Origin of the sequence: Agrobacterium radiobacter (assembly GCF_040801995.1) — a bacterium.
GTDB classification, from domain to species: domain Bacteria; phylum Pseudomonadota; class Alphaproteobacteria; order Rhizobiales; family Rhizobiaceae; genus Agrobacterium; species Agrobacterium radiobacter.
The window spans coordinates 336,452-390,926 of record NZ_JBEGHX010000003.1; the positions used below are offsets into that span (position 1 = coordinate 336,452).

A 54,475-nucleotide genomic window follows, 5' to 3' on the forward strand; every position below is an offset into this window, starting at 1 on the left:
TTTCTACGGATGAGCAAGCAAGGCGTGAAGCCGTTCAGGCTGCGAAGGAAATGTTAGCCGAGAAAATTCTCAAAGACGAAATTCTGGATGGCAGCGCGTTTGAAGTGGTGCGTAGTGATGGACTTCTAGTCGCAAAAATTCCGCTAAAATCAGTAATCCGGTTCAAGTAGTTCGAATACGACCTACGTTCCTGCATTTATCCTCGACCTAGAGGCGGTCACGAGCGGCGGTCAGCCGGATGACCAAGCCGTCAGAATTCCAGTCTCGATGAATTTCTCCGCCAAGCTGACTACCAACGGTTGCGCGGCCGAGAATTGTCCCAAAACCTTCCCCGTCGGACGTCCGCTTGACCGGCGGCCCACCTTTCTCGGCCCAGATGAGGGTGAACAGCTTGTCGTCGCTTTGACATGTGATTTCAACACGTCCTTGCTCGGTTGACAACGAGCCGTATTTTGCTGCGTTGGTCGCGAATTCGTGTAGCAGAAGCGCATAACTCGTCAGAGAACCGCCGGTAATTGTGATATCTGGACCACTAATTATCACGTGAGGAGCCGCGCCCTGACCATAAGGGGCGAGGATTGTTTCAAGCAATGCATGAAGTGTTGTCGCCCGAGCAAGGCGATCTGATTCTTCGGAGGTGTGCGGAACTGTCAACGTATGTGCCCGCGAAAGAGCGCCGAGCCTGTCACGCACTGCGGCTGCGAGCTCGGCTGGCGTATTTGCCGTTCTTGCACTGAGAGACACTATGCTGCTCGCCACAGTGAAGAGGTTTTTTACCCGATGGTTCATTTCGTGGATCAACAGATGTTGTTGCTCCTCAGCGCGCCGGCGTTCCGTTATGTCGCGTGCGATCTTGGAAGCACCTATGACCTGACCTGACCGGTTTCTGATTGGCGAAACAGACAGGGAAATATCAACACGTGTCCCGTCCTTGCGCTGGCGGACCGTTTCATAGTGATCGATCTTCTCGCCGCGCCGAAGGCGCGCAAGAATGCTGGGCTCCTCATCGGTTCGATCCGGCGGGATCAACATCGTGACGGAGCGGCCAACGGCTTCTTCTGCAGTGTAGCCAAACAATTGTTCGGCGCCTCGATTCCAGTCCGTGATAATGCCGTTCAGATCTTTTGCCAGAATTGCGTCATCCGAGGACTGGATTATGGCCCTCATACGTTGTGTGATCTCGTTATCGAATTGATCATCGGGTTCTTCGACAAGCATGTTGATCCCGCCGGAGATGGCGCCCCCGGCATCGAATATCGGTGTAGCGAACGCACGCACCGGAACCTGGCTTCCATCGGCTCGCTCTACAAGCATCCGATAATCTCGCACCGCTTGCTTCTCGCGCAGGGCCATCGCCATCGGGCTCTCTGCGTGGGGCAATGGCTTGCCATCGGGTGTGCGAAGCCTGAGGGATCCGCAGTATCTGATTTCCTTTAGACGGGGCTTGAGCCCCCATATGTCGGTAGCCAACTCGTTGTAAAATGTGAGGATGCCGGCGTTGTCGGTGAGATAACCCGCAATCGGCGAAACCTCCAGAAAATCGCGCGACGCCAGATGTCCGTCCAACATCTCGCTCAGCGACCCGCGAGCGAGATTGGAACGAAACGCTCGATTATCATCATCATCGGTGTGTCCGGACACTTGATACCTCTGACTCGCTCGTGTTGATCCGGGAGGATGGCATATAGCTTCGCTTACGTTGGAGTCCTGTTGTCAAGGGACAGGAAGCTATCTTGTGGAAGACGACCTGACAACCCGGAACATGGCCGCCCCCTTGATCCCTTTGGTCTTCACCCACGTGGCCGCCCGGGCTTCGTGCAGTCTGAGATTGTCGCGTTGCCCGCAGCGTCAAGCGCTTGGCTGCGGAGATGCAGCGGCGGCGACCTCGGGCTGCTCTCGAAACGGCGACAGCTCCCTTGTCGGGAGATCAGCCCCATCGAAGGACTGAAGCTCATGACGTGTATGGATGCAATATCAGCCCTCAGTGCAGCGAGGATTTGTGTTCATTAAAAGAAGCATGGCCTCTATCTGCTGTGAGGCCTCGCTCAATATTTTATTCAGTTCAGTTTCTGCATGCCGGTCACGCCCGGTTTTAGCCCCGGCACGTAACCGTGCCAGACCTCGTTGGTATATTCGGGAAGTTTGATCCGGCCGATTTCCGTCTTACCGTGACCTGCAACCAGACACAGTTCCATCCGCTCTGCATGGGCTCTGAACAGCGCGAAATTCACGCCGTATTATCCGCAATCGCGCCCAGCTGACGATGGTCGCCGGAGCCGATTGGGGAAAGTCTGCCGGTCATTTTTGCCTCTGAAAACACTGATTGGATAAGGGGTGGTTGTCGTAACCATTTCCGGAAAAAACGCCGTCGAGAAAACAATCGCAATGCGATCGAAACGACTTCCGCTGCCTCGAACAGTTTCCCCTTATGAGGATCCCGAGAATTCTTTCAGCTGTTCATCAGAATTGTCCGCAGCGATGCCGTTTTGAAGCGGTGCGTCAACGGGTCCGAATTCAGCCTCCCATTCTGCACTGGCAGGTGCCACTGCTCTTCGTCGTGTCCGTCAGGCCTGCCTGCCTCCTCCCAGAGTTCATAAGCGCGCTTTGATATCCATTCCTCGCGATCGGTACCCATTTTTTTCCCGTGGTAGTGAACATCGATGTTGTGCCCAACACTGCTCCCCGACGAAAGTTCCAACGGGATCGGTCTTCGTCGCAGGCAAGCGGGATATCACCGGCCGTACCTTATCGGTGATTTCGTTCAGGCCTGCCGCGTGCCAGGAGCTTTTTGAACAGGATAATACCGGACAGGCAAAAGCAGATGGAGTTCGTCATGATGATCGGCCATTCGCCACGAAGGAACCCGAACCCTGCCCAGAGCGCAAATCCGGTCACACTCAGCATATACATGCGCGCCGAAATCGCTGCTGTATCACCCGTCCTCATTACTTTCCAAACCTGCGGGATGAAGCTAGCCACAGAGCAGATGGAAGCGAGATAGCCAACAACCAAACCTGCATCCATGAACATATTTCCTTTTTCTGCAAAGTTCCCGCGAACGACGTCAAATGATCAGGACATCGCGTTAACTGCCGGGAGAACCTCTCGTGCCATGAAACGGATAAAGCCCTGCTGGTCGCGAGAGACGTTATGGATATAAATTTCCGTGATTCCGCAGGAACGGCATTCGGCAATGAGGTGAAGAACGTCCTCCCCTTCTGTAACGAGGGGGACGAACTGTCCCATGTCATCCGGGAGGACCTCACGAGTCACATTGTCGAATGCGGCGGGGCTTTTAAGGTTGGCGAGATGATCTGCAGGCACTGCTGCCGTTCGCCATTGATCCCATGCGGCGGCGCGAGCGTCATCCCTCGTGGTGCCCCAACTGAGCTGAAGCTGAAGCGCAAGCGGCTTTCCCGAGCCTCCTTCCGCCCTGAACCGGGTAATGATCTCTGCCAACTCCTTCTGCGGCTTGCGTACGGTAACCAAACCATCGGTCCATCCTCCCATCCATGCGGCAGTCCCGGCCGAGAGCGCGGCACCGAAAACCGCGGGAGGCCTTCCGGGAAGTGACCAAAGCCTGGCGTCCTCGACCGAAAACCAGGGCAGCGCACGGGAAACCGTTTCGCCTCTCAGAAGCCTTCGCATAATGTCAGACCCGGCCTGCAGGCGCTGATCGCGCTCCGGTTTGTCCGGCCAACGCCCCCCTACAACATGTTCGTTCATGGCTTCGCCGCTTCCGACGGCAATCCAGCGTAATCGGTCTGGAAACATTTCCGAGAGAGTGGCAATCAAATGCGCGAGAACCACAGGGTGATATCGGAAGCCTCCAGGAATGGCGAGACTGCCGAAGGGCAGGGACGTCGCTGCCAAGGCAGCTCCCAGCCAGGCCCAGTTATTGCCGGAGTTCCCTTGGCGCGCGCTCCATGGGGTGATGTGATCCGAGGTCATGACAGCTTTGAAACCAGCTTCCTCGGCCTGCCTTACGAAAGCAAGCAACTCGCTTGGTGGGAACTGCTCATGAGACGCATGGTATCCAATAATCATGTCGTCGCTCCTGTGCCCGTTACAGACGTTCAAACGGTATCGCACGCACGACGATTTCCTCTTGGGAAAGCATCAGCGCCAAGCGTTCGCGATACTGCGCCCACCAACTGCGGTTAATTTCGTCCGTCATGACCTCGACGAGAAAAATATGGTCATGCTCCACCTTGCGACCGTCCTTCCAAAAACCTTCAGCGGGGGCTTTCTCATGAATAGTCACGCCGCCGAACTGCTCGGTCAAATCGTAACAGATGGTGTCGAGTACCTGGCTGACCATGTTGGCGGTGACTGGAAGCAATATTTCAACGAGATATGACATTATAGCCTTTCCGAGCGAATCGAGGTCCGAACCTCGTGGTCAGGGACTTGTTCCGTTGAACCCTGAGAACTCATTTGACCAGCATGATCACTTCGCTATCTCGTCCCGACGATAGTCGTCTGCCCAGGCAATGAATGCAGGATCTCTCCACCCGCTCCTTGCGAACAATCGGTGTAGCAAGCCAGAGGGGATCCCAGTCAGGACTACGCGGCCGGGCTTCTTCAACTCGAGATCCCGGTCCTGATGATCGGGGATTTCAATGTGATGCCAACCGACCTTGACGTCCACAAGCCAGAGCGTTGGCGTAAGGACGCTCTCGTCAGGCCGGAAGTTCGAAGAGCCTACGCCGATCTTGTAACCAAAGGATGGGCGGACGCGATAAGACATCTGCATCCGTACGAACGAATCTACACTTTCTGGAAATACTGGCGAAATTCCTTCGAACGCGATGCCGGGCTAAGAATTGATCACATCCTTCTCAGCCCGGTTGCAGCACCATGGTTGAAATCAGCAAGCGTCCGCCGCGAGCCACGAAGCTGGGCCCACACGAGCGATCATGCGCCAGTGATGATCGAGGTTGACGTGCCGGAGGACAGAAGCGGCGCATAGGAGCGGGATGGCGAGCCGGAATTCGCTGCAATGCCGGAGAGGCCGGTGGAAATATCAGTGTGCGGACGTGTCAGCGTTAAAAACAGTTCCACCTCGACTGCCCAAATAAGCAGTGCCGAAGCTCCCGGTTCAGCAACGCCGCTGTCTCAACGCCGGGCTCACAAGGAACAGCTTCCGGCTGCTATGTCCCAGCGTCCACTGGGAGCGCGAACGAAGGAGATCTTGCCAGTTTCTCCGAGGGGTTAGATCGAGCCGCCGCAAGACCGTGTACCTGTCCAAATCTGATCGCTGGTTGCAATGTCGCCAGTCGGATCGGGATAGATGTCGGTCACCGATTTTCCGAAGCACCAAACGAAGAACTTGTCCAAGGAACCAAGGGCGCCTGCCGGGTTCTCCTTCGGCAGGATGCCAGGCTATTTACGAGTATATTGCCAGCAGACTGGACGACAGGAGGCAATCAAGGCACACCGCAGCGAGCAGGGGGACGGGACGGGTATCTTCACCAACGGCGACGAGCGCAATCCGCCGATAGCTGCCGCAGGCATCCCGCTCCCGTTCCGTGATCGGGGCAAGCAGCAACATTCACTCATCCGGTTCTTGAGTTGAAGCGCCGGGTGTACAGGGCCGGTTCAGAGTGTCCGCGCCGCCGAATCCATCCACGCCCGGTGTTTTTCCTCGTCCTGGTGAGCGGTCAGGAAGAAGGCTTTTGTGGCCGGGATCGCGCCTTCGTGACGAGCGGCACGCTCGTAGGCGGTCACGGTGTCATCCTCGTTCGTTTTCATTGCCTTCAGGATCGCCCGGTCTCCCATCAAATCCGCCAACGCAATTTTACCGGTGGTCAACATTTGCTTCAAGTCACCTTCAATCGGCGCTTTGATACCGAGTTCAAGCGCGATTTCTGTGAGAACCCGAACGTGCTGCAGGTGATCTTCTTTAAAGGCTGCCATCTGGCTCGCAAGCTCCCGGCTCTCGAGCCTCTGCGTGCAGGAATCGTATGCGGCGATCGCGTCGTGTTCCAGATAAAGAAGGTTCCTCACCAAGTCCTTGATGTCTGCTTCATTTCCTACCATCGTAACCATCATGTCCTCCTCGGGTGGCTTCACAGGACGTGGAACGGAAGAGGCCTGCTTGAGTTCCATTTGCAACACGCCGGTCCGGATTCGTACATTGAGGAAGTGCCGCCCGACGGGCTGAAGGGCACGCGCGCTGACCGCGGCCGCCGAAAGAAAATCACGACCTTTTATCCGTTCGGCAGCGGGAGCTCTCGCGGCAGGAACGGGATCAGGCATGGAACGATTCCCTGTCTCCAGAAACTCGCCGTAGAAAGTTCAGCCAGCCACCTTTCGAAGGGATCGCTCAATCTCTCCGCCACAATAGGCCTCGCCATAGTCTTCAAAACTCCGACGGCTCAGGCCCGCCAGCGGAGTTCCACCATCCACTCGCGTTGAAAGGCCCCAGATGACCGGCGAGGTGTCCTCTATTATCCGCCTGATGGTCGGGAAGCGGCTGGCCATCGTCCTCCACAGAATTGCGGTTACGATATCTGCGACGCCTGGGCTTTCGGTGCCGAGCAAAAAACCGGTGCCCGCGCTCAGGCCGTGCCTTGTTCCCGTGTCCTCGAAAATGCGCACCCACTTCTGCAAGCGCGGAACGAACTCCCCCCACTTTTCCGGCGTCCACATCTCGCGCCCGCCGTCGAGCGTCAATTCGTCAAGGACGTCGTTGGCATCGTTCACGAGTTTGGCGCTGAGCGCACGGCCCTCAACAGTTTTAGGCAAGAGATCCAGCCGCTCACCAAGATACATGGCGATCGCAGGCATCTGGGAAATTGCAAAACTTCGTTCGCGGTCAATCAGAACCGGTGGTCCCATGAAAGCAACCGGCTGTTTTCCGGGCTCGCGGCTCATAATCTCTTCGACACCATCTGCGCCGTGTTCGTCCCAGGAATATTCGCAGTGCGCCAGAATTCCACGAATGAACTGACCCCGAAACGGAACTGGCCAGTAATAGAGTTCGAAGTTGCTCATGACGTATTCCCTTCCCATGCGAAGCACTAACGGCGCAGGCCGTTGCCAGTTCCTTTGTTTGACGATCGGCCATCATCCTTCGCCACCGTCTCTGGTCACATCTGCATTGAGAGGCAGTTCAGCCGCAGTCAACGCCCATCGGGCGCTTGGGACGGGCCAAAACCGTCGCCTTGTCGTTCCCCTGATCGCCACCAGCACACCCCAACCGACAGGAGGTCATACGGGTTTGAATCCCGTGAACCCGACAGACCGGCGGCCGTTCCGTTCGATCCATAGCTGTGCACCTTCTCTGGCCCTGACACGGAAAGCATTGTGGCGAGGGCAATCGACGCGCAGTATTCAAAAGCATGGTCGTACGTCCACTGTGGCCGCAGGCATGTACATCCCGGCGTGGTGTGATCGTGTCCCGGCGAGCCGGCGGCACCTCACCAACGCGGCACAAGTCTTTCGTACTGCGGATCAAACAGCTTCATGTAAGCTGTATCATCGCGCTCCTTCAAACGGCTTTCCTCGTAAAGTGCAGCAAGAGACGCGACTTTTTTCCTGTCCAGCGAAACGCCAAGCCCCGGATTTGCCGGCAGGCCGAGTTTCCCCTCACGGAAAGTGAAGGGCGTCCCCTCGGTTACGTCGGTAGCCGTCCAAGGGTAGTGCGTGTCACAGTCGAAAGTAAGATTTGGTGTTGCTGCCGCGGCGTGGACCATCGCAGCGAGGGTGATCCCCAGATGTGAGTTGGAATGCATCGAAAGGCCGAGGCCTAGAACTTCGCAGATTTTTGCAAGATGGGAAGAGGCCCGAAGTCCCCCCCAGTAATGATGGTCCGAAAGTACTATCTTCACCGCATTTTTTTCAAAGGCGGCGGCAATGTGATCGAACTCCAGTACGATCATGTTTGTCGCCAAGGGGATTGAGGTTGCAGCGGCCACTTGCGCCATCTGGTCCATGCCCAGGACAGGATCTTCCAGATATTCCAGAATATTTTCGAGTTTGCGCGCCACATAGATTGCAGTCTCGACGGTCCAGGCGCCATTCGGGTCAATGCGCAAAGGATGGTGCGGGAAGGCTTCCCGAAGTTTCAGCATTGTTTCTATTTCGAGGTCGGGGTGGAGTACGCCTCCTTTAAGTTTTAGTGACTGGAAGCCGTATTTTGCAACCATCCTGCGGGCTTCGCCGACCATCTGGTCCGGTGTCAGGACTTCCCCCCATTCGTCCGGGTCCTCACTGATATGCCCGGCAAACTTGAAAAACAGATAGGCACTGAAAGGGACACTCGTCCGGACTGCACCTCCGAGGAGGTCGCACACCGGGCGCCCGAGGAGTTTGCCCTGAATGTCGAGACAGGGAACTTCAAAGGCGGACGCGACCACATCTGTCAGCTTGTGATCGGCCACCGCCGATTTGGCATTGATGCCGCCACTACCGGGCAATGCGGTCATGACGCGCGATTTCAACTCGTGAAGGCGAAACGGATCGAGCCCGATCAGGGCAGGAGCCGCGCGTCGCAAACCATCCAGCGCCTTGATGCTTCCGTAACTTTCTCCAAGACCGACCGTGCCGTCGTCGCATACGACTTCGATAATGGTGCGCAACGCATGGGGCTGATGCACCCCCTTGCAGTTAAGCAACGGCCGGTCGGGAATGGCGACCGGTGTGAGGTGAATTTCGGCTATGCGCATCAAAAAGCTCCTTTTCGCCACCAGCCGCGCGCAGCCTTTAGCGCATCGTCCAGCGGGGGCAGTTCGGGATGCCAGTGGCGCTCCCATTCCAGACTGAGGGGGATGTGTCGTTCATGTGACTGTAAAACCGAAAGCAGTTCCGCCATGGGAAAATCGCCGTGGCCGGGCAATACGTAGCGTCGTCGGCCATCGTTGCGCGTCGTGCTGTCCTTGACGTGCAGATGGACGACATTTCTTTCGATGTGTTGCCAAAGGGTTTTGAGATCGCTGCCTTTGGTCCAGGTGTGGTGGGTGTCCCACAAAATCCTGGCTGCCGGCAAGCGCGTGATGAAGGCGAGAAGCTGATCGAAGTCCGCCAGCGAGTCGTGTGTCTCGATCATCAGGTCGACATTCAGCCCGCGTGATTGTCGCAGCGCCTGCCAGCCGTCCAACAGGCCCGCCGCCTGTGCCATCTCATCCTGTCCCAAATGTTTGCCGCCGTCGAAGATGCGCAAATGGGAAATGTCTGCCGCTTCCGCCCAGTCAATGAAAGGCTCGACGGCGGAAAGATCGGTGCTGCCGAACAGCCGAATGGACGTGTTGAGGGCGGCAACCTTGAGATCGCGTTCGGCCAGAAAGGCTGCAAATCTGGAAGGAGTGGCAAATTCGGCAGTGAGCGCCGGGATCAGGTCGGCCGTACCGGACAGCGCGCGCAACTCCACGGTTGCGATGCCATGACACTTGGCCAGATCTGCGGCCTCGTGCAGACTGAATTCGGAGCAGCCGAGCGTCGAAAAGCAATAGTTGAAAGCGTTCATGCCATCCGCTCCATGTCCCGCTTGTGAACCGGGTGAAGCGGGGCAAGCCCCGCGACGAAACGTTCGATCTCGGTAATGGCCAGATCGGAAAGCGCCCGCAATTCATTGCCCAGTGCCCCGGCAATGTGGGGGGTGAGCACAACATTGGGCAAATCGTAGAAAGGGCTATCCGTCGGCAAGGGCTCCGGCTCCGGAGTATCGATCAGAATACGCAAACGCCCTGAAACTGCTTCGGCGAGCAAGGCATCGTGATCAACCAGCCAGCCGCGTGCCGTATTGATGAAGATCGCATGATCGGCCATCAGCGCCAGTTCACGGGCACCAATCATGTGGCGGGTTTCGGGCAGGATCGGCGCGTGCATGGTGACCACATCGGACCAGGCGAGAAGCTCGTCGAGCTCCATTTTCGTAGCACCAAATGCGGCCGCGTCTTCCACCGAAAGAAAGGGGTCGTAGACGGCGATCTGGAATTTTCCGCGTGCCAACATCTCCATGACCAGCCGACCAATCCGTGATGCGCCAACAATGCCGACTTTGCGCGAATAATTGCCGAGACAGGGCAGGCTCATGCCACGCCTGCTGCCAAAACCGCCCGTGCCGCGCTCTGCCCGGTGTTCGTCTCGCAGACGAAACACATCCTTGCCGCACATGATGATTGCCGCACAGGTAAACTCCGCAACCGGCACGGCCATGGCGGATGCCGCCGTGGTAATGAGAATATCGGATGTTTCCCAAAATTCGGCAGGTGCGACCGTGCGCACCGAGGATGCGGCATAGGCTACCATCCTGAGCTTTGGCGCACGGGCGAGGCGCACGCGCGTCAGGGGCGGCGTGCCCCAGGCGGCCAGCAGAATATCCGCCCCGGCCAGCGCTTCGGCGCCCGCTTCCGTGTCGAAATCCGTATAGGGGAAACCCGGGATGATGTCGGTAATTGCATTCAACCGCGCCCATTCGCGCGAACCAAAGAAACCTTCGGGAAGTTCGTGGCGCATGGCGATCAAAAGCCGTGGTTTGTCTTGGTATTGTCTCATGGGCGTACCGGACTTGAAACAGGGCGAACCTCGATGCGGGTGACGCCGATTTTGAGCGGTCGAGAACCGGGCCGCAGGATCACATCGAAAAAAAGTTCGGGAGGGACTTCACCTGGCCTGAGTTTCAGGGGAGGGGTTCTGAGCGCCCCGTGCCATTGGGTGGCTGGGAAAAGAAAAAATGTGCCGTCCACCGAACGGAACGGCGCAAGTGCAACTGCCTCCTGCCCCTCGGCTGCAGCATCTTTCAGACGGAGCGATATTCCGAGCACGTCGCTATGCGCCGGCACATCTACATCGCATATGGCCTCGATCCAAAAACCTGCGCCCGGATGGACAAGCCGCCCGCCGAGACGGTGGCTCTGCTCACTCACTTCCGTGACTGTCAGAGCTGAAAAATCCGATGCCAGATTGCCCGCTGGATTGTTCACCGGGTCAAAACGGTCGTCTTTCGCCACTATACGGGCCGGCGCGCGCGGCACGATCGTTTCCAGATAGGTAGCAAGCAGCTTTCCGACGGCAAAGGCGCCTGTCACCGCAAAATGGGTGCCGTCGTCGGAATAGCCGGGATAGGGCTCGCCGAATTCACTTTCGGGATCGACCCAGGCCGAGTTCCAGTCGAAGACATGGCAATTGGCGTGAGCCGCAGCAAATTCGATGCTCTGCCGGTTGATCCAATGCGCCTTTGCCCGCTCCGCACCGCCGGCCGGCCATTTCCCAATGCCACGGGCGAGGATCGGGAGAAGGATGACAGTCTTGCCCGCATCGAGCAAAGCCGAAACGATCCGCGCTCGTGTATCCGCAATCGTCTGGCGTGTTTCCACCATCATGTCGTTGGTGCCGGCATCAACGATGATCAGATCGAAATCCGATTGCAGCAGTCGCGGCAGCCGCCGTTCAATCTCGATTGCCTTCTGACCGGAAACCCCGAAATTGAGGCCGGAAAAGAACCGGCTGACACCCGGCCGATTGCTCGGCTCCCAGCCGGGCGGCACGGATGGATCATGGTAGACAGGGCAGCAAAGCCTGCCATGCGACAATACCTCGGCCCAGCTCAACCAGCCGCGTGCCGACGTGGCAAGCGAGGTTGCGTCGCCAATATGGTTCTGCTGGACGAGCGAAGTGCCGAGAACGGCAATCCGGCTCGCCCTTGGTAACGATACGGACATGGTTCTTACCGGTTATCAGGAGAAGAGGATGCCGCCATTGATGTCGTAGCAGGCGCCGGTGATATAAGCGGCATCGCCGGACGCAAGGAAAGCTACCAGACCGGCAACGTCTTCACTCGATCCTTCCCGCTTTAGCGACGTGGCGCCTGCCACCCTTTCACGCACTTCGGGTTTGGTGAAGGTGTCGTGGAAGGTGGTCGAGATCATGCCGGGGCAAACGGCGTTGATCCGGATATCAGGGCCGACTTCCTTGGCAAGTCCGCGGGTAAAGGTCATCACGGCACCTTTGGAGGTGGCATAGGCGAGGGCTCCTGGACCGCCGCCGTCCCGGCCGGCCTGCGACGAGAAGGTAACGATCGCCCCGCCCTTCGCCATTTTGGGCAATGCGGCCTTGGTCATCAGGAAGAGTGACGTCAGGTTGACGTCGAGGACCTGATGCCAGAAGGCTTCGTCCATATCCGTGATTGTCTTGCGGGCGATAAGGCCGCCGGCAACATGGACGAGGCCATGGATCTCTCCGAATTTGTCTGTGGCGGCAGAAATCGCGGCCTCGATTTGGCTTGCCTTTGTCAAATCCGCCTTGATTGCCAGAGCCGAACGGCCAAGCTTTTCGATTTCGGCAACCGCCGTGACCGCACCCTCGGCCGCACCATTATAGGTGAGAACGACATTGGCACCTTCCTGGGCAAAACGTATGGCGCATGCCCGGCCGATATCCCGGCCGGCACCGGCGACAACAACGGTCCTGTTGGTAAAACGCTGCATTTGAAAAACCTCGTATGGTTAGAATTGCTTGGGAAGGGAGAGCTTGAAACGCTCGTCGTCGACGTCGCTGAAATAGATGTCGGTCGAAAAACCCTGGTCGTCGATAAAGCTGAAGATGCGCTTCGGTTCCTTAAGGCTGTACGGCACCAGAAGCGTGACCAGCCGATGCCGGGTGGCCGCCGGAACCGTGGCGCAGACATGATAGTGGATGTCGAGACCCTCGAACTCCCTAGGATCGATGTCGGGAAAACCTTCGACGGCCGCGATCTGCGGTGTGCCGGCTGACGAGAAGACAAACTGGCCATAAAAGCCCGCCTTTTCACCATTGTAGCGAAAGCTCGATCTGCCGGTCTGCGGTGCCCCTGCCGTGTGGCAAAGCCATTGCAGTTCCTGGGGTTCCGAACATTCCACCTCATCGACAATCACGAAGTAGCTGTCGTTGAGAAAGTGAATTTCGCGCTCAGCCTTTAGAACCAGCGGGTTTGCCACCTGATACGCAGCTGACGCATCGCCGAGAATACGGATATGCCCGGGCTCTTCCTCAACCGAGACGATGCGGCCGGCGGCACGGCGCGCCAGCGCCTTGTCCTTTTCCGCATATTGTCCCTTTCCGCCGATCAGGACGGCGTTTTTCGACCGTGTCTGACGACGCCAGTTCAGATGCATCTGCGAATTGAACGCCACGTAATAGCCGGACTGGATCGCCAGATCCTCGCCGTAGGCATAGAGAACAAAGGCATTCTGGTCGCCATGGCTATGGCTCAGCGAACCGTAAGGGCTGGATTTGAAGACGAATTGCAGATGCCGTTCCGGGTCTTCCATATGTTTCTGGATAGTCGCCCAACCGATGTCATCGAAAACGGCGAGTGCCGGCAGGTCGCCAGGCGAGGCGGCTTCCACCTGCTGATAATCGTGGCGATAGACGAGATCATCGAAGTTCAGGTCCCACCAGCCGTAATTGTAGAAGGCCATTTCCGTGCCCGTCGCATCAGCCTTGATGTGATCGAAATACCATTGGTAATGGCCGTCGCCTGTGACGCCGGCGAACTGCCGGACGTTGTAACCCAGCTTCAGGCCGGGAAGATCGCCAAGCGTGGAGTCGTCGCCAAAATTGGCGCGGCGGGTTCCCGGCGCCTTGGTGTAAAGCGGGAAGCGCCCCGTGTTCTGGAAAAACGGCCGTTGATAGAGGTCGTAACCGATATAGGAACGGATAAGATTGGCGGCCTCTATGAGATAGGCCATGCCGGTCATCCAATAATGCGGCCCCTCCGCCCAGCCGCCATCGGTTCCAGCCCATGGGGAATAGAGGGTGGCGAGGAATTCAACGGTGTAATCGAACCATTCGCCCGCCTCGTCGCTTTCGCCCTGAAGCGCGATACAGGCCGGTGTCAGGACTGCCGACAGCGAACGCACCGCGTGGCTGTCATAGGGAAACACGTGAATGCGGGCATGCGCAATGACATGGTCGGCAACCTCACGTGTCCGTTCGAGAAGAATCGACCGCACGACCTCGCGCTCGTCCCCGCTCAGATGGTCGTATAGCCAGTCATAGCCCCAGGCGAGTGCCACGACGACACGGAACCCCGCCTCGTCATTATAGGCCCGGGAGGTCGTGCCTTTCGGATCCCACCCGGCAACGGCCAGCAGCCACTTTCTGGATGCATCGAGCAGATCGTCGCGTCCGAGCACGCGGCCGGCGATGGCCAGATGCCGGATGGCATAGATCACTTCCTGGCAGTCGATATACATTTGCCGCCAGAGCGTCGCGGTGCGCGTATTGTCGGGATAGGGCTGTGGTTCCGGCATCACCGGCCGCTCCAGCCAGGGCTTTACCGATTTTTCGTAGAATTCGGACCAGCCGCAATGACCCGGGTCCTTTGCTACGGTCTGCGAGAAGGAGTTCAATTGTTCCGGATTGAGCCAGAGCCGCGGATGGCCGGCATGCGCGGCTGCATGACGGGCTGGCCTGCCGGGTAGCGGCGTTTTCGGCAGCGAAGCGCCGATCTCGAAGCTGCGCGCGGCACTCCAGTTGGAATCCGGCGTCGCGGACTTCTGGTCCCACAGCGCATAACACCAGTGATAACGGCCTTCCGGCAAGGCTTCGTCCGGCGTGAAAAAATTCCAGGCGAGATCTTCAAAGACGAGCGTCTTTTTGTCTGCAAAGCCGGGATCGGTGGAAATGCGCAGCACGTAATGCGCGCCGTCGTCGATGTCGGGCAGCCATGAAAAGCGCGGAGGGTTCTCCGTGGGCGGTACTTCTTCGCTCGGCTCGTAGCCAATGGTCAATGAACCCGGCCGGGGTTCATCGAGAAGTGTCTGTCTGGAGATGGCCGGGGCAGAGGGACGCATTGCGCTCTAACTCCTATGAAAACAGAAGGGAAAGGATGGCGGCGACAAAGCCGCCATCGTCGTCGGAGGATTTATTGCGCCGCTTGGTACTGGCGGTCATAGGCGGATTGCATCATCTTGATGACCTCGTCGTAACCGAGGGCAGTGAGGTGCTTTTTGTAGGCATCCCAACCGGTATCGACGTCCTGCGCGCCGAGGATCCAGGTCTGCTGCATCTCGGTCATGTAGGTAAGGATGCTTGGCCAGTAGCGGTCGAAGGTCGCCTTTTCCTCGGCGTTCAGGGAAACACCCATGAACTCGTCCTTGAGGCAACTGCACTTCTCATACATGTCGATGCCTTCAAGCGCGATCTTGTTAGTCCACTGGCGTTCATATTCGTAGTCCATCCAGTACCCGCGCGGGATCGCCGCACCGACTGCCCACAGCTGGGCATTCACCGGATCCTTGTTGTCGAGGATTTCCTTCTTGAACTGCGGCTTGCCGTCGACCATCTCGTAGGTCAGACCCTCGACGCCGAAATTCGACAGGATTCGGCCCTGCTGCGAGAACCAGAAATCGAAATATTTTATGGTTTCGACCGGGTGTTCATTGGTCGCCGAAATAGCCCAGCCAACGGGCTGGACACGCAGCCGACGGGAGTCCTCGAACCGCTGGCCCGAGACCGTCTTTGGCGGCAGCATCGGCTTCAGTGCGAAGCCGTCGATCTTCGGCGACAGGGCGTCGTTATAGGTCGAGGTACTGGCGAACCAGTCATGCGTCATGCCGCCGAGATTGTTGCCCAGAAGATATTCACGCGAGCGAGCGCCGCGGGTGAAAATCTCCTTGTCGATCAGGCCTTCCTTGTACCATTTGGCGACATTGGAAATTCCGGTCTTGTAGTTTTCCTCCGCCCAGGGATGACGCAGTTGCCCATCATAAACGGCAAAGTCGCCATAACGTTCGGACCCGGACACGCGCGCACCCCACAGGTTGATGAGGCGGACGGCATCGATTTCCTCACGGGCAAAATAAGGAACTTCATCTTTGAGGCCGTTGCCGTTCGGGTCCTTGTCACGAAAGGCTTTCAGAACCTCGTAGACCTCTTCCGGGGTTTCCGGCTGCTTAAGGCCGAGCTTGTCGAGCCAGTCCTGGCGGATGAACCAGCCGCGCGAGAACTTGCCATCGGGCACATAGGGAATGAAATAAAGCTTGCCATCCGGTCCGGAGATGGCGTTGCGGATCTCCTTGTGGCTGTCGAAGAATGCCTTGAGGTTGGGGGCATTTTCCTCGATCAGGTCATCGAGCGGAATGAATGCGCCCTCCAGCCCGTAGCGAATGAAGTCTTCCTTCAGCCCGCCGGTGGCGTCGCCACCGACGATGTCGGGAAGGTTACCTGAGGCGATCAGAAGGTTGAATGCATCGCGGCTGCTGGTGGTCGCCAAGGACGCCACGTTGCGGACATGGATGTTGGTGATTTCCGCGGCCTTCTGCTCGACGGGCCATTTTTCCGAGTAGACGTATTTGTCGCGGAAGTGGAAATGGATGGTGAGCTCGAGCGGATCCTCGGAAATTTTCCCTGAATCCTGCGCCGATACCGGCAGGGAAAGGGTTGCGGCTGCCATCAACGCCAGTAGGGGCGCGCCTTTTCGTAGTGCTCTCACAGGTTCTCCTCCCTTGTGCTGCTACTCTTTCACTCCGCCCAGCAGAATTCCTTTGGTGAAATACTTCTGCGCGTAGGGGTAAATGATGAGGACGGGAATGATGGAAGCGATCATGATCGCTGATGTCACCGTCTCGAACGAATAGTGGGCGGTGAGCAGGCTCGAGGCGAATTCGTCGTTCGAGTTCAGATCGACGATCACGCGCTTCAGATAGACCTGAAGCGGGATCTTTTCCTCGCCGCGCAGCAGTACCATTGCCCAGAAGTAGCCGTTCCAGCGCGAAACGATGCAGAACAGTGCAACGGTAACGATTGCCGGTTTGGAAAGTGGAATGAACACCTTCCACAGCAGCTGCAATTCGCTGGCGCCATCCATTTTGGCGGCTTCTTCGAAGGACTTCGGCACGGCCTCGAAAAAATTGCGCAGCAGAATGACATTGAAGGCGTTTGCGGCAAAGCCGAGGATGATACCGAAGCGGCTGTCGAGAAGTCCAAGATCGCGCATGTTCAGAAAGAAGGGGATCATGCCGGCGTTGAACCACAGGGTGAAGGCAATGGCGATGTTGAAGAAGGTGCGGCCGCGCAGGCGCTTGCGCGAAAGGGCATAGGCCCCGGGGATCATTATCAGCAGGCTCATCAGCGTGCCGCCGAAGGTGTAGATGAAGGTGTTGCCATAGGCGACCCAGAACATCCTGTCGGACAATACCCTGTCGTAGGCGGCAAGCGTGATATCGACCGGCCAGAAGGTGACGCGGCCAGCCGTAACGGCGGCGCCTGAAGACAGCGAGACTGACAGCACATAGATGAAGGGATAAAGCGTCGACAGGACAAAGAGGCCCAGAAGAATGGCATTTGCCCAGCCAAAAATCCGGTCGCCGCGAGAATATAGATTAAAGTTTGCCATGTTTCAGCTCCTCACCACAGCGACGTCGACGAGACTTTTCGGCTGATGCGGTTTGCCGAATAGACGAGGACAAAAGCGATGACCGCGTTGAACAGTCCGGCGGCCGTTGCAAGATCGTATTGGGTGCCCTGCAGGCCGGTGCGATAGATGAAGGTGGAAACGACGTCCGCTGTCTCGTAGGTGGATGGGCGATAGAGCAGAATGATGTATTCGAACCCGACCTCGACCAGATTGCCGATGCGGATGATCAGCATAATCACGATTGTCGGCAGAATGCAGGGCAGGGTAATCCGCCACATCATCTGCCAGCGCGATGCCCCGTCCACCCGTGCGGATTCATAGAGCGTCGGGCTCACGCCGGCGATGGCGGCGAGATAGACGATGGATTCGAAGCCCGCCTCTTTCCAGACCGACGAGCCGATATAAATCGGACGGAACCATTCCGGCTGGGTCAGGAAGTAGACCGGTTCAAATCCAAGGCCTTTCAGCAGAAGATTGACGATGCCGATCGAGGGCGAGAGGAAATTGATGACGATGCCGGCGACGATCACAACCGAAATGAAATGCGGCAGGTAAACAACGGTCTGCGCCCAGCGGCGGGCAACGACACTTTGAACCTCGTTGAACATCAGGGCCAGTATGATGGGGACGGGAAAGGCGAAGATCAGGCCAAGGCCACTGATCTTGATGGTGTTCCAGAAGGCGCGGATGAACATGTCATTGTGAAAGAGCTCCGCAAAGTTTTCAAAACCTACCCACGGGCTCTTTGCAATGCCGCGAAAGATCGAGAAGTCCTGAAACGCGATGACCAGCCCGTACATGGGCTTATAGAGAAAAACGGCGAACCAGATGAGCATTGGCGCCAACAGCAGATAGAGCTGCCAGTCGCGGCGCATGTCTTCCTGAAGATTGTGAAGGCGCCCTTGAAATCCCTGTTTCATGGTCGCGCTCCATCTCGATCTTTGAGCGATCTGCCGGTCGCGGCATCGAAGACATGGACGCGCGCTGTATCAATGGAAAGCCGGCTGACGCCAGCGAGCGCACGATCGCCATAGAGGGTTTCCGCCTTGGCGATAAACGGCTGGCCATCCGCCGTTCCATGCAGCAGCGCTTCAGCCCCGAGAGGCTCCACGAGGTCGACGCTGCAATTGAGAACCTCACGACCCTCGCCAGCTTCCACCGACATGATTTCCGGCCGCAGGCCGAGCTGGACGGTCTGTCCTTCCGTTGCATTCTTCGCAAAGGCATCGGGAATACTGAAGCGCTGCCCTGAGCCGCCTGGCAGCCTGACCTTCACCGTGCCATCGTGCTTTTCGATCATTCCATCGAGAAGGTTCATCGGCGGCGAGCCGATGAAGCTCGCGACAAATGTGTTTGCCGGTTCGAGAAACACCTCCATCGGCGAGCCGACCTGTTCGATATGGCCGCCATTCATGATGACGATGCGGTCGGCAAGCGTCATCGCCTCCACCTGGTCGTGGGTGACATAGATGCTGGTAGCCTGCATTCGCTTGTGCAGCAGCTTGATCTCGGCGCGCATATGGGTACGCAGCTTGGCGTCTAGATTGGAGAGGGGTTCATCGAACAGGAAGATTTTCGGCTGACGCACGATGGCGCGGCCCATGGCGACGCGCTGGCGCTGGCCACCGGAAAGATCGGCCGGCTTGCGGGCCAGATATTCGGTAAGCCCCAATATCTGCGCGGCTTCCGCAACGGCCTTGTCGATGACGGCTCGTTTCTCGCCCCTGACGCGCAGGCCGAACGCGATATTCTCCGCCACGCTCAGATGCGGGTAAAGCGCGTAATTCTGGAATACCATGGCGACATCGCGGTCTTTCGGGGCGATCTTGTTGACCACGCGGCCGTCCATCGAGACCGTGCCATCCGAAATATCCTCCAGCCCGGCGAGCATGCGCAGCGTGGTGGACTTTCCGCATCCCGAAGGACCAACGAGGACAACGAATTCCTGCGGCTGTATGGAAAGATTGATACCATGGACGACTTCAAGGGCACCATAGCGCTTGACGACGTCGTTGATTTGAACTGCAGACATGAAAGGCCCCTCCTCAAAAGCCTTGAATGTTCAGTCAGGCGTCTTCGGCCCCCGTGAAGCGCGCTTCCTCGTGACGCGCGTGTTGACCTGCTCGATGAAGGTCCAGATTTTCGGGTTCCTGGAGAGTTCCGCGATTTTGGTTTCGAGTGATCCGAGGTGGCGCTGGACGGCTTCGCGTGCCGCTTCGACATCGCCTGACTCAATTCCATCCACGATTGCCTCGTGCTCCTCGATAACCTTTTCTGTGCGTCTGACTGCAAATACGCGCTTCAGATGCCGCATGCGGTCCATTTCGCCCTTGGCCTGGTTGACAACACTCCACGCTCCCGGAAGACGAGCGGCCGCAAAGATGTTCTTGTGGAATTCCTCGTCAAGCAGGAAGAAGTTTGTGAATTCTTCGTCTTTGGCAGCAATGCGCTGATTTGAAAGGCAGGTCTTGAGGCGCGCAATGTCTTCGAGCGAATGACGTTTGGCTGCCTCTATGACCGCGCCCTCTTCCAGTTTGAACCGTATAAAGCAGGCTTCCATATACCGCTGCACATCGATCGGCGAGATGTACGTACCACCCTGCGGAACAACAGTGACGAAGCCCTCTTCAGACAGACGGATGATCGCTTCGCGTACCGGCGTTTTGCTTACATTCAAGAGGGCGGCGATCTCTTTTTCTGACAGTGCGCGTCCTGGAAGCAGCTTGACTTCCACGATCAGCTTGCGGAGCAGCGCATGGATCCGGTTGGTCATGTTGCCGCCCTCCGGCAGCTCGCCGGGCGTGACGAGCTCGACCAAGGGCAGGGATGGAAACTCGTACGTTTCAGACATATCAAATCCATAACTGAGATATCAGCTTAGTTTCTGACATATCGGCATTGCCGGGCCGTGTCAAGCGATCCGTCCAGAGCAAATATCGAGCGGGTGATACCAGGGGCGTGGGTAATCAGTTTGAGGAGCAGAGTGCACGGACAGCACAGACTTCGTGAAGCTTGCGAAATGGCGACGAATGACCCAGCGAGCTCGATATTCATGCTCAGTTTCGGGGCAAGTCGACGATATGGCGCGGCGGATTAAACCGAAATGTCACACCCGTTGCGCATCAGTCGCGAGCAAACGAAAGGGTCCCCGGTGATGGGACTTTACTTTCCCGTCGATGTTACGGAGGTCTTTCCAGCCCCCCAACAATGCTCAGGTCCAGTTTTCAAACCTCAGCCAGAAGAGCGTCACAAGCCAGGCAAGGAGATCAACATCAAAGATGCGGGCAAAAAGCCGGCTCGAGGTTCCATCCCGCTTAGAAAACCACCACATGTCCTGCTCAAAGCAGACTGGCCGTGTATTTTGGTTATACCTCTGTTGCAGGCACTTGCGTTCACTTCTCCCGCTTTCGATTGCCCCAGAAACACCGACAACTCTCAGCCGTTGATTTAGCTTTGTCCTCAAAACATAAATGAAGTTGGAAACTGCTTACTTTCGCCTGCCGCTAACCGCGGAACCTTCGTGTGCTTCCTTTGTTAGTGGAACTAAAACACGGCGCATAATGCGGAACCGGTCATTTTTTGGCGGAAAGACAGGTGCGTTTTGCGTCGTCCCCGGTGTCAGCGGCGAGGTCAGCGCGCTATGAACAAGTTCTTCACAAATTTTGCGAGCCGCACAGCGTCGTTTTCCGGTTCGTCCACTGCGTTTGTCGTCGCGCTCGGCACAATTATCGTCTGGGCGGCAAGCGGGCCGCTGTTCGAATTTTCGGAAGTCTGGCAACTGGTCATCAACACGGGCACGACGATCGTGACATTTCTCATGATTTTCCTCGTGCAGAACTCGCAGAACCGGGATTCTGCAGCGATGGAAGCAAAGCTGGACGAACTGCTGAGGGCCGTAGAGCAGGCACGCGCAGATTTTATCGGGATCGAGCATCTCACAGAAGAAGAAATCGAGGATATTCGCGCTCGGCTGGAAAAGGAAAACGGACCTGAAGGCGAGAAGCCTTCTCCCCATCACGCCATGACGCGATTGCTTTCCCGGCGTTAGGTCAGTCGTTTTTTCTCATAGAGGCGGCGGTGGCCGTGTGCTGTCGCCGGACAGGTCACCCAAAACCAACTGCGTCAAAGTTCGCTGAAAGAAGGAACTGCCATGTCTCTCACGGCTCTGGCATTGAATGCGACACTCAAGTCTTCAACGTCGGCGGAACCATCGTCGACGGAAAAAATACTGGCATTGATCCTTCAGGAACTCGGCAATCATGATGTGCAAACCGAGATAGTCCGGCTTGTTGATCATGACATCAAGGCTGGCGTCACGTCCAACGAGGGCGAGGGTGACGCCTGGCCGGCCATCCGCGAAAAGATCCTTGCTGTCGATATTCTTCTGATTGGAACACCGATATGGCTCGGGCAGCCCTCGAGCGTGTGCAAAAGAACATTAGAGCGCATGGATGCATTCCTGGACGAAACCGATGAACAGGGACGTATGGTTTCATACGGAAAGGTCGGGGCCGTCGCGGTTGTGGGAAATGAGGACGGCGCTCATCATGTGTCGGCGGAACTTTTCCAGGCCCTGAACGATGTCGGCTTTACCGTTCCCGCAAATGCAGTTGCCTACTGGGTTGGGGAGGCAATGGGTTCGAGGAATTTCGTCGATCTCGATGAAACGCCTGACGCCGTTAAAACCATGGTCACCATGCTTGTCCGCAACACAGTACATCTGGCTCGGCTTCTGAAGAACAGTCAATATCCGCGCGGTGAGTCCTGAGAGCGTTTGGGCTCACTCTGCCGGCTCTTCCTCGCTCCTGGTCACAAAGGGGCCGCGTGTAAAGGCGCCTGTCACCCTTTTGTACCGTGCCCGGGCTGATGTCACCACTACGGCGGTCGTCACCTAAGGCGACATTTCCCCTGCCAATAATTATTTTCGGAACTCTCTGCGCGTCTGCTGGTTCGAAGGACGTTCATGCCGGCCCGAGACTAGTTTCCCTCGGAGCAATCTCCCGAAAGGGAGGCTCGCAATCCATGATCATAGCGGAGGAAAAATCCAAATGAAGAAAACTGTTTTCGTTGCGTTGCTTGTCGGTGGCGGTGCGCTGTCGGCTTTCGCCCAGCAGGCTCCAACCGCCAACCCGGGTGGCGATACGCCGGCTGTCGCCACACCAAACGCCAATAATCCCACGGCTCCGGTGGTGGGTGCCAACAGCTTCACCGAAGCGCAGGCCAGACAGAGAATGGAAGATGCCGGTTACACGCAGGTCAAGGACCTGACGAAAGACGACAAGGGTGTGTGGATGGCATCGGGCATGAAGGGCGGCAAGACCGTGGCCATAGCGCTCGATTATCAGGGCAACGTCGTCGCCAAGTGAGGCGCGCGGGATTTGGGAGAAGTGACATGAGAACCTTGACTGGACTTTTTGATGATTATGATGATGCAAGCGCCGCTGTCTCCGAACTGGAGAGAGCAGGCGTACCGTCAAGTGATATCAGCGTCGTGGCAAGCAACGCCGACAGACGACATGCAGAAGATTCCGATTCCAACGCTGCGGAGGGCGCAGGCACCGGTGCGGGCATCGGCGCACTTGTCGGTGGTGCCGGCGGCCTGCTGACGGGGCTTGGATTGATGGCTATCCCGGGAGTTGGGCCGGTGGTAGCAGCGGGCTGGCTTGCCGCGACCGCTGTAGGAGCAGCGGGCGGTGCCGTCGCCGGTGGCGCTGCTGGCGGGCTGATCGGAGCCATGACCCGCTCGGGTGTTTCCGAAGAGGACGCCAATTTCTACGCGGAGGGGGTGCGCCGGGGCGGTACGCTCGTAACCGCACGCGTGGAAGACAATCTCGTACCGGAGGCCGAAGCCGTGCTCAAGCGGCAAGGCTGGGTCGATCCTGAAGAACGCCGTGCCGCCTATCGTGAACAGGGCTGGACGGGTTTCGATGAAATGTCGAGGCCCTATGCGCCGGAAGACGTTGAGCACGAGCGTAGCCGCTATCGCCGCTCGGCAATTTGACGAGACCGCCCGTCATCCAGGGGCGTGGTCCGCCATCGCCCCCGGTCAACGCCTTGCAGGAGCTAACATGGCCCAAAAACCAGATTCCACCTCATCATCATCCGGCGCCGCCACCATTCACGACCAGAAGCTTGTTCGGGGGGCAGGTGGGGAACTGCACCAGACTGCCTCCGGCGACGATCCCGTGCTGACGACCGCCCAGGGTGGGCCAGTTGCGGACGACCAGAATTCGCTTCGGATTGGTCCTCGCGGGCCGCTCGTTGTGGATGATTTTCATTTCCGCGAGAAAATCTTCCACTTCGACCATGAGAGGATTCCCGAACGCGTTGTTCACGCCCGCGGTTATGGCGCGCATGGCTATTTCGAGACCTATGAATCCCTTGCCGCTCACACCAAGGCTGATCTGTTTCGGCGGGCGGGTGAAAGGACTCCCGCTTTTGTGCGGTTCTCGACGGTTGCCGGCAACAAGGGCTCGGCCGACCTCGCGCGGGATGTGCGCGGTTTTGCCGTGAAGCTCTACACCAAGGAGGGAAACTGGGACCTCGTCGGCAACAACATTCCGGTATTCTTCATTCAGGACGCGATCAAGTTTCCGGATCTCGTCCATGCTGCCAAACAGGAACCCGATCGCGCCTTTCCGCAGGCGCAAACGGCGCATGATACCTTCTGGGATTTCATTAGCCTCACGCCCGAAAGCATGCACATGGTCATGTGGATCATGTCCGACCGGACCCTTCCACGTTCCTTCCGGTTCATGGAAGGGTTCGGTGTGCACACTTTCCGCTTCGTAAATGCGAAGGAGCAATCGACCTTCGTGAAATTTCACTGGAAGCCGAAGCTCGGGTTGCAGTCGGTGGCGTGGAACGAGGCGGTCAAGATCAACGGCGCCGATCCCGATTTTCACCGGCGTGATCTCTGGACCGCGATCCAGTCAGGAAATTTTCCGGAGTGGGAACTGCAGGTTCAGCTTTTTGACCAGGATTTCGCCGACAGCTTCGATTTCGACGTTCTCGACCCCACCAAGATCATCCCCGAGGAAATACTTGCGCCGAAACCGGTCGGACGTCTCATCCTCGACCGCATGCCGGACAACTTCTTTGCCGAAACCGAGCAGGTGGCGTTCATGACCCAGAACGTTCCGCCCGGCATAGATTTCAGCAATGATCCGCTGCTGCAGGGAAGGAATTTCTCCTATCTCGATACACAGTTGAAGCGGCTCGGCGGGCCCAACTTCACGCACCTGCCCGTCAATGCGCCCAAGTGTCCTTTCGCAAATTTCCAGCAGGATGGCCATATGGCGATGCACAATCCGGCAGGACGCGCCAATTATCAACCGAACTCCTTCGGGGAGGGACCAAGGGAATCGCGCATGCGTGGTTTCCAGCATTTCCCCGCTGAGGAGCAGGGCCCCAAGGCAAGGTTGCGGCCGGAAAGTTTCGCCGATCACTACAGTCAGGCGCGCCAGTTCTACATCAGTCAGACGCCGGCCGAGCAACGCCATATCGCATCGGCGCTCACCTTCGAACTCAGCAAGGTGGAAACGTTGGTCATTCGTGAGAGGATGGTTTCGCATCTTCTCAATATCGACGAAACGCTTGCCGCGACCGTGGCACAGAAGCTCGGCTTTCCGACCATGCCGAAACCGGCAGACGCGGCCATGCCCACCCGTCAGGATCTCGATCCGTCGCCGGCGCTCAGCATCGTTCAACGGGGTCCCAAACGGTTCGAAGGTCGCAAGCTCGGCATTCTTATCGCCGATGGCGTGGATGCTAAATTGCTAAAGGGGCTGACCCAAGCGGTAACAGCCGAGAAAGCCGTCTTCGAGTTTATCGCGCCCAAGGTTGGCGGTGTAACTGCATCTGACGGCACCTTTATCGAGGCACATCACATGATTGATGGCGGCCCTTCGGTGCTTTTCGATGCGGTGGCGCTGCTGCCATCGGCAGCGGCCATCGATGAGCTGATCAAGGAGGCAACCGCCCGGGATTTCGTTGCAGACGCGTTCCAGCACTGCAAATTCATCGGTTACGACCAGTCGGCGCTGCCGCTACTGGAAAAAGCGGGAATTGCAGATGCCATGGATGAAGGGGTGCTCCCCTTGCCGGGCGAAGGGGGGCTAGCGGCTTTCGTGTCCGAACTCGGCAAGCTGCGGGTCTGGGCGCGCGAGCCGTCACTCAAACTCGGCAAGGCCTCTATTCCTGTCAATAAGCAATGAAGAAACCCTGACTCCCACTCACCAACCAAAGCAACAGGAGACTAAAAATGGCTGAGAAGACATTGGAAGACCTTTTCCTCGATACGGTAAAAGATATTTATTTCGCCGAGCGCCAGATTCTCAAGGCGCTCCCGAAGATGGCACGCGCTGCACAGTCGGCGGATTTGAAGGCCGCATTTGAAAAACACAGGGACGAGACCGAGGTCCATGTGGAGCGTTTACAGAATGTCTTTGAACTGCTCGGAAAGCCGGCGCGAGGCAAGACCTGTGAGGCGATCCAGGGCATCATCGCGGAAGGGGAGGAGATCATGGAGGAATTCAAGGGCTCGCCAGCGCTCGATGCCGGGCTGATTTCTTCGGCCCAGGCGGTGGAACACTACGAGATCACCCGTTACGGCACTTTGAAAACCTGGGCGGTTGAACTCGGCATGAAAGAAGCAGCCAAGCTGTTCGAACAGACACTGGGCGAAGAAAGCGCAACGGATACGGCTCTTTCCTCGCTTGCCCAGGCACGTGCCAACATCAAGGCCAAATCCAAGGCGGCATGATCCGCCACACGGACGTGCCGCTTAAACCGGCGGCACGTCCGGTTTTGCCGTTGTCTCTTTCATGCGAGGCTGAACCATGAGGCTGTTACGCGACAATGGATTGACGATTGTCCTTGTCCTGACTTCCCTGTTAACGATTGGTGGCATGCTCGCGACCGGCTGGGCTGTTTACAACGAGGAGCTTGTGCAGCATCAGGCGACGCCGCTCACGCTTTTTTCTTACGCAAAGAGCGGCCATTTTCTTTCCGCCCTGTTCGAAAACTGGGAGAGCGAATTTTTGCAGATGTCGGCGTATGTCATGCTGACCGCTTTTCTGTTTCAACGAGGCTCGTCCGAATCCAAAGACCCCGACGAGCCAGCGTCACAGGATGAAGACCCTGCGCAAAAAGCAGATGATCCCGAGACACCCCGGGCAGTGAGAGCAGGGGGATTTATCCGCGCCATCTATTCCTACTCCTTGGGGCTTGCCCTGTTCTTCCTTTTTATTGTCAGTTTTGTCTTGCATCTGAAATACAGCGCCGACGCGGCTGCTTTGGAGGCTGCCATGCACGGCGATCCCGAGACAACGCTGTTTGCGCATCTGGGAAGTGTAGAGTTCTGGTTTGAATCGTTTCAGAACTGGCAATCGGAGTTTCTTTCGACCGCCGTTCTTGTGGTTCTTTCGATCTTCCTGCGCTTCCGTGGATCACCGGAATCGAAACCCGTTGCCGCGCCTCACAGTGAGACCGGCGGATAGGGAGGAGGAATGATCGAGTTTTCTGCGGAGGGAGACTGGCGGCACCTGTGCGTCGATATGCAGCGTGTCTTCGCTGAAGATACGCCATGGCATGTCGAATGGATGGACCGCATCAGTGAAGAGGTAGAGGCTGTGGTTCAGGGCGACCCCGAGCGATGCATCTTCACCTGTTTTGTGCCGCCGAGGTCTGTAGAGGAGGCCCCCGGTGCGTGGCGAGCCTATTATGAAAAATGGCCGATGATGACACAGCAGGCGCTGGCTCCCGAACTCATCGGGGTTATCCCCTCGTTATCGCGCTACATCCCGCCCGCCCGCATCTTCCGCAAAAGTGTCTATTCGCCGTGGCAACATGGAGGCCTCGGCGAAATCCTGCGGCAGGAGCAGGTTTCGACCTTGGTGATTACCGGCGGGGAAACAGATGTCTGTGTTCTCGCTACCGTTCTTGGGGCGATAGACCAGGGTTTTTACGTCATTCTGGTCGAGGATGCACTTTGCAGCGGACGGGATGCGACACACGATGCAGCCTTGAAGCTGCTCTCGGATCGTTTTTCAACGCAATTGCAGGTATGCGATACGGCAACGCTTCTTGCAGCGCTCCCATCGAAGAAAGGAACAAGACTGCCTGAGCGAAGTTAGGCCACCTGTTCCCGCCACCCGGAGATCGAGCGATGACCGAAACAGTTGATCATCAAACCAGCAACAGCCTGAATATCGAAGCCGCGACCCCGAAGGTAATCAAAATCATTGTGGGCGAGCGCACGGTACTTGAGGGTGTCCTCAACACCGGCAGCGTTCTGACGGTCAAGACACGAGAGGGCGCCGAATCTCAATCCATCGAACTCACGATCGAGGACCTGGCGCAGTAGGGTAGGGACTTGGGACCGGGGTTAACCCCTGAAATCACCCTCGTTAATGTCTCGCTCGTCGTAGTTCAAATCCCAGTCTTTTTCGGGCTTTTTGGCACCGGGCGGCAGCTTGTTGGCTGTTGCGTCGTCAGACCCTGTGATTACCCTCGGCTTTGCGCTCACGACGCCGTTGTTATCAGAGGTTTTTTTGCCGCGCGCAAATTGCGGTTCGCTGTCCTTGTGAATCTGCTTCAGCTTTTCGTCCTTGTTCATGGTATCCTCCTTGGTCCTTTACTAACCGTTTTCCCGCGTCACTGTTCCCTCAAAGCCTTTGTCAGGCTGGAACCGCCTTCAGATGCCGCAGTTAGACCCCGGGATAGATCCGTCATTCCCGGATCCACAAGCGGAGATAAAGCGATGAATCGACCAGACGAAGATACCAAGCCAGAACCCGGTACAGATGATGCCCGCTCCGGCGATGGCGACGAAAGCCGCCAGGACAGGGAACAGACGAGAAAAAACGCGGAGCATACGATCGAGCGGAGGCAGCGGAGGCACCCAACCGGCGGCCCGGAAAACGCCTGATCAATTGTGGGGCTGGGAGCGATTCAGCTGTTCGGATCCCGACGCCGGGACAGTTACTGATTTTGCGATTGTACGTTGGCGTACGGCAACCAAGCGGCTCGCGAGACATTTGCCCATCGTGAAAGGATGGAAAAATGGCCAAGCACGCTGTGAGTGGAGTTTCCGGAGACAAATTGAGTGACGCGCAGCTGGAGGCGTTGCGCGTCGGTATTGCAGATCTTGCACCGGCCTTGACGGCTTTTGCCCGCCGCTTCGTCAGAAATGAGGAAGATGTCGATGACCTTGTTCAGGAGACGATGTTGCGGGGGCTTCGAGCTCTGCACGGTTTTACTCCCGGCACGGCGTTAAAATCGTGGCTTTTCACCATTTTGCGCAACACTTTCTGTACCCGCTACAAGGTGTCGAAACGCGAATGCATCGGTTTGCCTGTCGGTATCGAACAAATCATGTCTACCCCTGCTAGCCAGGAATGGCGTGTGCAGCATCAGGAAGTGATGCGGGCGATTCGCGATCTCGACAGGGATCAAAAAAGAGCTCTGCTGCTTGTGGCCGAAGGGACGAGTTACTCCGATGCCGCGGCTATTTGCGGTTGCCGGGTAGGCACCATCAAAAGCCGGGTCAACCGGGCAAGGGAATCGCTACGGCGCAATCTCGAATGAGCGCGGGTTCGACCGCAAATTGCGCCCCATAACCTTTGTACCGCATGTCATCGATGCTGCCATGCAAATGAAAGATTTCTCCCTTTACCGGCGGCAGCTCGCATGTATCTGCCGAAAGGTTTGCCCTCATTTGCAGCCGTCCCGTTTTGAAATACCAGTCGATTGCAAGGCCTTGAAGGCTACACTCAAGGAAAACACCTTTCTCGAAATGTGAGCAAAGAAGAGGCCAGATGTGATGGCGCCGTTTTGAAAGTAACGCGGCCATCCTCGCCCTCGCCAGTCTTCCGTCTGTGTTTTCTGCCTCCTGCCAGTTCAATGTCGAAAGCTGCATCGTGCAGGGATCGTTAGGGTCCCGAACCACCTGCCGGGCATCGGGCGGCAGGTTTCCTTGAAAAATTTCCGCCTGTTTAAGCCGGTTTTTTATTTCCTGTTCCTTATCGTAATCCGGATGGTCGGAGAAGAAGAAAAAAGGGTTGGCCGAGCCGTGGTCATCGCCCATGAAGATTAATGGCGTCTGCGGGGAAAGGAGGAGAATTGTTTCGAGCGTCATGAAGAGAGACGGCGGAATAAGGGCACGCAGCCTTTCACCCCGTAGCCGGTTTCCGGCCTGATCATGGTTATGGAGAAAATTCACAAATCGTTGCGGCGGCAGATGGCCGCTTGGCTCTCCACTGCTCGCGAAATCCCGTGAAGGGCGTGGTTCTCCCTGATAGACAAAACCGGTCGCAAGCGATCGGCGAAGCTTGTCACGGGGCCGTATCGCGAAGTCACCATAGACGCCGCCGTCTTCATTCGTCGTCGCAACATGGATGACGTGGTGCCAGTCGTCGTTCCACTCCGCATCAATCAGCACCGTGCCATCGGCGGCGGGTGTCATTGGCGAGGCTGCGTTTCTCGCGTCCTCTATAACGAGATGGACATTCCTGCCTTTTATAGTTTGTCTCACTTCCAACGCCAGCTCAATGAGGAAGTCGACGTCCTCATCGCTGCCGGCGAGATGATCGGCAGCATCGATCCGCAATCCGTCAAAACGATAGGTTTGAAGCCAGTATAATGCGTTTTGAATGAAGAATGACCGGACCTCGGATCGGTTAAAATCCGGCGCGGGACCCCACGGCGTCGCATCCTTTTTGAAAAATGTGGGCACATACCCTTGAAGCGCGTTTCCGGCGGGGCCGAAGTGATTATAGACGACATCCAGCAGCACCATGATTCCGTGACCATGGGCTTTATCGATGAAGGCCTTTAGCTCGTCGGGAGAGCCGTAGTCCCGTTGCGGGGAAAACTGCAGGACGCCGTCATAACCCCACCCGCGATTTCCGGCAAACGTCGCGAGCGGCATAAGTTCGACCACGGTAATTCCGATGTCGTTGAGATATTCAAGTTTACCTGCAGCGGCCGCAAAGGTGCCTTCGGGTGTAAAAGTTCCGACATGAAGCTCATAGACGATCGTTTCGTGCCAGGGACGACCCTCCCAGTCCTGGTTTTTCCAGACAAAGTCATGGTTGACGATCAGGGATGGGCCAAGCGGGCCTTCGTGCTGCTGATTGGAAGCTGGATCGGGAACCCTGTTTCCATCGGCCAGAACGAAGCAATAGTGATCGCCTACAAGGGAGTTTTTTTTGATGTGGTGCCAGCCGTCACCGGTTCTGTGCATGTCGAATTCCGCATCGTTAAGCCGCAGTTTTACGGCGGCTAGTGCGGGTGCCCAGATGGTAAAATCCGTTTCCCCGGATTGATTGCGCTGCGCGCCCCATTCGCGATGATTCACTGCCTTCATCACCAGAGCCTCCCATTGTCAGTGGCCAGACCTGTTGATGATCCTGCTGTCGCCTGTCGCCTGTCGGCTCGTCTCTTTGCAAAAGTCTCCGGCCTGATGTCAGCAACGACATCCGTTCCACGCTTGCTGTCGCGAACAAGGCTTTCGAAAAGCGCCATATATTGCGCAGCACTCTTGTCCCACGAAAAATTGGCCTGCATGGCCTGTGTCTGAAGTCGCCTGAAAAGTTCCCGGTCATTATAGGCGTTAATGGCTCGATCAAGCGCGGCACGCAGATCGTCCTCATTTCCCGGCTCGAATTGAAAGCCCGTTGCCACTCCCGCTTCAATGGCTGCATCATTCGCATCGATGATGGTTTCCGCCAGCCCACCCGTGCGGCTGACGATGGGCAGCGCGCCGTATCGCAGGGCATATAGCTGTGTCAGCCCGCAGGGTTCGAACCGTGAAGGCTGGATGATGAAGTCCGAGCCGGCCTGAATCATATGCGCCAGGCGCTCATCGTAGCCGATATGGACACAGACCAGTTCCGGATAACGTTGTGCCAGCGCACGCAAGCTGTCTTCCAGTGCCGTGTCACCCTCTCCGTGAATGATCAGCCGCCCTTTTTGTGCAATGATAAGGGAGACGACCTGAGGGAGGAGATCAATACCCTTTTGCCAGGTCAGACGGCTAACCACGCCGAACACAGGGCCTTGGGTCGGGGCTAGGCCAAGGGCCCGAAGCAAGGCATATTTGTTGAGGCTCCGTCTTGTCGCCGTGGCAGCCGTAAAATTTGCGAGAATGTAGGGATCTGTCGCCGGATTCCAGACGTCCTGATCGACACCGTTGACGATGCCGCGCAGGTCGTCTCGCCGCTTGGCAAGCACGCCATGCATTCCCATCCCCATTTCCGGTGTCAGGATTTCTCTTGCATAAGTCGGACTAACTGTCGTTACCGCCGATGCAGTCGTCAGGCCGCCCTTCAAAAATGACATGTCACCGTAATATTCAAGGCAATCGACAGTGCAGAGGTGCGGGGGCAGTCCAAGCATACCCGCCCGCTCCAGCGGATACTGTCCCTGAAATGCGAGATTGTGAAGGGTTAGAACGGAAGCTACCGCCGGCGTCGAATCGGCGAGATAAACGCAGGTCAAAGCCGTGTGCCAATCATGGACATGGACAACATCCGGCTCCCAGCCGTCAATGGCGCCGAGGGCTATTTCCGCCGCTACCTTGGACAGAACCGCAAAGCGTAGATCGTTGTCGGCAAAAGGTTTACCTTTTACGCCATAGGGATGTCCGTCTCTGTCGAAGAGGCTTGCCGCTTCAAGAAGCAGAAGCTTGTGACCATCGGAAACAACGGAATAAAGCGATACCGGCTGCTCCAGAATATTGGCAACCAGACACGGCTTCTGGCCGCGGACAAGCGGCGTGAGCCTGCGGTAGAGGGGTAGTAATGTCCGAACATCCGCCCCCTGTCGTTCCAGTGCCTCCGGCAGAGCGCCCGCGGCATCGGCCAATCCGCCGGTTTTTACGAAGGGAAACATTTCGGCCGTAACGGCAAGAATCCGCATTTGGCGCCTCCGGGAACGCATTGATTTCAGACTGTGGGGAGCCCGGAAACAGGTTGGTAACAACCAAGCCACCTGCCGGGAACAGGCGGGCGCTTACCTGTCCTGGTGGTGGCCCTGATGCGTCGTGTTTATCTTGATGTTTGCCTGTCTGCCCGTCCGGGTTGAAGCATTCTGTTCCTTGACAGGGGAGGTATCGTCCGTGCTCAGACGATCATTGTCACCGGAACCTTGCTGGCTACGGTTGCTTTCGGGAATGGGCAGTGTTTTCCTGGTCATGTTACACCTCGTCGGGCATGAGTGCCGTAGAGCGAACCAAACCGTACTTTCTCATCTTTGTTCCCGTTGCCACCACGTTTCATCGCGCGGACGAGTAATCCCACGTGGGGACCAAGGTGCAGGAATGGGACAACGTTCCACCTCCCGACGTGGCGAGATGCCGAATCATCCGAGACCGGGGGAGCTTCCTTTTGGAAGAATCAAGACCGTAACCAAGGCGCCATGCCAGGCGCAATTCCTGGGTGTCAGCCCACACGCAACTTGGTTCGAAAATAGAGAGCGGCCAATTGCTGAAGTTTTGACGGATTGACAACACCGCGATCGTACATTTTCAGGACATAGCGAGCGACGTCTGCCCGGCTTAACGCAGGGTCGCGTTCCCCAGACACTACAGCCTCGTAGGCTGTCTTAACGATATCGATGTCTTTATCCAGAAAAATCCCGGAACTTTTGTACTCGTGATTGGCGTACATTTCACCTCCTTGAAACGCGATCCGCATTTCACAGTGTGAGGGATGATGCATCCATTCTACAGGGAAACCACCAAAGATAAATGTCGAAAGCGTACAAACGACTGCGGTGTTTGTGCGGCCTACCGAATCCCGTCTCTCCCAACAGCCGTCAGCTCGTCAAGCGGGGATCGGAGCGGTAAAAAGCGGGCGAGCACGCGATTGTTTTCCTCCTCAGGCATGCCATAGAGGTCACCGGCATAATTTTCCAGCGTTTCGCGGTTCCTGATCGTAATTTTTCCCCTTTCGGAGCGAATGAACCCATGGCTTTCGAGAACGTGAAGGGCGTCTGTCACGCTCGCTCGTCTAACTGCCAGCATAGTCGACAAAAAATCGTGTGTTAGTCGCAGCTGGTTGCCCTCCAACCTGTCGTGGCACATCAGTAGCCAGCGGGCGAGGCGCTCCGTTACGGACTGGGTGGCATTGGAAGAGGCCGTGCATTCGACCTGTGTTCTCGAAATGTGCAGGGCGCGGACCAGAATGTCGGAGAATATCCGATGTTTTGCAAGAAGCGCGTCAAACGAGCCGATGTCCATGAAAAGTGCTTCGCCCGGGGCCTGCACCACGATCTCGGTCAGGTTTGTTTCCGCACCCGCCGCAGCTCCTGTCGGCACAAAACCTTCTCTCCCGACGATCCCTGCTTCGATTTTACGCCCCGATTTTGTCACCACCACGATGGAGGCGATGCCGGATGACAGGAAGAAGATACGCTCGATCGGCGCGCCAGCGGATATCAGCACATCGCCCAAGACAAGCTTTATCGGGTTACAGGTCCCCATGACCTCGCGCCTGATGTCATCGGGTAAAAGAGAAAGCAGAATATTTTCATCATTATGGCTCTGCAGTCGCTCCAGCATGAGATGCGCCTCGCTCTAATGTCTGATGCCCCCTCCTTGCGCTATCAAAGCGGAGACAATGTTCTCGATGTCCTCCGAACGTCCGGAGAGGACAAAAGGTCCCGGCTCCCTGTCGATAAGCGTCTCCGGCACGAAAAAAAGATAAGGAATGGCTTCGCCATCCAGTTGTTCTGTGAGACGCAGCAAAACGTCTGCCTCGTACCGGACGTCGATAATCGCAGCGACAAATTTCAGAGCCGTTTCCCCCTCTATAAAGCTGGCCGAGTACGGCCCTTCCAAGCCGATCTGGGCGTGAAACCAGGCCATCCTGATTTCCGACGTAACAGTGTCTGTCATGCCGATGATTGCGATGGTGAGGCGTTTAACAGTCCGCATGCTTTACTCCTCGCATACTGTCCGCATGCGTGCGCCGTTCTACGTACCATAACGCGTGAACAAGCTGATTTCAGCCCGGTAACCGAATTTATCAAATATGCGCAAGAGGGAATGCCTCGGCATCAGGAATCGATTCCTGAAGATAAAACGTCTTGGCCTCATCCCTTAGCCATTGCCGTTTCCGTTGCGGAACAATTGCGGATGGATGGGGTTAGGGCGCGGTGCCCATGAGGAGGTATCCGATGCAGGCCAAAAATGACGACCTGGCTAACGCGCCGAAGGAAGGCATCAGACCCAAGCAGGACCTGAACCGACCGATGAGCGAAAAGCTCGATTCAAAATTCTCACCCATCGGCATAGATGACGGCGATTTTCGCTGGTGAAAGCGCACATGGCAGACCATGATGATCTATGGACTTGTGATATTTGCACTGGCTGCCGCGCTTGCGCTTTATTTCCTGATTGGAATGCATCCTGGCCGCGCCGCGCGAAGCGGCACGGGGCGCTGCCTTTCAGTCTAGGCCTTACCCTTTGCCGGGTTGAGTCCGCCAATTGATGATGGAAAGGTGATTTCTCCTCTTCTGCGCCGCAAGGGAACATCCACCTGATAAGGCACAGCTACCACCGGTTGCGGCGAGGAGCGGAACCGGCTGGGTGCCACAGCATCGGTCACAGCCAGATAGTTGGCTGTAGCAAAACGTTGCGTCTCCTCGGCCGGGAGCATATCGCTATCCAGCAACTTTGCCGCGGCCAAGGCCAGGTGACGGCTGGGGTAAACGCCCCTTATCGCCTCTGAGATGACAACCGCCCAACCGTTTTCATGCGCCGTGATCTGGTATTCGAGTTTCTTGTCCATGTGTTCAAACCTCCCTGTTTGGGAGCACCTAACCAAGATGGGAAAAGCTTGTTCCTGATTGCCAAGGCGAATGCCGCAGACCGGCTGCGCCCGGTGGTCTCAGCAAGCATTTCCTCAATTCTGCGCAGGTCGGCTATGAAGGCGCGCTGCTGTGATGCCCTTGCTTATGGTCACGAAGGCGCAGCAGAAAGGAAGGATGTGTCGTGACGAAAAGACGTATGCCGCCTGGCGTCAAACGGACATGTCTGCGGTCCTTCGTCACGCCGCTTGTGCGTCCGGTGAGTGCATAGAGAGCGTTCGCACCCATTGCCACGATAAGGTCCAGATCGAGAAGGGACAGCTCCCGCTCTCAACCACCAGACGCAGCTTAGCACTTCGCCGCCGTTTGGATGGTCATGCGACCGCCGCTTGCCACGCTGTTCGAATCTGAAGTGTTTTACGGCGTTGATGACATAACATTGCGAACGATCGACAACCAGACATTCCTCAGGCAGACGGCCTGCTGGACCGACGAACGGCCTGCCTTTCAGATTTTCTTCATTGCCGGGCTGTTCTCCCACCAGAACCACGCGCTCCCTTGTGTCGGCCTCGCCAAAAACCAATTGGGTGGCGTGGCGATAAAGGTTACTTCTTTGACAGCTTTCCGCTTCGCCGCGCAAGGCACGGAGTGAGGACGCATCCGCGCGCTCGGGCTGAAAGGCAGGTGGGACGGCTTCTTCCCGTGGTTCTGGCCAAGGTGTTTTCTTCCGTCGGTGTGCCCATTGGCTCCGATTTCCGCGACGGTGCCGAGAGACATACCGAATGACCGGGTTTCGGTTTATGGCGCTGTCTCGAACATGGGCCGAAATTGCGAATACTGGCCATTTCATGATGCAGGGTCGTCCCCTTCTCCAAATTTGTACGGTAACGTACTCACTGTTTTCATTCGATTTTCCGCTGCTAATATGACGGCTGCAGGTTGATGTTTCGAGCAAAGGGGCGAACCGGGCGAACCGCTATGCTTGGATCAAATTTTGTTGTTTATAACCGATTGTTGAAAACACTCGGCACAGAACGGCTGTTGCAGCTTGTCTCCCGGATGGAGCCGGTGAATCTGCAGGCCGGATATCAGCTGGTTGCGACTGGCATGCCCATTTCCCATTTCTGTTTTATCGAAACCGGTCTTGCATCGACAATTGTTCACGATGAGGGCGGCAAAAGAATTGAAACCGTGCTTGTCGGGCGCGAGGGTGTCACCGGCTGGCCCGCTCTTCTGGGTGCGGAAACCACACCAGATGAAACTGTGATGAGGATGGGTGGTCGGGGCCTCCTGATCCCGGTTATCGAACTAATGCGTCAGATGGAAGGGGACACGCACCTGCGTGAGCTGTTGCTGGGCTACGTTAATATCTGCATGCTACAGGTAGGCCAGCTTGTCCTGGCAAATGGACAATATAGTTTACGGGAAAGGCTCGCGCGCTGGTTGCTGATGTGCCGTGACCGACTCGATACCGATGATCTGCCGATTACCCATGAATTCCTCTCCACGGTTCTTGGAGTACGCCGACCGGGCGTTACCAACGAATTGCACGTTCTCGAAGGCATTCATGCGATTCGTGCCAGCCGCGGGAACGTCCGGATCATCAATCGCAGCATATTGGAAGACGTCGCCGACACAACCTACGGCGTACCCGAGAAAGAATATGAAAAACTAATGGCTCGTATACGGACGGATGTTGTGGCCCCGTCAGTGATTTCTGTCTAGGGCGTCGACGAAGCGGACTACTTTCAGCACCTCCTGCTCTATATTCCGTATGATGATGCATCCCTCGGAGATGTCACGCCCTTGCAGGATTGCCTCGCTCATCAGGGCGCGGGCATCTTTAAGCGCCTCTTCAATTGCCCGGTCGAGCGAAGACAGATCGCTCCCCTCCAGATCATCAAGGACGCTTTTGCCGCTGATCACGGTGAAGAAAAATCTTGGCATGGCGGTCTTCCCAAGAAAAGACATGCTCGCCGCTGGCGCTCGGCGCGGCTTGTCCTCATCCAAACTGTCGCAAATACTGGGCCTGTTTCTCAAGCCGGGTAGCAAGTTCGGAAATGCTCATATTCGTCGCGCATAAATGAATCGCACATTCCAGGAATTGCAGGGACGAACGCCTGAGAAAGTCCTGCTGCTGCTCATAGGCTATTCTGGCGATGCGATCGGATTTGCTGGATTTGTCCGTCATCTTCTGTTCCTCGGATTGAATTTTCTCACGCGCCTAACCCGGGGAGCGCGCAATTGTTTCGAAAAAAGTTCCCCTGCTGTCGTTGTCTCGCGGAACATCGTCGCCTCAGATTGGTTGGGTAGGTCGAAACTCAATCGGAGGCAGTGATGACCAGTAATTCTCCACGAGATGGCACTCCCGGCACCACCGACCAGTCGCCCCGCTGGGAGGGGCCAAAGGAAAACCGGCCAAGAGGCTACATGAAACCCACCGACGACCCCGAGCACGATCGGGATGCTGTTGGGGAGAACCTCAAAGACCCCCGCAAAAAACGTATTTCTGACGCGATGAAGACGCGCGACGACCAGTAATCCGGCAGGTTATCGACGCCACCCGGTAACAAGAGAAAACAGGCCACGTCCACAAAAACGTCGGCCAGCACCCGTCAGGGAGGGCCGACGCATCACATGAAAACGCGAAGGCGCCTTTGGAAACCAAAAACCCCGCTGGGGACATGACGAGCGTTCGAAGAGCAGGGTTTCCGGGGGAGGTGGTGAGCGTGAGAGTCACCACACCCATGACCCCGACCGAAATTAATGATCCGCCAGCAAGAACGATGAAAAAGGCGAAAAAGGAAAAGATCGTCGCAAAAGGTGACCAGGGAAAGCGATGCGCTTGATCTCGAGAAAGAGGTGTTCACGAAAAGTGAGCCCTCGCAGATCGCACGGCCTCTAAAAGACTCCGCAGACCAATCTGACAGCCGCAAGGCCAATCCGTTCCGATCTGCAATGTCAATGCGGTGTCAACCGGGCTGGCCGGGTGCTGCCAGAAAGACCCAACGTTGTGCTGAAAGACGCGAAGGGGAAGCTTCGCAAGGAGTTAGGCAAACAACGGCAGCGCGCACTTGATTTGTCTTCGTTGCGAGGCCTGCGAACCTGCCTTTTGAACTATTCATCGTTCCTCACGAAATATTAAATCTCGGAACTCCTCTCGTGCCGATTGGTTGGGTTAGCGCATGCCACAGGGCACGCAAGTGACAAATCACCAATATGAGGAGTACATATCATGGCAAATCAAGGTGGTACGCACGAACAGCACGTGAAGGCCGGTCAGCAGAGCCACAAGAACAGCGACAATCGTTCGAAGTCGGCGTCGGCCTCCAACAATAGCGATAATGGTAAAACCCGAGGCGGCACACACGAGCAGCATGTAAAGGCGGGTCAGCAGAGTCACAAAAATTCCTGATGCCAGAAAAATGAGAAATCCCCGCGCGTATCGCGGGGATTTCTTTGTTTTGTTCCCCAATGAAACAGGAAAGTTACATGGCCGCTTGCCCGCAGCTCTCTTCGGCATTGACGTAGCGACTTCGCAAGGCCGCAAAGCGCTTCTCCCGCTCCTCGCAGAATTCGGAGATTTTCGCTTAAAGTGACGTGATGCATGATCGCGTCTGGCCATGCTCCATTGGGTCTGGGGCCTTTTTGGGCGCCGTTCAGTGATAAAATGATTTGCTATAACAATATTTCAAGTGATGGTGAGTTATAGAAAAGGTGGCTATACCTCATGCAATGGAACTGGCAGTTGACAATTGGCTCAAACCTCACACGCCGGACGCGCGTCGATCTCGTTAGTAAATGACGGCACCTTTGTCTTGATCATGCCATCTGTGCGGAATAACCATCTCATTGCGGAGATTGGGGACGCGCCCCCGGCTGTTATGATCCCAACAGACCGGTCGCCAGTCTCCGCAGTCCAATTTTAAATGTTCGGTAGCTGGTCGCGCTTCAAGACTCCTTTTGGCACAAGCGGTGGTCGTCGGGAGGATACTGACCTTTGCTAAATTCGCCTTCATTGACACCAAACATCCCCAGCATCCACCCCACGCCATTCAAGAGTTTTTCAGCTTGATCACTGGTAAGAATGCAGATGACGAGCCAACATAAAACCAGCCTTCGCCAGAACCTCCTTGAGCGACTGTTACCTCTGGAGCGTGGGCAACGCTCGCACCAGAGTATCGGGTCCAGCTGTTTCGCATGATGGGAGAGTGTTACGATCCTGACGTCGGCGCTGCTATGCCGATTTCCTCACTATCAGCGTGCCCGGCAGCGTCACCGTTTCGAGTTCGATCGTTCCCTTGATCATCTTGAGGATCACATCAACCATTTCGTTGCGCGGCTGTTCATAGGTCGTGAGACCATAGGCAAACGATCCGCTCAATTCGTAATTGTCAAAGCCGACGACGGCGATCTCTTCCGGTACTCTAAGGCCGAATTTTCCGCGGATTTCGTCCAAGGCTCCGATTGCCAGAATATCGTTCTCACACATCAGCACATCGACGCGATCTTGCGCTGCGGTCTCGGACAGATAGCGCCTGACAGATACGGCCCCGGCTTCGGCGCTGTATTTCTCGGCGGACAGAAGGGCGATTTCCGTTATTCCCTTCTGCGCCCAGAACTCGGTGAAGTGGTGGCGACGCCGCAATGCCGTTGACAGCGCCGCAGCTCCGCTCATGAAGCCGGGCCGTTTGTAGCCCTTCGCATGGAGATGATCGACGATCTCCCTCAACGCAAGTTCCGCGTCGCAGACGACGGCGGGAACGCCCTCGATCTGGCTGTCGCGCGCAAGTACGAACATCGGGGGTATTCCGTTGCCGTGCTGCAGATCGATTAGGGTCTCATCGCGAAACGCCGTACCGAAGAGCACGATTGCGTCTACCTGCCGCTGGTCGGCATGGAGCAGCGCGTTCACATGGTCGAAATGGTTGTTGATGTTAATGAGCATCACCACCAGTCCCGCAGCCTGAAGTTTCTCCGTCAGTGCTTCCAGGAACGGCAGTTTCTGCGGATTCGAGAAGTCGTCAACGAAGACGGCAACCTGTCCAGTGGTGTTGGTGGCGAGACTGCGGGCCAGCAGGTTAGGGGTGTAATTCAGTGCCGCCGCAATCTCCAGCACCTTGCGTTTGCTCTCTTCGGTGATCGAGGCGCCCGGCGTAAATGCGCGGATCACGGTCCATTTCGATACCCCGGCGGCTTCCGCTACCTGTTTTGCCGTTGCTCTCTTGCGCATAACCTCTCCCGAAATGGAACGTACATTCCATTTCTTGATATCAATGAAATTAATTCTTGCTTTTAACGTATTCTGACATAGGATGCACCTGCTTGCACCCGGTAGCAAGCAACTTTGCACCCGGTAGCATTCGAATTTCCGTCCAGAGGAGTGGATGGTATTGAGGAGGAAAAAATGAAATCGATTTTGAAGTATCTGGCTTCCGCAGCTCTTGCCGTTTCGCTTGCAGGTTCATGGTCGGTTGGTGTGAAGGCTGACGAACAGCCCAGCATCATTGCCGTAACTCACGGTCAGGCGTCGGACCCATTCTGGTCCATCGTCAAGAACGGGATGATGCAGGCCGGTAAGGACATCAATGTTAAGGTTGACTATCGCGCGCCTGAGACCTTCGATATGGTTGCCATGGCGCAACTTATCGAAGCTGCGGTCAATCAGAGCCCGGCGGGCATTGTGATTTCCAATCCCGATCCGGACGCGCTTGGCCCGGCCATCGAGAAGGCCGTTACCGCCGGCATTCCGGTCATTTCCATGAATTCGGGCATTGCCGCCGCTGAAAAGCTCGGCATCAAGCTCCACGTCGGTCAGGACGAACTTCCGGCGGGCGTGAAAGTTGGTGCAAAGCTCAAGTCGCTCGGCCTGAAACATGTTCTCTGCGTCAATCAGGAAGTCGGTAACGCCGCTCTCGACCAGCGCTGCGCCGGCACTGAGAAGGGCTTCGAAGGTGGAAAGGTCACCATTCTGCCGGCGACTGCGGATCCTGCCGAAATCGAGTCCAAGATTCAGGCTGCTCTGACCTCCGATCCGTCCATCGACGTTGTTCTCGGCCTGTCCGCTCCACTCGTGGGTGAGCGCGCGGTGGCTGTCGTTGAGAAGATGGGCAATGGCGACAAGGTCAAGGTTGCTTCCTATGACCTTTCGGCCAATTTTCTGAAGTCTGTATCCGAGGGCAAGGCGCTCTTTGCCGTCGACCAGCAGCCCTATCTTCAGGGCTATCTCCCGGTCACGCTCCTCGCGCTCAATGCCCGCTACGGGACGATCCCGGCCGGCAATGTCGCTTCGGGTCCGAGCTTCGTCGAGAAGGACGCGGCGGCTTCGGTTATCGAGAAATCCTCCCAGGGGGTCCGCTGAGCGGGACCTGCGGCAGCTCCCGCTCTTCCGGCGGGAGCTGCATTCATCGCCCGACATCCGATCCGCGTGACGCGTGAGTGGAAACCGATGGCGCACGGAAAACAACTTAACTCTGAGGTACGACCATGACGCTGGCCAACGAACAGAACGGGTCTTCGGCTCGATCTGACGAACGCCTGAAAAAGGTATCGACCATGACCGCACTCGCCCGGCGTCCGGAACTCGGCGCTGTCGCAGGACTGGTCGTCGTAACGATATTCTTCTTTTCCACTGCCAACCCCGCCATATTTACGCTTGCCGGCGTGGTCAATTTCATGGCGCCAGCCGCCCAGCTTGGAATTCTGGCGATTGGCGCGGCGCTTCTTATGATCGGCGGCGAGTTCGATCTGTCTATCGGCTCCATGGTTGCCTTTGCGGGCCTCGTCTTCGGCACGGCGCTCGTTGTCCTTGATCTGCCGCTCAGTGTCGCAATCCTGATCGCGCTGGGTTTCGCCGTGGTCATTGGCATTACCAATGCCCAGCTTACAATGCGCACCGGACTGCCGTCATTCATTGTCACACTCGCATTCCTCTTCATTCTCCGCGGCCTCACGCTCGTCGGACTGAAATGGGCAAGCGGCGGCGCAACCCAGCTTCGCGGAATGAAGGAAGCGGTTGTCGACAGCCCGCTCGCTCCGCTGTTCTCCGGTGATGCCTTTCCCGGATTGTTTAAATGGCTTGCCAATGCCGGGATCATCGACACTTTTCCGAACGGCGCGCCCAGGGTTCCGGGTATCCCTGTCGAAATACTCTGGTTCGTCCTTATTGCGCTCGTCGCCACATGGGTCTTGCTTCGGACGCGCTTTGGTAACTGGATCTTCGCATCCGGCGGCGATCCGAAGGCCGCCCGCAAATCCGGCGTGCCTGTCGCCCGTGTGAAAACAACCCTGTTCATCGTCACCGCCATGTGCGCCACACTTGTTGCAATACTAACGGTTCTCGATGCCGGTTCCACCGACGCCCGGCGCGGCTTCCAGAAGGAATTCGAAGCCATCATCGCGGCCGTTATCGGCGGATGTCTTCTGACGGGCGGGTACGGTTCGGCAATCGGCGCCTTCTTCGGCTCCATCATCTTCGGCATGGTGCTGATCGGCTTGACCTACACCTCCATCGATCAGGATTGGTACCTCGTCTTCCTCGGCGGCATGCTTCTAACGGCGGTCATATTCAACAACCTCATTCGCAAGCGCGTGACGGGAGAACGCTGATGAGCAACACTCACACGCCACTCGTCGAGGTCAAGAACCTCGTGAAGCACTTCGGGTCCATCATCGCACTCAACGGCGTTTCCCTGAGCGTCCATGCCGGCGAAGTTCTCTGCCTTCTCGGAGACAATGGAGCAGGCAAGTCCACCCTCATCAACACGCTTTCTGGCGTACACAAGCCGACATCGGGCGACTTTCTGGTCGAAGGAAAACCGCACGCCTTCAACGGTCCGCGCGGTGCGCTCGATGCGGGCATCGCTACCGTCTACCAGGATCTGGCGATGATCCCGCTGATGTCAGTGACCCGCAACTTCTTCATGGGTCGCGAACCGCTCAAGGGTTTCGGTCCGTTCAAATACATGGACATGGAATTTGCGGATCGTGTCACAAGCGAGGAGATGAGAAGGATCGGCATCGATGTCCGCGAGCCCGGGCAGGCCGTCGGCACCCTTTCCGGTGGCGAACGGCAATGTGTGGCGATTGCCCGTGCTGTCTATTTCGGAGCGAAGGTGCTCATTCTCGATGAGCCGACCTCCGCCCTTGGTGTGGCGCAGACCTCGATGGTTCTAAAATATATCGATCAGGTGCGCAGCAAAGGGCTGGGGGTAATCTTCATTACCCATAACGTCCGTCACGCCTATGCGGTGGGAAACCGTTTCACGGCGTTGAACCGGGGCAAAACGCTCGGGACATTCGCTAAGGACGAAATCAATCTCGATGGCCTCCAGAACCTGATGGCTGGCGGCAAGGAACTTCAGTCGATCTCTGCGGAACTCGGCGGAACGATCTGACGCAGCGCGCAAAAACGAAACGCGGCTCGGCGCTCGCGCCGCGCTTCGGACAACCATGTTCCAAAAACCAGGAAACACCCCGATGAGCAATGCCAATAACAACGCGTTTCCACTGGCCGCCTGCGCCGAGATGCTGTGGCGGGACAAGCCGATCGAATGGCGCGCCTCCCGCCTGAAGGAGTTGGGATTCGGCGTTGGCCTCTGGAACTGGCCGGAGCACGATATCGGCAAGCTGGAGGCGACAGGCGCAACCTTCACAATCATGAACGGCTATCTCACGGGCCGTCTCACCGATGACGAGGGTACGGCCGAACTCCTCAGGACAGCCCGCGAAACTGCTCAGATCGGCAAGCGTCTCGGCGTCCAGCGGCTCAATCTTCACGGAACCGGCCTCGGCGACCGTGGGCTTCCCGTTCAGCCGATCGAGGTCGTCACGGGAGCCATGTGGTTGAAGGCGCAGGACGCGCTACGCCGCATCGTTGATCTGGCGGAAGAGGAAAACGTCGTCTTCACGCTCGAAAACCTGAACCTCCCGGTCGACCATCCCGGAGTGCCCTTTGGCCGCGCTGAAGACACGTTGGCTCTGGTATCGAGCATCGACCATCCCCGTCTCCGTCTCAATCTCGACCTCTACCATGCGCAGATCGGCGAGGGGAACCTGATCGAGCTGTGCGGTAAGTGCCTGCCATGGATCGGCGAGATCCAGGTCGCCGACGTTCCCGGTCGCTGCGAGCCGGGCACGGGCGAAGTTAACTGGAACGGCGTCGCCAAGGCATTGAACGCCATGGGCTATTCCGGCCCGATCGGGATGGAAGCCTGGGCGGCCGGAGATTCGGACGCTGCGCTCTCGTCCTTCCGCGAAGTATTCACTCTCTAATTTCATAACAGGACAAAACTTATGGCCAAGGTCAAAACTGTCAATGTCGGTCTCATCGGTGCCGGACGCATCGGCTCCTTCCACGGTGAAAGCGTTGCCAGGAGGATCGTGGACGCCGAACTCGTAGCCATCGCAGATCCTGCGCCCGGTGCGGCTGCGAAGCTTGCTGAAATTCTGGACGTCGATGCTTCCTACACCGATGTCGCTGAGATGCTGGCGCATCCGAGTCTGGATGCCGTCATCATCGCAACCCCCGCGCGCTTCCATACCAACGTTCTGGTACAGGCTGCCGAGGCGGGCAAAGCAGTCTTCTGCGAAAAGCCGATGGCGCTCACCCTTGAAGACGCCGACCGTGGTATCGCTGCGGCCAAAGCTGCGGGCGTTCCGCTTCAGGTCGGTTTCAACCGCCGCTGGGACCAGGCCTTCGCTGAAGGCCGCGCGGCCATCGACGCAGGGAAAGTGGGCGCACCGCAACTCATCCGCTCGCTGACCCGCGACCCGGGTCCATTCGGGGCCGATCCAGACAGGATTCCCCTATGGACGGTCTTTTACGAAACGTTGATCCATGACTTCGACACGCTGCTGTGGCTGAACCCCGGCGCGAAACCCGTCGAAGTCTTCGCGATGGCGGATGCGCTTGTCCGTCCGGACGCCCGCGATAAGGGATTTCTCGATACGGCAGTTGTCAACATCCGCTTTGACAATGGTTCCATCGCCGTCGCCGAGGCAAATTTCTGCGCGATGTACGGCTACGATATCCGTGGCGAAGTCTTCGGTTCGGGCGGCATGATCACCATGGGCGACGTTCGCCGCTCCAGCATGACGCTCTTCGACAAGGACGGTGTCTCCAACGACACCTGGCGTCGTGACACGGACCATTTCGTTCAGGGCTATACGGCCCAGCTCGCGTCATTCGTCGAGGCTGTCCGCGACGGTGAGATCAAGGATGCACCGACAGGCGCCGACGCCCGCAACGCTCTGGCGATCGCACTTGCTGCGATCGAGTCCGTGTCGAAGAAACAGCCGTTCCGCATGGGTTGATATGGCTTGTGGCGGGGACGGCGCGCGAATATCCCTCCCGCCGGCAAACCGATATTCCGAAAAGGAGGTGCGGTTGCACAGTATCGAAGCCGACGTGACGTCACGGAGACAGGCTCAAAAACAGGAGAGAATTTTCCATGGGCCATAACACGACATTGCCCCTGTCAAAAGCCCGCCTTGCGGTAAGCCCTCTTTCGTGGGCGAACGATGTCCTGGAGGATCTGGGGGCCGAGATCTCGCTGCAGACCTGTCTGTCCGAGGCCGCATCGAACGGTTATGCGGGCATCGAACTCGGCCGGAAATTTCCGCGCGATGCATCGGTGTTACGGCCATTGCTTGAAAATCAAGGTCTTGCCCTGGCATCAGGATGGCATTCGGGACAGCTTGCGGAAAGGTCGGTCGAGGACGAGATCGCCTCTGTCGGGGATCACGCCGCGCTGCTGAAAGCGATGGGATGCAGCGTTCTCGTCTATGGCGAAGTTGCGATGATGACGCCGGGGGCGCCGTTCGATGCCCCGATGTCCCGCCGTCTTGTCATGCCGACTGCGGACAGGGCCGCCTATTCCGCACGCCTGACCGACTTTGGCAAGCGTCTCTTCGACGCTTACGGCCTGAAGCTTGCTTATCATCATCACCTGATGATGGTCGCAGAAACCTTCGAGGAGGTTTCCGCCGTCATAGGTAAAGCCGGGCCGGAGGCCGGTCTTCTTCTCGATACCGGACACGCCGCCGCAGCGGGCTTTGACTATGCAAAGCTGATTAAGCGCTTCGGGGACCGTATCGTCCACATCCACCTGAAGGACATCCGCATGGCAGTCCACGATGATGTGCGTTCGAAGGATCTCAGCTTCAACGATGGTGTGCGGAATGGTCTGTTCACCGTCCCCGGCGATGGCGTCGTTGATTTCGATCCGGTCGTCCGTTTCGTCAAGGACAGCGCTTACACCGGATGGCTGGTTATCGAGGCGGAACAGGACCCGGCGAACGCACCGCCTAAGGAATATACTGCGAAAGCATTCGAATTCATTCAAATGAAGTTCAGGGGCTCGCCTGTGGAAGCGGGCTAACCTTCGAGACTGCGCACCGTCTTGGGATAACCATCATGAGAAACGATATCGTTATCGCAAAACCGACGACTTTTGCCGAACTCAAGGGCATGATTGCAGAGGCCCATGTCAGGCTTTCCAGGGACCAGGAACGGGTGGCGCGGACGGCTGCCGCACATCCCGAAATGGTGGCGTTCGGAACAACTCATTCGCTTGCCGATTATTGTCGCGTTTCGCAATCAACAGTCATGAGGCTGGCAATCTCGCTGGGATTTGGAAGCTTCAGGGAGTTCAGACAAATTTTCCGTCATCACGTTCGAGCGAACGGAGTTAGAGGCTTATGATGGATGCGATCTAGCGCGAACGCCTCAAAAATAAAGCGTTCGCAAGTTTTTCAGTTCCATAATCTATCTTATGCGATTACTGTGTGTAGCCGCAAAGTTAGAATGTCCTGTTTCTGCAAAGTTGGAATGTCACACTCCCCGGATCTGATTGACGTCTGGGAGATGCAGATGGGATTGATCACCATGAGCGAGCGCGATTTGCAGCGGATCGAGGTTTTGTCGAAAGTCGTTGAAGGCCGCATGACCATTGTCGCAGCGGCGCATGTACTGGCAATCAGCGTCCGGCATATTCAGAGATTGATTGGTCGTATTGAGGCTGCCGGCGCTGCCTCGATAAGGCATAAAGCGATCGGTCGGCCGTCAAACAATAAAATAGCCACCGGCGTCCGTGATTATGTTTTGATGCTGGTGCGAGAACGCTACCTTGATTTCGGGCCAACGCTGGCGGCCGAGAAGCTCCAGGAAGAGCACGGCGTGACGGTTTCACGCGAGACCTTGCGCAAGTGGATGCAGGATGCCGGTCTATGGCTTTCGAGGAAGCAGCGGCGGACGTTTCATCAGCCGCGGTTGCGACGAGAGGCCTATGGTGAACTGGTCCAGATAGACGGCTCCGAGCATCGTTGGTTTGAGGATCGTGGGCCCGCCTGCTCGCTATTGGTCTTCGTCGACGATGCGACCGGAAAGCTGATGCAGCTGCGGTTTGTTCGGTCGGAGAGCGCTTTCACCTATTTCGAGGCGCTTTCGCTTTACCTTGAAGAGCATGGCGCACCTATCGCCTTTTACTCCGACAAACATTCCGTTTTTCGTGTCGCCCGGAAAGACGCCAAGGGCGGGCAAGGCATGACGCAGTTTGGTCGCGCGCTATCGGAACTGCACATCGAGATCCTTTGCGCCAATTCCAGCCAGGCCAAGGGACGCGTCGAGCGTATGAACAGGACATTGCAGGATCGGCTGGTCAAGGAATTGAGGCTTGCCAATATCAGTGACATGGAGACCGGCAATGCGTTTCTGCCAGCCTTCATCGAGCGATACAATGACCGCTTTGCGGTGACCCCTACCCGCCCCGACGACCTCCATCGGCCTGTCAATCTGGCGCCAAGCAGGCTGAATGACATGCTTTGCAAACGCGAGCAAAGACACGTCGGCGCACAGCTTTCATTCTCCTATGAGCGCAAACGCATCATGCTTGAAGAGAACAACGTCACGCGCGGCCTAGTTGGAAAGTATGTCGAGACATACGCATACGCTGATGGACGACTGGATATTCGATGGAAAGGTCACTCGTTGCCTTACAAGATTTTCGACAAGGACCAGCGCGTGACCCATGCGGCTGTGGTCGAGAACAAGCGTCTCGGAGAAGTGCTGGCCTACATAAAGGAGCAGCAAGATCGAGACCACGCACCTGCGCCAAAGACCAACAGTGAGAAGATCGGCTACAAGCCGAGAGGCCGCAAACCCGGTCCGCGCACGGATTTCATGAATGATCCGGACGTCATTGCGAGACGGCAAAAGGCTCTTGCTCAAATAGATGAGGCTGAATGATCCACTTCCGGCCAAAAGCGGACGACTGCAGCTGGCCCATTGCTGTCATAAGACGTCGTAATCAAGGTTGTTAGAGAGACCGTCATATCTGGCCGGACGAGCAATCCGCAGGAATAGCGCATCGCCCACCATGTCGCGTGGTCAACAAAGAAGGCTCCATTCATTGCGTCAAACGCAATACACTCGTCAGATTTATTGCAATTTACGAGACAGTCAAACTCGTTCAGTTTCGGGTTCTAAACATTTCTCTAAGGAGCCAACGATGACGAACAAAGCAAACACACCACGCGTTGAATCTGCAAACCACGGCGTTGCCTGGGAAAAAGCATTTGGCTACGCACAAGCGGTCAAGGTTAAGGATACGATCTATGTTTCCGGTCAGCTGAGCCACGATAGCCAAGGGAATTTGGTCGCACCTGCCGAAATCGATGCCACTGGAAAGCCAGTTTCGTTCGACACCATGGAAGCTCAGATTCGCCAAACTTATGAGAACGCCCGCGTCCTCCTTCAACAATTCGGCGCAACTTTCGACGACGTGGTTGAAGAGACACTTTACGTACTGGACGTCGATGCAGCCTTCGGCCCCGCCTCTGAAATCCGGAAAAAAGTCTACGGTTCCGAACTCCCTCAGCTGGCTAGCAACATCATTGGTGTGACGCGCCTCGCCTTTCCCCAACAGCTCGTTGAGATCACGTTCAGAGCGGTCGTGGACCGTTAAATGGCGGTGCGAGTTCTCAGATAGAAAAGCACGGTTTGTCAAAAAGATCGCGCAAGTCTATGCCTTATACGGCAGCGTGGTTACTTCCTCGATTGTCTCCCTCTGGGGTGACAATCGAAGGAAGCTAAAGCCAAAAGGGAGCGTTATCACCCGCCCCCTCCCTACCCTTGCAACCCGGCCCAGCCGGTCCGGTCGGGGGCTGATTGTTTGAGCCAGTGTCGCATTTCTAACCGGCCGGTAGAGCGACAGATGACATTTTAACTTTGCGAAATCCGCGACAATTCAACTCTGCTGCCACACTGTGTGTAGCCGGGTACATTCTATTTCCAAGTGCGACATGCCAGTGATTTCAATGGCTTCACTTTGGAGATTTTCGCATGTCCGGATGTTATTCGCAATTGACCCTCGCCGATCGTCGTCATCTTCACCGTCTCGAAAGTCGCGATCAACGAGATGGCCCGCCGGCTCGGACGCCATAGGTCAACCATCTATCGCGAAATCCGTCGCAACACCTTCCATGACCGTGAGCTTCCCCAGTACACCGGTTACTTCGGGACGATCGCTGATCAACTGACCCGCGAGCGACGAAGACGCTTGCGCAAGCTGCGACGCCATCCGGATCTGCGAGCCGACGTCATCCGTCAACTCAAGGCTCGATGGTCTCCCGAGCAGATCGCCGGGCGTCTGCTGTCGGAGGAAATAAGCCCTGTTCGCGTGTCCGCCGAAACGATCTACCGGTTCATTTACAGCAAGGAAGATTATGCGCTCGGCCTCTATCAATACCTGCCGGAAGCGCGCCGCAAGCGTCGTCCTCTCCGCTCCAGAAAACCGCGCGATGGTGCTTTTCCAGCAAGCCATCGCATATCGCAAAGGCCTGATTTTATTGGAGACAGATCGCGGTTCGGGCACTGGGAGGGTGACCTCATCATATTCGAGCGTCCGTTTGGCCATGCCAATGTCACATCACTCGTTGAGCGCAAAAGCCGCTATACCGTTCTGATCAAGAACCCGAGCCGGCACTCGCGTCCGATCATGGACAAAATCATTCGTGCATTCTCTTCCCTGCCCGCCTTCGCGCGTCAGAGCTTCACCTTTGATCGCGGTACGGAGTTTGCCGCATTCCGGGCTTTCGTTTCCAGCCGCCGGATACAGACCTCAGTCAAATGTCGCAGGCGACGCTTAACGAGTTCACACACATTCTCAACGACCAGCCGAGAAAGTGCCTGAACTAGAAAAATTGGCAGCGCGCGGAGCCGCGGGTCTCCGAGTGCGTCGCGAGCCCACGCAAAAAAGGTCGGCATTCGGCCCAGCAATCTTTAGTGGTCAGCTTCGTCATTCCTATGCGGACATCTCTTCAAAAGTTTTTCAATTATTGCCCTGTCACCACCGTACCGATCCAGCACTTCGACTGCCTTGGCCAAGCTGACAGCGTACTCCTGCTGCAGTTGCTCGACGGTATATTGCCCGGTCTTGTCCTCTCGCATCGTGAGCCTCCTTACGACCCGAAAATGCGATTGCCCTGACATCGGTTCCATCAAAGCTTTCGTCCGAGGGACATACGTCGGTCCGATGGCTTGCTGTTCGAAACCGCCATGCGAACCGGGAAAAATGCACATTAGAGACATCCCGGGAACGGAGTGGGCGGCGGATGTGACCGTCCGTGCCGTCTCCCATTACAGGAGCTGCGGGGAACCAAGGCGGCAATTGCGCATTTGTCCCCTAGAGTAGTCAACAATCGGAAATCGGAGGAACCCCATGAAAACGCTTGCGGACATTTTTGAACACACATTGCAGGACGTCTATTATGCCGAGAACGCGATAACCAAAGCGTTGCCCAAAGTCGCGAAGGCCGCCAAGAACGCCGAGTTGAAGAGAGCGGCCGAAGATCACCTTGCGGAAACAAAGGAGCAGATCAAGAAACTCGATCAGGTTTTCAAATCCATTGGCAAAAAGGCCTCCGGTGAAAAATGCGACGCTATTGAAGGCTTGATCAAGGAAGCAGAAGGTCTCATGGAAGAGGCAGAAGGAACTGCACTGGACGCTGGCCTTCTTGCCGCGTGCCAGGCTGTTGAGCATTACGAAATCGCCCGCTACGGTTCGTTGCGCGAATGGGCCAAGGACCTCGGTCACGATGAAGCACACAAACTTCTGAGCGAAATCCTCGATCAGGAGAAAGCGACGAACAACAAGCTGACCAACCTTGCAGTGACAGCCATCAATAAAACCCCGGCCGCCAGGAAGGCTGCCTGAATCGTGGAAGTACTTGCGACGGTCTCCCCGCTTTTGGGGAGACTTTGTGTGTTCCAGCATCTAGGCGTTATGGTGCAAGCCTTGAGGCTGTCCTTGCTCGCGTGCCTCCTGACTTCTCGAGCCGACGTCTGCCCGATCTTCCGGCGTCCTACCTTCGGGTTGGTCGGCCTTGCGTCATAGTCCGGCAATGCCCGCGCTGCCGCTTCTATTGGTGGGCAACAATCTTTTTTCCAAACCGAAAAAACGTAACGGGCTCGCCAGAGGCACCAGATGGAGCGCAGCAAGGACGGGGGCGATTGGGAACATCTCGGAAAAAAGGCAAGGGGCTCCGCGCCCGCGATCCCCGCGCCTTCCAGTCAGGACATACATAGCCTGCCTTCGATTGCCGGGACTGATGTGACCGATATGCGCTGCAGTGACGGAAATACCGCCCGCCATCAGGCCAAACAGCATGCGGCATGAATGCGGGCGATCTGGCGCCACGGCACCATAAACTTAATGTGCCAAGGGCAAGGTAGTGCGATTTTCCGGGATCAGGCAGTTTGAAGGCGAGCGACGTCACGCCAAGTATCCAAGGCTGCTGTTCGCAGTTCGCGATGGTGAGCGGATGGAATATCGTGGCGGGGAATGTGAAAGAGGTTTGCGATCGGGTCGTGGATGGACACGAAACACTAAAGCTGTCGCGCTGACTTGAAGCGCTTCATGATCCTTTCCCTTCGTCGTACGGGCTGACGGGAGTTCTCCGCCCGATTGTTCAGTCCCTTGTGTGGACGATGCTCGACGCCGGGCATGATCTCGCGCTTCGCCGCGCCGTAGGAGCGCAGCTTGTCGGTGATCATCACACGCGGCGAACCGCTTTGCCCTTTCAGGATCTTGCGCATCAAACGTTTCGCAGCCTTGGCATTGCGGCGACTTTGCACCAGCGCGTCGAGAACAAAGCCATCCTGTTCAACGGCCCGCCAAAGCCAGTGTTTCTTTCCACCCATGGTGGTGACAACCTCATCAAGATCCATTTGTCGCCGAGCCTTCCGGCAGATCGCCTCCGGATATCATTGGCAAAGTGTCTACCGAATTTCTCAGCCCAGAGGCGCACGGTTTGATGAGAGACGATGACGCCCCGCGCTGCCAGCAGATCCTCGACCATCCGCAGGCTGAGCGGAAACCTGAAGTACAGCCAAACTGCATGGGCAATCACCTCCGCTGTAAATCGGTGGCGACGATAAAGAGGATCACGGTTAAATCTGGTCATGCAGCCAGATCCCACAATTTGATCCATGTCCGGTTAACGTTACGATGCCCTTGAAAGGATCCGAACCGGCGGCCTTGCCTTTGTCATCAAGCTAGCTCGCGAGTTACATCCAATATCAAGGCCTTAGACGACTCGCGGATGCCAAGTCTCCGGTTACATCATTGGAAATATCCTGAGGAACCAGTGGCTAGCTCTCAGACACGTGCAATCCAAAATTATAGAAGCCGAAACGCTTGCCCCAGAGCCGTCTAAAAAGGGTGAGATTTTCGGGATAACGACGGGCCATTGCCCCTTGATTCCTTCCCATTTGATAATTTATGTTGGCCTTGTTCTCAGGGCGGGGTGCAATTCCCCACCGGCGGTATCGGGATTTTTCCCGGAGCCCGCGAGCGCTTCCGGTCTCCAAAGCCGGAAGGTCAGCAGATCCGGTGAGAGGCCGGAGCCGACGGTATAGTCCGGATGGAAGAGGACAAGGCATAGGACGCTGGCGCGTGAGCTGGCTTCGCATTGCATTGTTCGCCCAAGGGATATTTGGCGCTTCTCGAAGCGCGAAAATGCCGCAAAACGGCATAACCCTTGAAAGGCTTGAAAGAAAATGACCATTGCTAGAATTGAAGACGCCATCGAAGCCATTTCCCGTGGCCAGATGGTGATTGTCGTTGACGACGAAGACCGCGAAAACGAAGGCGATGTCATCGCCGCCTCCGACAGCATTACCCCGCAGCAGATCGCCTTCATGATGAACCATGCGCGCGGGCTGATTTGCGTCGCCATGCCGGGCGAGCGACTGGATGCCCTCGACATTCCCTTGATGGTGTCGCGCAATACCGAATCCCTCAAGACAGCGTTCACCGTCTCGGTGGACTATATTCCGGGCACCACGACAGGCATTTCCGCCGCCGACCGGGCAAAGACCGTACGCGCGCTGGTATCGGAGGATTCACGCCCCGAAGACTTCGCCCGCCCCGGCCATATCTTCCCGCTGCGCGCCAACCCGCAAGGCGTTCTCGGCCGCACCGGTCATACCGAAGCGGCCGTCGATCTTTGCCGTCTTGCGGGCAAATTCCCCTGCGGCACCATCTGCGAAGTCGCCAATGACGACGGCACCATGGCCCGCCTGCCCCAGCTCGAAGTCTTTGCCGAACGCCACGGCCTGCTCGTCGTGACGATCAAGGATCTCGTTTCTTACCTCAAGGGCGAGGTTGTCGAGGACGTGGTGCAGAAGCAGGTCGCCTGATCTGCGCTTCCTTGTTGTGAATACGAAAACGCCCGGTGCAAACCGGGCGTTTTTCATTCCGTGAGAGAACTCCAGCGCCGAGACCAAAACCTACCAGCAGCAGAAACCGCCATCCACCAGCAGGTCCACGCCCGTCACGAAGCTCGCCGCATCTGACAGCAAGAAGATCGCCGGGCCGACCATTTCATCCACGCCCGCCATGCGCTGCATCGGCGTCTGCTCTTCAAAGAGCTTGGTCTGGTGCACCATCTCCGGCCGCGTGTTCATCGGCGTCGCCGTGTAACCCGGCGAGATGGTATTGACGCGAATGCCGCGCCCCACCCACTCCATCGCCATGGATTTCGACATATGGATGACGCCCGCCTTCGAGGCGTTGTAATGGCACTGCATCAGCCCGCGATTGACAATGACGCCGGACATGGAAGCGATATTGACGATCGCGCCGCGGCCGTTCTTCAGCATGGCATTGGCTTCGGCCTGGCAGGACAGGAAAACGCCCTTCAGGTTGATATCCATCATCGTCTGGAACTGGCTTTCCTCCATCTCCTCGGCCGGATTGGCATTGGCGATACCGGCCGCATTGACGGCGAGCGAGAGCGCACCAAGCTCGGCTTCAG

Annotated in this window: 59 protein-coding genes, 5 pseudogenes and 1 riboswitch (2 of these 65 cut by a window edge); of the genes and pseudogenes, 31 read left to right on the top strand and 33 right to left on the bottom strand. The window is 56.9% G+C overall.

What is annotated here, in order from left to right:
- Positions 1-170: the 3' portion of a DUF6894 family protein gene (locus tag MRBLRC7O_RS25175; protein ID WP_020808165.1), read on the top strand. 67 nt of this gene lie to the left of the window's left edge; only the last 170 of its 237 coding nucleotides appear in the window; the start codon falls outside the window, past its left edge; it ends in the stop codon at positions 168-170.
- Positions 171-207: 37 nt separating this feature from the next.
- On the opposite strand, the gene MRBLRC7O_RS25180 is transcribed toward MRBLRC7O_RS25175, so the two are convergent.
- The 6 genes and pseudogenes from MRBLRC7O_RS25180 to MRBLRC7O_RS25205 form a co-directional block, all read right to left on the bottom strand.
- A complete protein-coding gene (locus tag MRBLRC7O_RS25180) occupies positions 208-1,641 on the bottom strand; it encodes a PAS domain-containing HWE histidine kinase family protein (RefSeq protein ID WP_236731846.1) in 1,434 nt (477 codons plus the stop codon).
- A 443-nt stretch (positions 1,642-2,084) separates the two neighbouring features.
- Positions 2,085-2,302 (bottom strand): annotated as a pseudogene (locus MRBLRC7O_RS25185) (glycogen debranching protein GlgX); the annotation flags it as partial.
- Between the two features lie 147 nt (positions 2,303-2,449).
- Positions 2,450-2,635 (bottom strand): DUF2934 domain-containing protein, encoded by a 186-nt coding sequence (locus tag MRBLRC7O_RS25545; protein ID WP_020808162.1) that lies wholly within the window; start codon positions 2,633-2,635, stop codon positions 2,450-2,452.
- A gap of 110 nt (positions 2,636-2,745) precedes the next feature.
- Positions 2,746-3,024: a SemiSWEET family sugar transporter gene (locus MRBLRC7O_RS25195; protein WP_049832250.1), complete on the bottom strand. Its 279-nt coding sequence runs from the start codon at positions 3,022-3,024 to the stop codon at positions 2,746-2,748.
- A 48-nt stretch (positions 3,025-3,072) separates the two neighbouring features.
- Entirely contained in the window at positions 3,073-4,047 is a 975-nt protein-coding gene (locus MRBLRC7O_RS25200; RefSeq protein ID WP_020808160.1) for a TIGR03885 family FMN-dependent LLM class oxidoreductase, read from the bottom strand.
- Positions 4,048-4,066: 19 nt separating this feature from the next.
- Positions 4,067-4,363: a hypothetical protein gene (locus MRBLRC7O_RS25205; protein ID WP_020808159.1), complete on the bottom strand. Its 297-nt coding sequence runs from the start codon at positions 4,361-4,363 to the stop codon at positions 4,067-4,069.
- A gap of 201 nt (positions 4,364-4,564) precedes the next feature.
- Here MRBLRC7O_RS25205 and MRBLRC7O_RS25210 point away from each other — a divergent pair.
- Positions 4,565-4,972, top strand: a pseudogene (locus tag MRBLRC7O_RS25210) (exodeoxyribonuclease III); the annotation flags it as partial.
- Here the strand turns inward: MRBLRC7O_RS25210 and MRBLRC7O_RS25215 are convergent.
- Positions 4,918-5,064 carry a hypothetical protein gene (locus tag MRBLRC7O_RS25215; RefSeq protein WP_020808157.1) on the bottom strand — a complete coding sequence of 49 codons (147 nt, stop codon included), beginning with the start codon at positions 5,062-5,064 and terminating at the stop codon, positions 4,918-4,920. The pseudogene MRBLRC7O_RS25210 and the gene MRBLRC7O_RS25215 overlap by 55 nt on opposite strands.
- 229 nt (positions 5,065-5,293) lie before the next feature.
- Here MRBLRC7O_RS25215 and MRBLRC7O_RS25220 point away from each other — a divergent pair, with 229 nt between their 5' ends.
- Entirely contained in the window at positions 5,294-5,578 is a 285-nt protein-coding gene (locus tag MRBLRC7O_RS25220; RefSeq protein WP_020808156.1) for a hypothetical protein, read from the top strand.
- Between the two features lie 23 nt (positions 5,579-5,601).
- On the opposite strand, the gene MRBLRC7O_RS25225 is transcribed toward MRBLRC7O_RS25220, so the two are convergent.
- The 13 genes from MRBLRC7O_RS25225 to MRBLRC7O_RS25285 all read right to left on the bottom strand — a co-directional run bounded on the left by MRBLRC7O_RS25225 (position 5,602) and on the right by MRBLRC7O_RS25285 (position 20,195).
- The gene (locus MRBLRC7O_RS25225; RefSeq protein ID WP_373427970.1) at positions 5,602-6,261 is read right to left on the bottom strand and encodes a DUF2383 domain-containing protein; all 660 of its coding nucleotides are present in this window, start codon (positions 6,259-6,261) and stop codon (positions 5,602-5,604) included.
- 39 nt (positions 6,262-6,300) lie between these two features.
- On the bottom strand, positions 6,301-6,999 hold the full coding sequence (locus MRBLRC7O_RS25230) for a glutathione transferase, Atu5508 family (protein WP_080865393.1): 699 nt from the start codon (positions 6,997-6,999) through the stop codon (positions 6,301-6,303).
- Positions 7,000-7,424: 425 nt separating this feature from the next.
- A complete protein-coding gene (locus MRBLRC7O_RS25235) occupies positions 7,425-8,672 on the bottom strand; it encodes a glucarate dehydratase family protein (protein ID WP_020808154.1) in 1,248 nt (415 codons plus the stop codon).
- Entirely contained in the window at positions 8,672-9,469 is a 798-nt protein-coding gene (locus MRBLRC7O_RS25240) for a sugar phosphate isomerase/epimerase family protein (RefSeq protein ID WP_020808153.1), read from the bottom strand. The genes MRBLRC7O_RS25235 and MRBLRC7O_RS25240 overlap by 1 nt, the downstream gene beginning before the upstream one ends.
- Entirely contained in the window at positions 9,466-10,500 is a 1,035-nt protein-coding gene (locus MRBLRC7O_RS25245; RefSeq protein ID WP_162706280.1) for a hydroxyacid dehydrogenase, read from the bottom strand. The genes MRBLRC7O_RS25240 and MRBLRC7O_RS25245 overlap by 4 nt, the downstream gene beginning before the upstream one ends.
- Positions 10,497-11,666: an SGNH/GDSL hydrolase family protein gene (locus MRBLRC7O_RS25250; protein ID WP_020808151.1), complete on the bottom strand. Its 1,170-nt coding sequence runs from the start codon at positions 11,664-11,666 to the stop codon at positions 10,497-10,499. Before MRBLRC7O_RS25250 ends, MRBLRC7O_RS25245 begins: the two co-directional genes overlap by 4 nt.
- Before the next feature lie 15 nt (positions 11,667-11,681).
- Positions 11,682-12,431: an SDR family NAD(P)-dependent oxidoreductase gene (locus tag MRBLRC7O_RS25255; protein WP_020808150.1), complete on the bottom strand. Its 750-nt coding sequence runs from the start codon at positions 12,429-12,431 to the stop codon at positions 11,682-11,684.
- Between the two features lie 18 nt (positions 12,432-12,449).
- Entirely contained in the window at positions 12,450-14,780 is a 2,331-nt protein-coding gene (locus MRBLRC7O_RS25260; protein ID WP_020808149.1) for an alginate lyase, read from the bottom strand.
- A gap of 71 nt (positions 14,781-14,851) precedes the next feature.
- Complete coding sequence (locus MRBLRC7O_RS25265) at positions 14,852-16,381, bottom strand: extracellular solute-binding protein (RefSeq protein WP_031233233.1); 1,530 nt, start codon at positions 16,379-16,381, stop codon at positions 14,852-14,854.
- A 60-nt stretch (positions 16,382-16,441) separates the two neighbouring features.
- On the bottom strand, positions 16,442-17,323 hold the full coding sequence (locus MRBLRC7O_RS25270; RefSeq protein ID WP_020808147.1) for a carbohydrate ABC transporter permease: 882 nt from the start codon (positions 17,321-17,323) through the stop codon (positions 16,442-16,444).
- Between the two features lie 11 nt (positions 17,324-17,334).
- Positions 17,335-18,264 (bottom strand): ABC transporter permease, encoded by a 930-nt coding sequence (locus MRBLRC7O_RS25275; RefSeq protein ID WP_060727473.1) that lies wholly within the window; start codon positions 18,262-18,264, stop codon positions 17,335-17,337.
- Positions 18,261-19,376, bottom strand: a complete 1,116-nt coding sequence (locus MRBLRC7O_RS25280; RefSeq protein WP_020808146.1) for an ABC transporter ATP-binding protein — start codon at positions 19,374-19,376, stop codon at positions 18,261-18,263. Before MRBLRC7O_RS25280 ends, MRBLRC7O_RS25275 begins: the two co-directional genes overlap by 4 nt.
- A gap of 30 nt (positions 19,377-19,406) precedes the next feature.
- Positions 19,407-20,195: a GntR family transcriptional regulator gene (locus MRBLRC7O_RS25285; protein WP_236760297.1), complete on the bottom strand. Its 789-nt coding sequence runs from the start codon at positions 20,193-20,195 to the stop codon at positions 19,407-19,409.
- A 789-nt stretch (positions 20,196-20,984) separates the two neighbouring features.
- On the opposite strand from MRBLRC7O_RS25285, the gene MRBLRC7O_RS25290 reads away from it, so the two are divergent.
- From MRBLRC7O_RS25290 to MRBLRC7O_RS25330, 9 genes are all read left to right on the top strand, one after another.
- A complete protein-coding gene (locus MRBLRC7O_RS25290) occupies positions 20,985-21,392 on the top strand; it encodes a low affinity iron permease family protein (RefSeq protein WP_080865402.1) in 408 nt (135 codons plus the stop codon).
- A 102-nt stretch (positions 21,393-21,494) separates the two neighbouring features.
- A complete protein-coding gene (locus tag MRBLRC7O_RS25295; protein WP_020808142.1) occupies positions 21,495-22,112 on the top strand; it encodes a flavodoxin family protein in 618 nt (205 codons plus the stop codon).
- Positions 22,113-22,392: 280 nt separating this feature from the next.
- The gene (locus tag MRBLRC7O_RS25300; protein WP_020808141.1) at positions 22,393-22,710 is read left to right on the top strand and encodes a hypothetical protein; all 318 of its coding nucleotides are present in this window, start codon (positions 22,393-22,395) and stop codon (positions 22,708-22,710) included.
- Positions 22,711-22,736: 26 nt separating this feature from the next.
- Positions 22,737-23,345 (top strand): general stress protein, encoded by a 609-nt coding sequence (locus MRBLRC7O_RS25305; RefSeq protein ID WP_020808140.1) that lies wholly within the window; start codon positions 22,737-22,739, stop codon positions 23,343-23,345.
- Positions 23,346-23,412: 67 nt separating this feature from the next.
- Entirely contained in the window at positions 23,413-25,560 is a 2,148-nt protein-coding gene (gene katE, locus MRBLRC7O_RS25310) for a catalase (protein WP_031233230.1), read from the top strand.
- Between the two features lie 47 nt (positions 25,561-25,607).
- Positions 25,608-26,108: a YciE/YciF ferroxidase family protein gene (locus MRBLRC7O_RS25315; protein ID WP_020808138.1), complete on the top strand. Its 501-nt coding sequence runs from the start codon at positions 25,608-25,610 to the stop codon at positions 26,106-26,108.
- Positions 26,109-26,184: 76 nt separating this feature from the next.
- Positions 26,185-26,844, top strand: a complete 660-nt coding sequence (locus MRBLRC7O_RS25320; RefSeq protein ID WP_020808137.1) for a DUF6766 family protein — start codon at positions 26,185-26,187, stop codon at positions 26,842-26,844.
- 9 nt (positions 26,845-26,853) lie between these two features.
- Positions 26,854-27,480 (top strand): cysteine hydrolase family protein, encoded by a 627-nt coding sequence (locus MRBLRC7O_RS25325; RefSeq protein ID WP_020808136.1) that lies wholly within the window; start codon positions 26,854-26,856, stop codon positions 27,478-27,480.
- A gap of 32 nt (positions 27,481-27,512) precedes the next feature.
- On the top strand, positions 27,513-27,710 hold the full coding sequence (locus MRBLRC7O_RS25330; protein ID WP_020808135.1) for a hypothetical protein: 198 nt from the start codon (positions 27,513-27,515) through the stop codon (positions 27,708-27,710).
- Positions 27,711-27,731: 21 nt separating this feature from the next.
- Here the strand turns inward: MRBLRC7O_RS25330 and MRBLRC7O_RS25335 are convergent, their stop codons facing one another.
- Positions 27,732-27,962, bottom strand: a complete 231-nt coding sequence (locus MRBLRC7O_RS25335; RefSeq protein WP_020808134.1) for a hypothetical protein — start codon at positions 27,960-27,962, stop codon at positions 27,732-27,734.
- A gap of 446 nt (positions 27,963-28,408) precedes the next feature.
- Between MRBLRC7O_RS25335 and MRBLRC7O_RS25340 the strand changes: the two genes are divergently transcribed.
- Positions 28,409-28,933, top strand: coding sequence for a sigma-70 family RNA polymerase sigma factor (locus MRBLRC7O_RS25340; protein ID WP_020808132.1), 525 nt, complete (start codon positions 28,409-28,411; stop codon positions 28,931-28,933).
- Here the strand turns inward: MRBLRC7O_RS25340 and treZ are convergent.
- The 5 genes from treZ to MRBLRC7O_RS25365 all read right to left on the bottom strand — a co-directional run bounded on the left by treZ (position 28,893) and on the right by MRBLRC7O_RS25365 (position 34,283).
- Positions 28,893-30,713, bottom strand: a complete 1,821-nt coding sequence (treZ, locus tag MRBLRC7O_RS25345) for a malto-oligosyltrehalose trehalohydrolase (RefSeq protein WP_020808131.1) — start codon at positions 30,711-30,713, stop codon at positions 28,893-28,895. The genes MRBLRC7O_RS25340 and treZ overlap by 41 nt on opposite strands.
- A complete protein-coding gene (gene glgA, locus MRBLRC7O_RS25350) occupies positions 30,713-32,266 on the bottom strand; it encodes a glycogen synthase GlgA (RefSeq protein ID WP_020808130.1) in 1,554 nt (517 codons plus the stop codon). Before glgA ends, treZ begins: the two co-directional genes overlap by 1 nt.
- 521 nt (positions 32,267-32,787) lie before the next feature.
- Positions 32,788-33,015 (bottom strand): hypothetical protein, encoded by a 228-nt coding sequence (locus tag MRBLRC7O_RS25355; RefSeq protein ID WP_031233228.1) that lies wholly within the window; start codon positions 33,013-33,015, stop codon positions 32,788-32,790.
- 119 nt (positions 33,016-33,134) lie between these two features.
- The gene (locus tag MRBLRC7O_RS25360; protein WP_020808128.1) at positions 33,135-33,908 is read right to left on the bottom strand and encodes a Crp/Fnr family transcriptional regulator; all 774 of its coding nucleotides are present in this window, start codon (positions 33,906-33,908) and stop codon (positions 33,135-33,137) included.
- Positions 33,909-33,923: 15 nt separating this feature from the next.
- Positions 33,924-34,283 carry a hypothetical protein gene (locus MRBLRC7O_RS25365; RefSeq protein ID WP_020808127.1) on the bottom strand — a complete coding sequence of 120 codons (360 nt, stop codon included), beginning with the start codon at positions 34,281-34,283 and terminating at the stop codon, positions 33,924-33,926.
- 242 nt (positions 34,284-34,525) lie between these two features.
- On the opposite strand from MRBLRC7O_RS25365, the gene MRBLRC7O_RS25370 reads away from it, so the two are divergent.
- Positions 34,526-34,666 (top strand): hypothetical protein, encoded by a 141-nt coding sequence (locus MRBLRC7O_RS25370; protein ID WP_236731845.1) that lies wholly within the window; start codon positions 34,526-34,528, stop codon positions 34,664-34,666.
- A gap of 134 nt (positions 34,667-34,800) precedes the next feature.
- Here the strand turns inward: MRBLRC7O_RS25370 and MRBLRC7O_RS25375 are convergent, their stop codons facing one another.
- Together MRBLRC7O_RS25375 and MRBLRC7O_RS25380 are read right to left on the bottom strand one after the other, a co-directional pair.
- Entirely contained in the window at positions 34,801-35,139 is a 339-nt protein-coding gene (locus MRBLRC7O_RS25375) for a hypothetical protein (RefSeq protein WP_020808126.1), read from the bottom strand.
- Between the two features lie 170 nt (positions 35,140-35,309).
- A complete protein-coding gene (locus MRBLRC7O_RS25380) occupies positions 35,310-36,008 on the bottom strand; it encodes a uracil-DNA glycosylase family protein (RefSeq protein ID WP_306464969.1) in 699 nt (232 codons plus the stop codon).
- A 128-nt stretch (positions 36,009-36,136) separates the two neighbouring features.
- Here MRBLRC7O_RS25380 and MRBLRC7O_RS25385 point away from each other — a divergent pair, with 128 nt between their 5' ends.
- Positions 36,137-36,883: a Crp/Fnr family transcriptional regulator gene (locus MRBLRC7O_RS25385; RefSeq protein ID WP_020808122.1), complete on the top strand. Its 747-nt coding sequence runs from the start codon at positions 36,137-36,139 to the stop codon at positions 36,881-36,883.
- On the opposite strand, the gene MRBLRC7O_RS25390 is transcribed toward MRBLRC7O_RS25385, so the two are convergent.
- Together MRBLRC7O_RS25390 and MRBLRC7O_RS25395 are read right to left on the bottom strand one after the other, a co-directional pair.
- The gene (locus MRBLRC7O_RS25390; RefSeq protein WP_031233226.1) at positions 36,866-37,105 is read right to left on the bottom strand and encodes a DUF6894 family protein; all 240 of its coding nucleotides are present in this window, start codon (positions 37,103-37,105) and stop codon (positions 36,866-36,868) included. The genes MRBLRC7O_RS25385 and MRBLRC7O_RS25390 overlap by 18 nt on opposite strands.
- 55 nt (positions 37,106-37,160) lie before the next feature.
- A complete protein-coding gene (locus MRBLRC7O_RS25395; RefSeq protein WP_020808120.1) occupies positions 37,161-37,349 on the bottom strand; it encodes a hypothetical protein in 189 nt (62 codons plus the stop codon).
- A 146-nt stretch (positions 37,350-37,495) separates the two neighbouring features.
- Between MRBLRC7O_RS25395 and MRBLRC7O_RS25400 the strand changes: the two genes are divergently transcribed.
- The 4 genes and pseudogenes from MRBLRC7O_RS25400 to MRBLRC7O_RS25415 all read left to right on the top strand — a co-directional run bounded on the left by MRBLRC7O_RS25400 (position 37,496) and on the right by MRBLRC7O_RS25415 (position 38,573).
- Positions 37,496-37,699 carry a hypothetical protein gene (locus MRBLRC7O_RS25400; RefSeq protein WP_020808119.1) on the top strand — a complete coding sequence of 68 codons (204 nt, stop codon included), beginning with the start codon at positions 37,496-37,498 and terminating at the stop codon, positions 37,697-37,699.
- Between the two features lie 42 nt (positions 37,700-37,741).
- Positions 37,742-37,925: pseudogene (locus MRBLRC7O_RS25405) on the top strand (hypothetical protein); the annotation flags it as partial.
- Positions 37,926-38,020: 95 nt separating this feature from the next.
- Entirely contained in the window at positions 38,021-38,236 is a 216-nt protein-coding gene (locus tag MRBLRC7O_RS25410) for a DUF3175 domain-containing protein (RefSeq protein WP_323131601.1), read from the top strand.
- 157 nt (positions 38,237-38,393) lie between these two features.
- Positions 38,394-38,573 carry a hypothetical protein gene (locus MRBLRC7O_RS25415; RefSeq protein ID WP_077998741.1) on the top strand — a complete coding sequence of 60 codons (180 nt, stop codon included), beginning with the start codon at positions 38,394-38,396 and terminating at the stop codon, positions 38,571-38,573.
- Between the two features lie 822 nt (positions 38,574-39,395).
- Here MRBLRC7O_RS25415 and MRBLRC7O_RS25420 read toward each other — a convergent pair.
- A complete protein-coding gene (locus MRBLRC7O_RS25420) occupies positions 39,396-40,391 on the bottom strand; it encodes a LacI family DNA-binding transcriptional regulator (RefSeq protein WP_020808118.1) in 996 nt (331 codons plus the stop codon).
- A gap of 174 nt (positions 40,392-40,565) precedes the next feature.
- Here MRBLRC7O_RS25420 and MRBLRC7O_RS25425 point away from each other — a divergent pair, with 174 nt between their 5' ends.
- From MRBLRC7O_RS25425 to MRBLRC7O_RS25475, 11 genes and pseudogenes are all read left to right on the top strand, one after another.
- Complete coding sequence (locus MRBLRC7O_RS25425; RefSeq protein WP_020808117.1) at positions 40,566-41,519, top strand: sugar ABC transporter substrate-binding protein; 954 nt, start codon at positions 40,566-40,568, stop codon at positions 41,517-41,519.
- Positions 41,520-41,644: 125 nt separating this feature from the next.
- The gene (locus MRBLRC7O_RS25430; RefSeq protein WP_020808116.1) at positions 41,645-42,766 is read left to right on the top strand and encodes an ABC transporter permease; all 1,122 of its coding nucleotides are present in this window, start codon (positions 41,645-41,647) and stop codon (positions 42,764-42,766) included.
- On the top strand, positions 42,766-43,554 hold the full coding sequence (locus MRBLRC7O_RS25435) for an ATP-binding cassette domain-containing protein (RefSeq protein WP_020808115.1): 789 nt from the start codon (positions 42,766-42,768) through the stop codon (positions 43,552-43,554). The genes MRBLRC7O_RS25430 and MRBLRC7O_RS25435 overlap by 1 nt, the downstream gene beginning before the upstream one ends.
- A gap of 82 nt (positions 43,555-43,636) precedes the next feature.
- Entirely contained in the window at positions 43,637-44,431 is a 795-nt protein-coding gene (locus MRBLRC7O_RS25440; protein ID WP_020808114.1) for a TIM barrel protein, read from the top strand.
- 21 nt (positions 44,432-44,452) lie between these two features.
- Positions 44,453-45,472, top strand: coding sequence for a Gfo/Idh/MocA family oxidoreductase (locus tag MRBLRC7O_RS25445; protein WP_020808113.1), 1,020 nt, complete (start codon positions 44,453-44,455; stop codon positions 45,470-45,472).
- A gap of 137 nt (positions 45,473-45,609) precedes the next feature.
- Positions 45,610-46,539 (top strand): myo-inosose-2 dehydratase, encoded by a 930-nt coding sequence (gene iolE / locus MRBLRC7O_RS25450; RefSeq protein WP_020808112.1) that lies wholly within the window; start codon positions 45,610-45,612, stop codon positions 46,537-46,539.
- A gap of 35 nt (positions 46,540-46,574) precedes the next feature.
- Positions 46,575-46,862: a MurR/RpiR family transcriptional regulator gene (locus MRBLRC7O_RS25455; RefSeq protein ID WP_077998740.1), complete on the top strand. Its 288-nt coding sequence runs from the start codon at positions 46,575-46,577 to the stop codon at positions 46,860-46,862.
- Positions 46,863-47,030: 168 nt separating this feature from the next.
- Positions 47,031-48,404, top strand: coding sequence for an ISNCY family transposase (locus MRBLRC7O_RS25460; RefSeq protein ID WP_112540359.1), 1,374 nt, complete (start codon positions 47,031-47,033; stop codon positions 48,402-48,404).
- 262 nt (positions 48,405-48,666) lie between these two features.
- Positions 48,667-49,122, top strand: coding sequence for a Rid family hydrolase (locus tag MRBLRC7O_RS25465; protein WP_112540347.1), 456 nt, complete (start codon positions 48,667-48,669; stop codon positions 49,120-49,122).
- 377 nt (positions 49,123-49,499) lie between these two features.
- A pseudogene (locus MRBLRC7O_RS25470) lies at positions 49,500-50,354 on the top strand (IS30 family transposase).
- 523 nt (positions 50,355-50,877) lie between these two features.
- Entirely contained in the window at positions 50,878-51,372 is a 495-nt protein-coding gene (locus MRBLRC7O_RS25475) for a ferritin-like domain-containing protein (RefSeq protein ID WP_020808108.1), read from the top strand.
- A gap of 533 nt (positions 51,373-51,905) precedes the next feature.
- Here the strand turns inward: MRBLRC7O_RS25475 and MRBLRC7O_RS25480 are convergent.
- Positions 51,906-52,621: pseudogene (locus MRBLRC7O_RS25480) on the bottom strand (IS6 family transposase).
- Positions 52,622-52,945: 324 nt separating this feature from the next.
- A riboswitch (FMN riboswitch) is annotated at positions 52,946-53,096 on the top strand.
- Between the two features lie 120 nt (positions 53,097-53,216).
- Here MRBLRC7O_RS25480 and ribB point away from each other — a divergent pair.
- Entirely contained in the window at positions 53,217-53,858 is a 642-nt protein-coding gene (ribB, locus tag MRBLRC7O_RS25485) for a 3,4-dihydroxy-2-butanone-4-phosphate synthase (RefSeq protein WP_099085241.1), read from the top strand.
- Between the two features lie 90 nt (positions 53,859-53,948).
- On the opposite strand, the gene MRBLRC7O_RS25490 is transcribed toward ribB, so the two are convergent.
- A protein-coding gene (locus tag MRBLRC7O_RS25490; protein ID WP_060726654.1) for an SDR family oxidoreductase crosses the window boundary here: on the bottom strand, positions 53,949-54,475 show its 3' portion. 262 nt of this gene lie beyond the right edge of the window; only the last 527 of its 789 coding nucleotides appear in the window; the start codon falls outside the window, past its right edge; it ends in the stop codon at positions 53,949-53,951.

Bases quoted from the DNA above. Each gene is read 5' to 3' on its own strand.
- MRBLRC7O_RS25545 (WP_020808162.1), bottom strand. From the start codon at position 2,635: ATGGGTACCGATCGCGAGGAATGGATATCAAAGCGCGCTTATGAACTC.
- MRBLRC7O_RS25195 (WP_049832250.1), bottom strand. From the start codon at position 3,024: ATGGATGCAGGTTTGGTTGTTGGCTATCTCGCTTCCATCTGCTCTGTG.
- MRBLRC7O_RS25200 (WP_020808160.1), bottom strand. From the start codon at position 4,047: ATGATTATTGGATACCATGCGTCTCATGAGCAGTTCCCACCAAGCGAG.
- MRBLRC7O_RS25205 (WP_020808159.1), bottom strand. From the start codon at position 4,363: ATGTCATATCTCGTTGAAATATTGCTTCCAGTCACCGCCAACATGGTC.
- MRBLRC7O_RS25220 (WP_020808156.1), top strand. From the start codon at position 5,294: ATGTCGGTCACCGATTTTCCGAAGCACCAAACGAAGAACTTGTCCAAG.
- MRBLRC7O_RS25225 (WP_373427970.1), bottom strand. From the start codon at position 6,261: ATGCCTGATCCCGTTCCTGCCGCGAGAGCTCCCGCTGCCGAACGGATA.
- MRBLRC7O_RS25230 (WP_080865393.1), bottom strand. From the start codon at position 6,999: ATGAGCAACTTCGAACTCTATTACTGGCCAGTTCCGTTTCGGGGTCAG.
- MRBLRC7O_RS25235 (WP_020808154.1), bottom strand. From the start codon at position 8,672: ATGCGCATAGCCGAAATTCACCTCACACCGGTCGCCATTCCCGACCGG.
- MRBLRC7O_RS25240 (WP_020808153.1), bottom strand. From the start codon at position 9,469: ATGAACGCTTTCAACTATTGCTTTTCGACGCTCGGCTGCTCCGAATTC.
- MRBLRC7O_RS25245 (WP_162706280.1), bottom strand. From the start codon at position 10,500: ATGAGACAATACCAAGACAAACCACGGCTTTTGATCGCCATGCGCCAC.
- MRBLRC7O_RS25250 (WP_020808151.1), bottom strand. From the start codon at position 11,666: ATGTCCGTATCGTTACCAAGGGCGAGCCGGATTGCCGTTCTCGGCACT.
- MRBLRC7O_RS25255 (WP_020808150.1), bottom strand. From the start codon at position 12,431: ATGCAGCGTTTTACCAACAGGACCGTTGTTGTCGCCGGTGCCGGCCGG.
- MRBLRC7O_RS25260 (WP_020808149.1), bottom strand. From the start codon at position 14,780: ATGCGTCCCTCTGCCCCGGCCATCTCCAGACAGACACTTCTCGATGAA.
- MRBLRC7O_RS25265 (WP_031233233.1), bottom strand. From the start codon at position 16,381: ATGGCAGCCGCAACCCTTTCCCTGCCGGTATCGGCGCAGGATTCAGGG.
- MRBLRC7O_RS25270 (WP_020808147.1), bottom strand. From the start codon at position 17,323: ATGGCAAACTTTAATCTATATTCTCGCGGCGACCGGATTTTTGGCTGG.
- MRBLRC7O_RS25275 (WP_060727473.1), bottom strand. From the start codon at position 18,264: ATGAAACAGGGATTTCAAGGGCGCCTTCACAATCTTCAGGAAGACATG.
- MRBLRC7O_RS25280 (WP_020808146.1), bottom strand. From the start codon at position 19,376: ATGTCTGCAGTTCAAATCAACGACGTCGTCAAGCGCTATGGTGCCCTT.
- MRBLRC7O_RS25285 (WP_236760297.1), bottom strand. From the start codon at position 20,195: ATGTCTGAAACGTACGAGTTTCCATCCCTGCCCTTGGTCGAGCTCGTC.
- MRBLRC7O_RS25290 (WP_080865402.1), top strand. From the start codon at position 20,985: ATGAACAAGTTCTTCACAAATTTTGCGAGCCGCACAGCGTCGTTTTCC.
- MRBLRC7O_RS25295 (WP_020808142.1), top strand. From the start codon at position 21,495: ATGTCTCTCACGGCTCTGGCATTGAATGCGACACTCAAGTCTTCAACG.
- MRBLRC7O_RS25300 (WP_020808141.1), top strand. From the start codon at position 22,393: ATGAAGAAAACTGTTTTCGTTGCGTTGCTTGTCGGTGGCGGTGCGCTG.
- MRBLRC7O_RS25305 (WP_020808140.1), top strand. From the start codon at position 22,737: ATGAGAACCTTGACTGGACTTTTTGATGATTATGATGATGCAAGCGCC.
- katE (WP_031233230.1), top strand. From the start codon at position 23,413: ATGGCCCAAAAACCAGATTCCACCTCATCATCATCCGGCGCCGCCACC.
- MRBLRC7O_RS25315 (WP_020808138.1), top strand. From the start codon at position 25,608: ATGGCTGAGAAGACATTGGAAGACCTTTTCCTCGATACGGTAAAAGAT.
- MRBLRC7O_RS25320 (WP_020808137.1), top strand. From the start codon at position 26,185: ATGAGGCTGTTACGCGACAATGGATTGACGATTGTCCTTGTCCTGACT.
- MRBLRC7O_RS25325 (WP_020808136.1), top strand. From the start codon at position 26,854: ATGATCGAGTTTTCTGCGGAGGGAGACTGGCGGCACCTGTGCGTCGAT.
- MRBLRC7O_RS25330 (WP_020808135.1), top strand. From the start codon at position 27,513: ATGACCGAAACAGTTGATCATCAAACCAGCAACAGCCTGAATATCGAA.
- MRBLRC7O_RS25335 (WP_020808134.1), bottom strand. From the start codon at position 27,962: ATGAACAAGGACGAAAAGCTGAAGCAGATTCACAAGGACAGCGAACCG.
- MRBLRC7O_RS25340 (WP_020808132.1), top strand. From the start codon at position 28,409: ATGGCCAAGCACGCTGTGAGTGGAGTTTCCGGAGACAAATTGAGTGAC.
- treZ (WP_020808131.1), bottom strand. From the start codon at position 30,713: ATGAAGGCAGTGAATCATCGCGAATGGGGCGCGCAGCGCAATCAATCC.
- glgA (WP_020808130.1), bottom strand. From the start codon at position 32,266: ATGCGGATTCTTGCCGTTACGGCCGAAATGTTTCCCTTCGTAAAAACC.
- MRBLRC7O_RS25355 (WP_031233228.1), bottom strand. From the start codon at position 33,015: ATGTACGCCAATCACGAGTACAAAAGTTCCGGGATTTTTCTGGATAAA.
- MRBLRC7O_RS25360 (WP_020808128.1), bottom strand. From the start codon at position 33,908: ATGCTGGAGCGACTGCAGAGCCATAATGATGAAAATATTCTGCTTTCT.
- MRBLRC7O_RS25365 (WP_020808127.1), bottom strand. From the start codon at position 34,283: ATGCGGACTGTTAAACGCCTCACCATCGCAATCATCGGCATGACAGAC.
- MRBLRC7O_RS25370 (WP_236731845.1), top strand. From the start codon at position 34,526: ATGCAGGCCAAAAATGACGACCTGGCTAACGCGCCGAAGGAAGGCATC.
- MRBLRC7O_RS25375 (WP_020808126.1), bottom strand. From the start codon at position 35,139: ATGGACAAGAAACTCGAATACCAGATCACGGCGCATGAAAACGGTTGG.
- MRBLRC7O_RS25380 (WP_306464969.1), bottom strand. From the start codon at position 36,008: ATGAAATGGCCAGTATTCGCAATTTCGGCCCATGTTCGAGACAGCGCC.
- MRBLRC7O_RS25385 (WP_020808122.1), top strand. From the start codon at position 36,137: ATGCTTGGATCAAATTTTGTTGTTTATAACCGATTGTTGAAAACACTC.
- MRBLRC7O_RS25390 (WP_031233226.1), bottom strand. From the start codon at position 37,105: ATGCCAAGATTTTTCTTCACCGTGATCAGCGGCAAAAGCGTCCTTGAT.
- MRBLRC7O_RS25395 (WP_020808120.1), bottom strand. From the start codon at position 37,349: ATGACGGACAAATCCAGCAAATCCGATCGCATCGCCAGAATAGCCTAT.
- MRBLRC7O_RS25400 (WP_020808119.1), top strand. From the start codon at position 37,496: ATGACCAGTAATTCTCCACGAGATGGCACTCCCGGCACCACCGACCAG.
- MRBLRC7O_RS25415 (WP_077998741.1), top strand. From the start codon at position 38,394: ATGGCAAATCAAGGTGGTACGCACGAACAGCACGTGAAGGCCGGTCAG.
- MRBLRC7O_RS25420 (WP_020808118.1), bottom strand. From the start codon at position 40,391: ATGCGCAAGAGAGCAACGGCAAAACAGGTAGCGGAAGCCGCCGGGGTA.
- MRBLRC7O_RS25425 (WP_020808117.1), top strand. From the start codon at position 40,566: ATGAAATCGATTTTGAAGTATCTGGCTTCCGCAGCTCTTGCCGTTTCG.
- MRBLRC7O_RS25430 (WP_020808116.1), top strand. From the start codon at position 41,645: ATGACGCTGGCCAACGAACAGAACGGGTCTTCGGCTCGATCTGACGAA.
- MRBLRC7O_RS25435 (WP_020808115.1), top strand. From the start codon at position 42,766: ATGAGCAACACTCACACGCCACTCGTCGAGGTCAAGAACCTCGTGAAG.
- MRBLRC7O_RS25440 (WP_020808114.1), top strand. From the start codon at position 43,637: ATGAGCAATGCCAATAACAACGCGTTTCCACTGGCCGCCTGCGCCGAG.
- MRBLRC7O_RS25445 (WP_020808113.1), top strand. From the start codon at position 44,453: ATGGCCAAGGTCAAAACTGTCAATGTCGGTCTCATCGGTGCCGGACGC.
- iolE (WP_020808112.1), top strand. From the start codon at position 45,610: ATGGGCCATAACACGACATTGCCCCTGTCAAAAGCCCGCCTTGCGGTA.
- MRBLRC7O_RS25455 (WP_077998740.1), top strand. From the start codon at position 46,575: ATGAGAAACGATATCGTTATCGCAAAACCGACGACTTTTGCCGAACTC.
- MRBLRC7O_RS25460 (WP_112540359.1), top strand. From the start codon at position 47,031: ATGGGATTGATCACCATGAGCGAGCGCGATTTGCAGCGGATCGAGGTT.
- MRBLRC7O_RS25465 (WP_112540347.1), top strand. From the start codon at position 48,667: ATGACGAACAAAGCAAACACACCACGCGTTGAATCTGCAAACCACGGC.
- MRBLRC7O_RS25475 (WP_020808108.1), top strand. From the start codon at position 50,878: ATGAAAACGCTTGCGGACATTTTTGAACACACATTGCAGGACGTCTAT.
- ribB (WP_099085241.1), top strand. From the start codon at position 53,217: ATGACCATTGCTAGAATTGAAGACGCCATCGAAGCCATTTCCCGTGGC.